The organism is Methylocaldum sp. GT1BB (assembly GCF_051027545.1).
GTDB lineage: Bacteria > Pseudomonadota > Gammaproteobacteria > Methylococcales > Methylococcaceae > Methylocaldum.
The window spans coordinates 234,466-292,136 of sequence record NZ_CP194902.1 but is presented as its reverse complement, the minus strand read 5'-3'; the positions used below and the strand labels follow the sequence as shown (position 1 = coordinate 292,136).

Genomic DNA, 57,671 nt, shown 5'->3' with positions numbered 1-57,671 from the left:
GTTGGACCTCCTTGGCCAATCGATCGCTGAACTGCCTCCGCAATGCCGCCGTATCTTTCTGCTGCACAAGGTCCAGCACCTCAGTCATGCCGAAATAGCCGAGCGATTGAATATCTCCCCTCGTACTGTGGAAAAACAGGTCGGTAAAGCGTTGAAGATTCTGCGCGATAGAATGCGGACTAGATAGCGCCGACGTTCTACTGCGAAAGAATAGGGTGCGGCAAATCCCGCTCTGACGTGTCCATCCTTGATGGTGCCCAGTAAGACCAACTTGCGTTCAAACTGGCAAAGTACTTTTCAGCGTTATTTTCCCAACGAACTCGTTATCATTTGACAAGGAGGAGTTGACCGGCTGTAATCGAAAAAGCTGGCAAGTGCCACGCCAGTTCGTCGCGCAGACAACAAGATAAAAAGAGCGGTTATGCATCCAAACCCCGTGGAGACGACGATCTCCGACGAGGCGATCGAGTGGTTCTCGAAACTCCACTCCGGCCGGGTTACGCCCGAGGATCGCAATCGTTTCGAGGACTGGCGAAAGCGTAGCTCCCTGCATGCCAAGGCTTATGCGGATGTCGAAATGTTTTGGGCGCTGCTGGACGAGCCGGCCCGACGGGTCTTCGAACGAGAAGAGACTTTGGCGTCGGAACAGACGGATGCGACCCCTCTCATCCGTAAAGCTGGGCAAAGGGTCGCTAGGCGACCGGCGCGCCGTGCCTTCGTGGGCTTATCTCTGGCTGCTGCGCTTGTCATGTACCTTTGGTTGCCGGGAGCTTTTCGCTTTTGGACCAGTGATTATCATACGGAGTGGGGCGAACGGCAGGAGATTACGCTGGAGGACGGCTCCCGAGTTTCCCTCAATACCCACTCAGCCTTATCGGTCGAGTTCTCCCCGGAACGACGCGTGATCAAACTCCTGGAAGGCGAAGCTTATTTCCAGGTGAGCCACGATCCAGACCGTCCCTTCATCGTCCTTACCGCTCATGGCGTGGCCAAAGTCACGGGCACCGCGTTCAACGTATACGAGCGGGATGACCGTATGACCGTCACCGTGTCCGAGGGGCGGGTGCGCGTCTACACCGAGGGGGCCGAGGATCGGGCGATAGAACTGAGCGCCGGATTGCAGGCGACCGGCAGCATCGACGGCATAGGCCCTGTTCTCCGCGTGGATGCCCGGCAGGCGTCGGCCTGGCGCGAGGGACTCTTGGTGTTCAACATGCAGCCGCTCGCCGCCGTGGTCGACGAGATAAATCGTTATTTCCCCGGCAAGATCATCATCGCCGATCCGCGCATCCGCGAGCGGGTCGTCAGTGGCGCCTTCGACCTGACCCGGCCCCGCGATATTCTTACCGCCATCGAGAAAACCTTAGGACTAAGCTCGGTAAATCTTTCCGGCGCTCTGACCTTGCTTTACCAGCCCACCCTCTGAGCTCTCAGCCGCCGCATCCGGCCGAGGGCTGGCGCACCTTCCCTCGCCGCCTGAATTCCTTTCTCACGCCTATCCCAAAGCCGTAGTCGTAGGTCGGCAATCCTTTGCCGACAAATGCACTTGCCGAACTGGGGTGTCGGGAAAGGATTCCCGACCTACTGAGGGCACTACACCAAACCTGACAACGCTCCAGCAGCACAGCGCATCCATTCCTCGGACACACCTCGCTTCAAATCGCCCTCAAAATTTTCGTCCCGGAGTACGGGGTCGGTTTTGTGTTTTCGTCAATACGGGTATCCGGGGCAAAAAACCTCGGCGACGAAAACCGATCCTGGTTGCTTGAACTCGAATCTGGAGGACGAAAACATGGCTTGGGATGAAGACGATACGACGATTTACCACGTGGTCGTCAACCATGAGGAGCAGTATTCGATTTGGCCGGAATACAAGGAAGTGCCTATAGGATGGCGAACGGTCGGCAAGAGCGGTCCGAAGCAGGAGTGTCTGGACTATATCAGGGATGTGTGGACGGACATGCGGCCTCTGAGTTTACGCAGACACATGGAGGAGGCGTCCCTTCAGGAAGCCGCGTCGGCAGGGAAGGAGGCTTGATGCGCGTGGGAATTCTCCGGTTCGGAGGATGCTCTTTCTGAGAAGGCGATACGGATGTCTCGGCCAGTGATTTCTACGCCTAATTTCCCTCGGCTGTCGCCGGCCGAAGTGCATGTCTGGTGTGTGCCGCTGATTTCTGATCTCGGCAATGCCGCAGACCACAGCGCCGTCGCTTACGAATCCTATTCCTGGTACTTCGCAGATTTGTCTAATGACGAACGGGAAAGAGCCGGCCGCTTCGCGTTCGAGCGAGACCGGGCTCAATACGCCGCGGCCAGAGGAATTCTCCGCCGGCTGCTCGCCGGATATCTGAACATCGACCCTTCTGAAATCCGTTTCGCCTATGGCGCTTTTGGCAAACCGGAATTGCGAAGTCCCTCCGTGGACTCCGTCCCGACGGGCCGCTGCGCGTCCCATTTCGCTCCCGGCGAAATGGTGGCGGGCCGCCCGGTCGAGCGGCTCCGGTTCAATCTTTCCCATGCCGGGGGCTGGGCGGCATACGCCATTTCCTGCGATAGCGAGGTCGGCATCGATATCGAGCCCGTGAGAAACGATGTCCCCTGGCAAGAACTGGCGCCTTTGGTCTTTTCGCCGAACGAGCAGGCCGAATTCAGCGAAATTTCCTTGTCCGAAAAGACGGCGGCATTTCTTCGGGGCTGGACCAGAAAGGAGGCCTATGTCAAAGGCCGTGGCGACGGCTTGTCGTTTTCTCTCGATGCCTTCGACATACCCTTGGGACCGCTCGAAACCCGATCCGCCGTCGAGATTCAAGACGCGCTGGGGCAGTCGTCCGGCTGGTGGCTTTACCCTCTCGACCTGATTCACGGTTTCGTTTCGGCTCTCGCGGTAGAGGGAGAGCCGGTCCGAGTCACGGTTCGCCACTGGGTGGAAAGCACGACAACGACCAAGCCGGCGACCGCCGTTCCTTCCCGTGAATCCGACTCGAGAGCGATTTCTAGTACGACCGGAAGCTTGCTGGGAAATGCTGGTTTGAAGGGTACGGAACTACGCAGGCATTCGGAGGGAGCATGGCGAATTTGATGCTCCGGAAGCCGGCGATCGAAACGGCGGCAGACGCGCAACCGGGGAATCCGGCTGCAGGTAAGGTATACCCTCCAATCGAGCGCAGAGCAAAACTCTCATCCGCCGATTTTTTCTCCGGGTACGTGGCCAAAGGCGTTCCGGTAGTCGTGAGCGGGGCGCTCAACCATTGCCCGGCACTCGCTCGCTGGACATTCGACCATCTGCGCCGAGTCTCCGGCCAACGCTTCGTCAAGCTCAAGCAAGGGCTGGCCGATGAAGGCGTCGCCGGTTTGAGGACGGTCGACGCCAGGTTGAGCGAGTATCTGGATCAACTGGAGGCCTACCAATCCCGGCTTGAATCGGACGAAATGGCAGCCAAGGATCGGCCGCCCTATTTTCACGACGTGCCGCTACTCGGCGTCTTACCCGATGCGGCAAACGACCTCCGCGGCTTTCCGTCGGACTATTTTCCGGGCTGGTACCGACCTTATTGGTTGCAGTTCGCCCAGTTCTTCCTGGGGCCGACACACAGTCTGACGCCGCTCCATTTCGATTGCCTGCTCACCCATAACCTGTTCTTCCAGGTGGCGGGGCGCAAGCGTTTCATCCTGCTGGATCACGACCAGCTCTCCTACTGTTACCGCTATCGGTGGCGCTGGTGCGAAGTGGACGCCGAAAACCCGAATTTCGTGCGCCATCCGCTTTTTCGGGAGGCGCAGGTTCGAGAGTGCACCGTGGAACCGGGAGACATGCTTTACATGCCCCCGGGAATGCTGCACCACGTCCGCAGTCTCGACTGCGCCATCTCCTTCAACGTGGACTGGCATACCCGCGACAGCTCCGTTCAGGGAATTTTGGCATTGGGACGAGGGATGCCGCTCAAGAACGTGTACTACAACACGGTGATCGCCCTCGGGCTATGCGCCGGCGTTTCCGCCAAGCGGGTACTCCCCTGGTACCGCTCATATCTGAATTACGTTTCATAAAGGAGGCCGCAGTGCGCAACTTCGAGGAGTCCGGAGTGACGGGAAATGTTGGGATGACTTGCTCCAATCTGGTCGAGCTGCTGGGCGCGAGAGCCAACGAGAATGCCTTGGGAAAAGGATACGTTTTTCTCGCCGACGGCGAAATCGAAAACGGCCGGCTGACGTTCGCCGATCTAGACCGGCGCGCCCGCGCCATCGCCGCCCGCCTTCAGACCCTGGGGATGGTCGGGGAACGAGCGGTGCTGCTGTATCCGCCGGGGCTTGAATATATCGAGGCCTTTTTCGGCTGCCTGTATGCCGGAGCCATCGCGGTACCGGCTTATCCTCCGACCCGCCAGCATCTGCCGCGCCTCCAGGCCGTGATGCGCGATGCCGCACCCGCCGCCATCATGACCACGGCGGAACTCGCCGCAAAATTCCGGGATGAATTCGTGGGAGGCGCGTTGCGCGCCGCGTCGAACTGGTTCGCCACCGATACCGTGGCTTCGGACGAAGCCGGGTGTTGGCAGGCGCCCGTACTCGCGCCGGAAAACATCGCCTTCCTGCAATACACATCGGGTTCCACCGGCGACCCCAAGGGCGTGATGGTGAGCCACGGCAATCTGCTCGCCAACCAGGAGGCCATCCGGCAAAGCTTCGGACACACCGAGCGCTCGACCGTGGTCGGCTGGCTGCCCCTGTATCACGACATGGGCTTGATCGGAAACATCCTCCAGCCGCTTTATGTCGGCTCTACCGCCGTCCTGATGCCACCCATGGCCTTTCTGGAGAAGCCGGTACGCTGGCTGAAGGCCATTTCCGAATTCCGGGCCGCGACTTCCGGCGGTCCCAACTTCGCTTACGATCTCTGCGTTCGCAAGGTGACGGCCGAACAAAAGCGCGACCTGGATCTCAGCGCCTGGACATTGGCCTTCAATGGGTCCGAACCGGTGCGTGCCGCGACTTTGGATCGCTTCGCCGGTGCCTTCGCCGAATGCGGCTTGCGCCGCGAAAGTTTCTTTCCTTGTTACGGTCTGGCCGAGGCTACGCTGTTTGTAACAGGAGCGAGGCTAGAAACCGGAGGCGTGAGGCTGGAGGAAACAAAGGCCAAACCCAGGATCGGCGATTCCTCAAGCCTCAAGTCTCCAGCCTCCAGCCTCGTTTCCTGCGGCTTGCCCGCGGATCGCCATATTGTCCAAATTGTCGATCCCCATACGGGAAAACCGTGCCTGCCGGGCCGGGAAGGCGAAATCTGGGTCTCGGGCCCCAGCGTGGCGCAAGGCTACTGGAACCGCGCCGAGGAATCCGAGAACACCTTCAGGGCGAGGCTAGAGGCTCTAGACCATAGACTTCGGACTAGCGGAATCCGGCCTATGGACTCTGGCCTAAAGCCTGAAGTCTCATTTCTCCGCACCGGCGACCTGGGATTACTCGACGACGGCCGGTTATACGTTACCGGGCGTATCAAGGACCTGATCATCATCCGAGGGCGGAACTATTACCCGCAGGACATCGAGCACGCACTGACTGACAGTGTGGATGTCCTGCGTCCCGGAGGCTGCGCCGCATTCTCTGTGACCTGTCAGGACGAGGAAAAGCCGATCGTGGTCGCGGAACTGACCCGCGAAGCCATACGGAAGGCCGATTACGAAGCGATTTTCGCATCCTTGCGGAGCACCCTGGCCGAGGCTTGTGAATTGACGGCCGCCGAACTGGTTCTCGTCCAGCCCGGCGGCGTTCCCAAGACCTCCAGCGGCAAACTGCGCCGCCAAGCCTGTAAGCAAGCGTACCTGGAGGGTGCTCTACCGGTGTTGGCGCGGTCGGACGACCCGAAGGAAGGGGGCGCGCAGCTTGCCGGGCAGGACAGCCCGGCTACTTCGGGTGGAATGAGGAAGGCGAGCGAACGCAAGGCGACGCCGCAGGAATTCCAACTCCAACTTCTGCAGGAAGCCTTGTCCGTCGTTCCTCACCCGCAGCGCGCCGCGCTGATCGCTCGTTTCCTCCGGACCAAGATCGCCCATCTGCTGAAGATCGAGGAATTCGCCGTATCCATGGAATCGCCGCTGCGAGCGTCGGGCCTCGATTCCCTGAAGGCCGTCGAACTCAAGCACACGGTGGACGAATTATTGGGCATCGAGGCCCCGTTGACGCTATTCCTGTCCGACCGGTCGGTGGTGGAAGTGGCTGAAGCTCTTGCCTGTCAGGCTGAAGGTTTGAGGCTGGAGGCTGTAGGAAATGACAAGGAACAGGCAATAGTCTCCGTTTCCTCAAGTCTCGAGTCTCTAGCCTCGAGCCTTTCTTCGACCCAGTTTTCCATGTGGACGATGCAACACATGGAACCGAACAGCATCGTTTACAACCTGCATCTAGCCTTGCGCATCGAGAACGGCGCCGACGCGGAAGCCTTGCGGCGATCCTTCTACCGCCTGGCGGAGCGGCACGAAATGCTGCGCACGGTTTATCGCAACGAGGGCGACGAGGTCTTTCAGTCGGTATTGCCGCTGGCCGACCTGCCCGACTTCTTTACTGCCGTCGACGCCTCGGTTTGGTCGGAATCCGAACTTCAAGACGACATGGCGCGGCGCATCCGCGAACCCTTCGACTTGGCGCACGGACCGGTCTTGCGGGTGGTCCTCTATCGACATGGAACCAAGGCTCCGGACTTCAGGCTCAAGACTTCGGATGTCCAGGAACCTGTAGCCCATAGCCTAGGGCCTCAAGCCTCTCCGCATACCCTCCTGCTTTGCGCCCACCACATCGCCCTGGACCTTTGGTCGGTGCTCGTGCTCGTCGACGAGTTGAGAAAAATCCGTTCGGAATTGGGTGAGACGGTTCCAGGGCCGAGCTTGTCCCCACCGGCTTCCAGCTATGCTGAATTCGCGGCCTGGCAACGGAACTATCTGGAAAGTCCGGCCGGCAATGCCGACTGGGATTACTGGCGGCAACGGCTTTCCGGAGAACTCCCGATCCTCGCCCTGCCCACTGACCGTGCGCGGCCTGCGGTACCGAACTACCGCGGCGCTTCGGTAGCGGTTCGCCTGAGCCGGGAGGAAACCGACAGGCTAAAGGATTTCGCGGCGCGGAGCGGCGTCACCCTGTTCACCCTATTGCTCGCGGCGTACAAGGTCCTGCTCCATCGCTACACCCGTCAAACCGACCTGATCGTAGGCGTTCCCACGGCCGGGCGCAGTCAGGCCCGATTCGCGTCCGTGGTGGGCAACTTCGTCAATCCGGTGCCGCTGCGCAGCCAGCCCGCCGCAGACAAGCCTTTTTCAGTTTATCTGGCGGAGATACACGACGCTTTATTGGGTGCTCTAGAACATCAGGACTATCCGTTTTCCCTCATGGTGGAACGTCTGCATGTCGAGCGCAACGCCGATCACTGGCCGGTCTATCAAACCCTATTCGTGCTGCAGCAGACGCAAGCGAATATCGGAAGCGAACTGGCGCAGCTCGCTCTGGGGGAAAACGGCGAGATGTCGGTCGGGAACGATTGGCCAGTGCGCCCCCTGGCCATCAGGCAGCGCATAGAGCGGTTCGATCTCAAACTGATGGCGGCCGAAGATGGAGCCAGCCTCCTGCTGTCCTTCCAATACCGCACCGATCTTTTCACGGAACGGACGGTTTCCCGGATTGCCGATCATTTCCGCAATCTCTTAGAGGCTGTGGCGGCGAATCCCGCAACAAGTATCGGCGGCTTGAGGCTGTTCGGCGAGCAGGAGCGAAATCACCTGTTGGACCAGGCCGTTGGGCCGGAGATGCCGCTTCCGGAAGAACCGTGCATTCATCGGCTGTTCGAGCTGCAGGCGGCCAACACCCCCGATCTTCCGGCCGTGGCGTGCAAGCAGCAACGCCTGAGCTACCGCGAATTGAACGCCGTCGCCAACCGCTGGGCGCATCATCTGATAGCGCTTGGAGTCGGGCCTGGCAGCCGGGTCGGCATTTGCGTCGAGCGCTCCGCGAATTTCGTGACGGCCATCCTGTCCGTGCTCAAGGCCGGCGCCGCCTACGTTCCCCTCGACCCCGCTTATCCGGAAGACCGGGTGGCCCGCGTGCTGGCCGACGCCGGCGTCGGCCTATTGCTGACGCAAACCGGCTTGAACGCTTCCAGCCATTTTCCCGCCATCGTCCGGCTCGATATGGATCTATGGCCGGAAGGACCGGAACCGGCGCACGACGATCCGCACCCTGCGATGACGCCGGACCATCCCGCCTATGTGATCTACACATCGGGGTCGACCGGACAATCCAAAGGCGTCGTGGTTTCTCACCGGAGCCTCGCTAATTACACCCAGCTTATTGCCGGGCAGATTTCCGCGATCGCCGGATTTCGTTACGCAATGGTATCTACGCCCGCGGCGGATCTCGGCAATACGGTCCTGTTCGCTTCCCTCGTTTCCGGCGGATGTCTGCATGTATTCGACCAGGATGCCGCCACGGATGGGCGCGTGTTCGCCGACTACATCGAACGCCAGCCGATCGACGTGCTGAAGATCGTGCCCTCTCATCTCGCGGCCCTCCTGGATTCGGCCGAAGGCAGGACCATCGCGCCTCGACGGGCGTTGATTTGCGGCGGCGACGTGCTCACCTACGATCTGGTCGGCCGGATCATCGCCCAGCGTCCGGAATGCCTTATCTTCAATCACTACGGCCCCACGGAGACCACGGTCGGATCGCTGATTCTTCCGATTGAACCGGACGTGCGGGAGAGCGGGGCAAGGGAATCGGTACCGATCGGCCGCCCGATCGCCAACAGCCGGGCCTATGTTCTCGACGGCAATCTCGAACCGGTGCCGAACGGTGTCGCCGGCGAGTTGTACATCGGCGGCGCGGGGCTGGCCCAAGGGTATCTGAATCGTCCGGACCTGACCGCCGAACGCTTCGTTCCCGATCCGTTCGGTGCAGGCCCCGGCGAGCGCCTGTACCGGACCGGCGACCTCGTGCGTCGGAGAGCCGACGGCCTCGTCGAATTCCTGGGGCGCGCTGACCATCAGCTCAAGATTCGAGGCTTTCGTATCGAGCCGGGCGAGATCGAGGCCCGCCTGCGGACCCATCCCGAAGTGCGGGATGCCGTGGTGACGGCCTGGGAAGACGAACGCGGAGTCAAACGTCTTGCCGCGTACATCGTATCCAGCGGCGACGAACCGGACCCGGAAGCCCTGCGTGTCCATGTCCAAATCGCTCTGCCGGACTACATGGTTCCGGCGGCCTTCGTGTTCCTGGACGGTTTGCCGCTGACTCCCAACGGCAAGCTGGATCGGAGGTCCCTGCCTAAGCCCGATCCTTCCCGTCAATTGACGCGCCGATACGCCGCACCCCGAAACGACGCGGAAGCCCGGCTGGCTGCCATTTGGGCCGAGGTGCTGCGCATCGACAGGGTCGGCATCCACGATAACTTCTTTTCGCTGGGAGGGGATTCCATCCTCAGCATACAGGTGGCGAGCCGCGCTCGGCGGATCGGCTTGAACCTGGCGCCGCGGCAGATTTTTCAGCACCAGACAGTGGCGGAATTGGCGCTGGCGGCGGAAAGCGCGGCTCCGTTCGAGGCCGAGCAAGGCATTATCGAAGGACCGGCTCCTCTAACGCCGGTCCAGCAGAAATTCTTCGCCCAGGATCTCGCGAATCCGCATCACTGGAATCAATCCCTGCTGTTGGACATGCTGCATCCGTTCGACCCCGGCCTGATGGAGCGCGCCGTGGAGCAACTGGTGTTCCATCATGACGTCTTGCGGCTGCGGTTTTCCCGCGACGCGGCGGCTTGGCGGGCCTGTTACGTCGGGAAAGAGCGGCAGCCCATGTTTCATCGGGAAGAACTGTCCGCTATCCCTGACGCGGCGTTCGAGGCCTTTCTTGCCGGACGCGCGGAGTATTGGCAGCGACAGATCGATCTCGGCGAGGGGCCCACGCTCCGGGCGGTCTGGTTCGAACTCGGGCGGGGACGCGGCGCGCGGCTGTTGCTGGTCATCCATCACCTGGCCATGGATATCGCGAGCTGGCGCATCCTGCTGGACGATCTCGTGCTCATCCACGACCAATTGGCCTCCGGCCACGCCGTGACCTTGCCGGCCAAAACGACCTCTTACCGGCAATGGGCTGCGCGGCTTCAGGACTATGCCGGAACCCTGGCGGGGGAGGGGAGAGCGCCATCCTGGTGGCACTCGCGGGAGGCTGCTGAAACGGCTTTGCCGGTCGATCGCGACGAAGGCACGAACACCGAAGCCGATGCCGCCGAGTATACGGTCAAGCTCTCCGAAAAACTCACTCGGGCGCTCATTCAGGAAGCCGGAGCGGCCTATCGGACCAGCGTTCAGGAATTGTTGCTCATCGCCGTCGTCAAGGGTCTTTCGGACTGGTCCGGCCTGCACCGGTTGCGGGTGGAGGTCGAAGCGCACAGCCGCGACAACGGCCCGTTCAGGGATTTGGATTTTACGCGGACGATAGGACGGTTCACGACCTCCTACCCGGTGACCTTCGATATCGATCCGGCGAACGCCACCGGAGGCATCATCAAGGACCTCAAGGAGCAGTTCCGCCGCCAGTCCGCACGGGGATTCGACTACACCGTCTGGCGCTGGCTCGGCGAAGGGCGGGAAAAAGGCTGTTCGGCGGATGCGCCCATCCTGTTCAATTATCTCGGCCACCTGGACCTCGGAACCGACGCCCACGCGTATTTCCGGCAATGCGCGCTGGCATCGGGCATCGCCCGCGCCTCGGCGAACCGCCGGACGCACGAATTGGCGGTCAACGCCGCGGTCAGCGGCGGGCATCTCCAACTGACCTGGATTTACAGCGCGGCGCGTTATGGCGGCTCGACCATCGCCCGCCTCGGCGACGCCGTGATCCAGGCATTGGAGACGCTGATCTCCCACTGTCTCGAACCCGGCGTGTCCGGGCTAACGCCCTCCGATTTTCCGCTGGCCAAGCTGTCCGCGCAGGAGCTCGACAGACTGCCTTATCCGCCGGGAAACATCGAGGATGTCTATCCGCTGGGGCCCATGCAGGAAGGCATGCTGTTCTATTCCCTGATGTATCCGGGATCGGGCATCTATCACATGATCGATCGCTACGAAATCGACGGGGATGTCGAAATCGAGGCTTTCAAGGCGGCCTGGCAGGAGGTCTTGGACCGTCACCCCATCCTCCGCACGTCCTTTCTTTGGAAAGACTATTCGAGTCCGCACCAGTGCGTGCAGAAGCACCTGGCGCTGCCGTTCGATTATCAGGACTGGAGAGGAATGGACCCAGTCGAACAGGAACGGCGGTTCGAGGCGTTGATCGAAACCGAGCTGAAAACGGGTTTCGATTTCACGGTGGCGCCTTTGATGCGGATACGCCTGGTCCGGTTCGGCGACCGACGTTACCGCTTCATCCGCAGCCATCACCACATTCTCATGGATGCCTGGTGCAAGTCCCCGGTTTTGTTGGAGTTCCGGGCGAACTATGAGGCCAAGGTAAAAGGAGAGCCCTGCCCGCCCAGGGAGGCTGCGATACCCTATCGGGACTATATCGGCTGGCTTGCGGAGCAGAACCGGGAGGCTGCTGAAAATTTCTGGCGCCGGTACCTTACCGGATTCGGCGAACCCACGCCGCTGGTCGTGGACAAGCCGGTTCCGCCGGAAACAAAAGGCACGAGCCAGGTCCGGGATCGGGTGGCGCCGTTGTCCGAGGAAGACACCAAGGCGCTTCATGCTTTGGCGCAGCGTTGCCAAGTGACGCCGAACAGCGTCTTGCAGGCCGCCTGGGCGCTGATGCTGGCCCATTATTCGCGGTGCGACGAAGTCGTGTTCGGAGTGACTGTGGCCGGACGCCCGACCGATTTGCCCGGGGTGGAAACGGCGCTGGGATTGTTCATCAACAGCCTGCCGTTGCGGGTCAAGGTCAAGCCGGATCAGCCGGCCCTGGAATTCCTGCGCGAACTGCTGTACCACAATCTGGAGCTCCGCCAATACGAATACATGCCTCTGGTACAGATACAAGCTTTGAGCGAGCTTCCCAGAGGCCAGGCGCTCTTCCAGCACCTGTTCGTGTTCGAAAACGCGCCGGTCGATCCGACCTTGCGGGGTTCCAAGGACGTTTTGAACATCGTCGACGACAAGCACCGCACCCATTCCAATTATCCGATCAACGCGGTGCTGGTTCCTTCCCCGCGTTTCCACCTGCAAATTACCTATGACGTAAACCGTTTCGAACCGGCCGCCGTGGAACGGATGCTCGGGCATTTCAAGACCTTGCTGGAAAGCCTCATCCGCCATCCCGGCGCCCGCCTGGGCTCGCTCCCGATGCTGACCGAAAGCGAGCGCGGCGCAATCCTGGAGCAATGGAACCGGACCGATCATCCCTATCCCGAACCTCGGGACATCGTGGCCCGTTTCGAAGCGCAGACGGCGCTGGCGCCCGAGGCGGTCGCCGTCGCCTGCTGCGGCGAGGCATTGACCTATCGTGAACTCAACGCCCGCGTCAATCGCCTGGCTCACGCCTTGCGCGCCGCTGGGGTGGGCCCCGAGACGCTGGTCGCCCTGTTGAACGATCGCGGCATCGATTTCCTGGTGATGATGTTGGGCGTGTTCAAAGCCGGCGGCGCCTATCTGCCGCTCGATCCCGGCCATCCCGACGCACGCCTGACGCAGGTGCTGGAGGAAGCCCGCGCCGCTCGGCTGCTGGTTGGCAAGTCCTTCCGGGAACGGGCCGAATCAGTGTGCCGGACGGTCTCCCGGCGGCCGGCGCTGCTGGTACTGGACGAACCCGTGGCGCAAAGCTATCCGGCCACCGATCCCGAACGCCTGCACGGCCCCGGCAGCCTGGCCTTCACGATCTTCACGTCCGGCTCCACCGGAACGCCCAAGGGCGCCATGGTCGAGCACCGGGGCATGTTCAACAACCTGATCACCAAGGTTCCGACTTTGGGTTTGAGCGAAGCCGACGCCATCGCCCAAACCGCGGGACAGTGTTTCGACATTTCCGTCTGGCAGCACCTGACGGCTCTCGCATGCGGCGCTCGGGTCGAGATTTTCCCGGACGACATCGTGCGCGATCCCGGCCTGCTTCTCCGCCAAATCGCCGAACGCGAAGTCACCGTTCTGGAGGCGGTTCCGTCGATGATCCAGGCCCTGCTGGAAATGGCCGGGGGTATCGAGCTGCCGCGGCTGCGCTGGCTGATCGCCTGCGGCGAGGCGTTTCCGCCGGACCTCTGCCGGCGCTGGATGAAACGCTTCCCGCACGTGCGGGTGCTCAATGCCTACGGTCCCGCCGAATGCTCGGACGACGTTTCCTACTACGAGGTACCGGAAACGCCCGCAGAAACCGAAACGATCGTGCCGGTCGGGCGCCCCGTGGACAACACCCGGCTGTATCTTCTGGATGCCTGGCTCACCCCGGTTCCCGTGGGCGTGCCCGGAGAAATCTGCGTGGCCGGTATCCAGGTCGGGCGAGGTTACCTGCACCGGCCGGAAACGACGGCGGAAAAGTTCGTTCCGGACCCGTTCGGCCCTGTCGGCGGGCGCTTGTACCGCACCGGCGACCTCGGCCGTTACCGGGAGGACGGCGCCATCGAGTTCCTCGGACGCATCGACCACCAGCTCAAGATTCGCGGGGCGCGGATCGAACCGGGCGAAATCGAGGCGCAGCTTCTCCTGCATCCGGCCGTGGAGCAAGCCGTGGTGGTGGCCCGAGACGACGGAGGCGCGGGCGGCAAACGTCTGGTGGCCTATGTCACGGAACGCTTGCCGTTTTCTCCCTCTCCCTCCGGCAACGGGCCGGATGCGCAACCCGGAGAAAATTTGGAGAGCAAGCCGAGTATCGCGGCTCGCGAGGAAACCGCGGACGGTCTTTCCCTGATCGACCAGTTGCGCGCCTATCTCTCGGCACGGCTTCCGAACTTCATGGTGCCATCGGTCTTCGTTCGCCTCGACGCCATGCCTCTCGGTAGCAACGGCAAAATCGACCGCAAGGCCTTGCCGGCGCCGGACGTCGCCGCTCAAAGGGAAGCGCGCTACGTGGCCCCGCGCACCCCTGCGGAAGAAATTCTCGCCGACATCTGGAAAGACGTATTGGGCCTGGATAGGGTCGGCGTCGAGGACAACTTTTTCGATCTCGGCGGGCACTCCCTCATCGCCGTACAAGTGCTGTCTCGGGTACGGACCGCTTTCGATGTCGAGGTTCCCCTGAGACGCGTCTTCGAGGCCTCCACCATCACACAGCTCGCCTTGGTGATCGAGGAATGCCTGATCGAACAACTCGAATCCCTTTCGGAAGAGGAAGCCTTGGCGTTACTGGAGGACGGATCATGAACTGAAGAAACACTGTAAGAAACCTTCCCGTGTGGGTAAAGGCATCTACTGAAGTCGTCGCCCCGGCATGGATTGCCGGGGTCCGGAAGCCAAGGACGGCAAAGGCCTCTTAACTCCTGTGCTCTGAATTCCGGCACGAATTCGCCCGGAGCGGAGTGATTCTGAGGTGTCATTCGACCAGCCTGCAGAAAGAAAAAATAACGATGAAAACGACCGATAACTTGAAATTTACTGGGGAAGACGTCCTGTCGATTAACAAGGATCGACAACAAGAAGCTGTCGCTCATCAAGGAGGGAATGGTGTTGAGACAGGTTCGAAGAATGGCCTGTGCCCAGGTGCCCTTACCCGCAAGAGTACGGCCATTGCCGCGGCTTTTGCGGCCTATGTTCCGCTTGCTTCCGTCGGCGCCGAGCCGCAGCCCGTCGGCAAGGCCACGACGACCGCTCAAGCGCCGATCCAATTCGACATTCCGGCGCAAGATTTGCCCCGCGCCCTGTCCGCTTTCACCGTGCAGAGCCGCGTCCAGGTTCTTTACGAAGGCGATGTCGCCGAGGGGCTGCGCAACGCCCCCCTCAAAGGCGCCTATACACCGGAAAAGGCCTTGAAAGTGCTGCTGAGCGCGGCTCCCGTTCAAGCCCGTTTCACCGGCCAACGGACGGTGACCCTGGAGCGCAAGCCAATCGCCGTTCAATCCGGCGGCGATGCAGCCGACGCCATCGCGCTCGGGAAAGTGACTGTCAGTGCGGGAGCGGAGGCCGATCCGAACGATCCCTACAACGAGGACTACGCCGTTTCCAAATCCTTCCCAGCCACCAAGACCGACACGCCGATCATCGAGACGCCGGTATCGATTCAAGTAGTGCCGAGAGCGGTGATGGAGGATCAGAAAACTACCAGGATTACGGATGCTCTGGAGAACGTGAGCGGCGTTCGAGCGCAATCCTCCCTCGGAGCGGGCACCGGCTTCATCGTTCGCGGATTTCGCAATCCCTTGACCTACCGCAACGGCCTAATGGCAGTCCCGAGCGGTTTCCGTTCCGAATTCGATACGGCCAATCTGCAAAGCGTCGAAGTGCTCAAGGGGCCGGCGTCGGTTCTGTTCGGACGCGCGGAGCCCGGCGGCTTGATCCATGTCACGACCAAGAGGGCGCTCGACATTCCTTATTACTCCCTGGAACAACGGTTCGGCTCGTACGACTTCTATCGCACCGAATGGGACGCTACCGGCCCGATCACCGACGACAAATCCTTGTTGTATCGCTTCACCGGCTCCTACCAGAACAACGAGTCGTTCCGGGATTTCATCTCCAATGACAGGATCATGGTTTATCCCAGCGTCACGTGGCGACCGACCGAGGCAACCGATATAACGATCAACATCGAGGGGCTCAATCAGGACTACCAGGCCGATTATGGCATCCCTGTCATCGGCAAGCGCCCGGCGAATATCCCCGTGAGACGTGCCTTCGGCGATCCCAACGATCCGTTGGACAATATTTCCAGGGTGTTGCTGGGTACCGAAATCAACCATCGGTTCAACGAAGACTGGGCCATCCATAACCGGTTCCTCGCCAACTTCGGCCATGGCGACGAAACCTTTCTCAACCCTGCACCGGCGTTCGGGAACGCATTGAATCCCGTTACCGGCATCCTTCAGCGCAACGTCTTTTTCCAGCGTTATGACAGCGAGGGCTACACTACCAACCTCGATTTGACCGGCAAGTTCCGGATCGGTCCAACCGACCACGACGTCCTGGTGGGATACGACTATTTCCGGTCCTTCACCAAATACCGCACCCAGGGTTTTTTCGACACCCCCGACCCGGCGCTGGCGATCAACATATTCAATCCTTCGCCCAGTTATGGAATCGACAAGGCCGTATTCGACAGTGCCGTATTAGAGACGGAATTTCAGAACAACCGCTCGGTGATCAAAGACGAGTGGCACGGCGTTTATTTCCAGGACCACATCACCTTGTGGGACAAGCTGCATATCATGGGGGGAGGCCGTTACGACTGGATCGAAACGGGTAGAGGTCGGGGCAGCTCCTTCTCGGCTGCCGACAAAAACCTGCCGGACACCATCCGGAAAGACGACGGATTCAGTCCGCGCGTGGGCATTCTCTACCAGCCTTGGCAGTGGCTGGGAGTTTACGGTAATTGGACGACCTCGCTCGGCGCCAACAATGGGATATCGGCAGCCGGGAGATCCTTTGATCCTCAAATCGGCGAGCAATTCGAAGCCGGAATCAAGACCTCTTTGTTCGAAGATCGTTTGCTCGCTACCTTGGCTTATTACCACATCACCAAGGACAACCTGCTCACCCCCGACCTGACGACGCCCGATCCCAACGACAGCGTGGCGATCGGCCAGCAGCGCAGCCAGGGAATCGAACTGGACGTAGCGGGGCGTATTACCGACAACTTGAGCATCATCAGCAGCTATGCCTTCACCGATGCCCGGATTACCAAGGACAACCGAGCCCTGAATGGCCAGATTAAGGGGTACGAGGGCAAGCGACTGAACAATGTGCCCGAGCATGCGGCAAGCCTATGGCTCAGATACGACCTCAACGGGTACGAAGCGCCGGACGGTTGGAGTTTCGGTCTAGGCGGCGTACTGGCGGGGCAACGGGAAGGCGATGTCGAGAATACCTTCCAATTACCCGGCTATGTGCGGATGGACGCCTTCGCGGCATACCGATTGAAGGTAGGGCCGACGCGCGTCACGGCTCAATTCAATATCCGCAACCTGCTCGACAAGACGTATTACGAGTCCACCGATCCGGATATCAATGTATCGCCGCGCCTGGGCGTTTATCCCGGCGCACCGCTGACGGCCATCGGTTCGGTGCGGGTGGAATTTTGATGTTCAAGTATTTGGATAGCTAAGACGACCCGAACACGCAATGCCGATGAGCCTCCTTGCAAACGTCCTTGAAAGAGAAGCTGGGCTTCAGAGCGGTGCGCGACGTCTCGGTCGCTCAAGGCGCGTGCAGGGTCTGGCTTAAGGTACACCGGTGGATCTGGGGTGAACCAGCAGAGGCGATTCAATCGGCCGGGAAAAGAGGATTGTGATGTGTAGTATCAAAACCATTTCTGCGCTCCCCGGCCATCCGGACCCGGTGGTATTGGAGCCTGACTTCAACCGGGTTCATGAAATCTTCGAGAAGCTAGCGGACCGGTACGGAAAACTTTTCACGGTTCAATTTGCGAACCGGCCGCTAGTAGTCGTCGCGAATGCCAATCAGATCAATTTCATTCTTCGCAAAAGGCCGGACCTTTTCGGCCCATATAGCAGGAAAAACAGAGTTCTCGAAACCATGAAAGTGGACGGAATCGAGGCTGCCGACGACCACGGCTGGAAACGTCAACGGGAAGTTATAGCGGCATCCATGGAATCCCGCCATATGGCCCAATATTTCGAATATATCAAGGCGGCTACCGGAGATTTGAAAAACCATTGGATCACTCATGGCGAAAACCTTTCGAAAATTGATTTGGAAGCGGAGATTTTGGGCTTCTCGATATCGGTATTTACAACGATGGTATTCGGCGATCTGACCGATATGCCAGTGGGCGAGCAAGAGGTCACGAAGAATATCTTACATAACCTGGTCCCCATTTTGGGCAGGCGCATCGATGCCTTACTGCCGCAAATGCATTTGGAAAGCTTCTCCGAAAACAAGTATTTTGACGAAGACATAAGGGAAATCTTCAGAGTCGTTAAAAATGTCATCGCACGTAAAGGATCCCTTTTAAATGACACAAATGGGGCTGGCAACGCGGTGAGCATGGTCCGGCTTCTTATAGAAGCCATGAAAGAAAAGGGTTCTGATATTCGCAATATAAAACTCATCGAAAATATTCTGTTGATAGTTCTGGCCTCCGAACCCACTACAGCGAATACCCTGCTCCGGGTGCTCTTCTGCATTGCCAAAGACCCCCAGGTCCAAAGGGACATTCAGGACGAAGTCGATGCTGTACTAGGCAATGGCGGCATTATCGAGGACATTGAAGATATCAAGAAGCTCAAATGTATCGACGCCGTTATTTTAGAGACGATGAGAACGTCGTCGGTATCCCGCCTCGCGATCGTGGAGGCCAAGGCGGATTTGGTAATGGACGATGTCGAGATACCAGCTGGAACTCCATTGGTATTGCTGATCGCGCGTTGCGCTCTGGACGATGAAAATTTTCATCAGGCCAGGGTATTTGATCACCGGCGATGGCGCAGCGAAACCAAAGCGGAATCTTCCAAACATAACGGCAAAGCCTTTTTGGGTTTCGGCTCGGGGCCGCGTTCATGTCCGGGAAGAGGTTTGGCCATGCTGGTTATCAAAAGCGCCTTGGCGATGATTTGCGGAAATTTCCAAATCCGACTGTCACCCGAAAAACAGCCTGGCGATAAAACCGGTTTCAATGATAAGCCGCTGTCCTTTGGTCTTACTATCGAAATTCGCGATAGGCGTCATGACGTCGCGCTTTAGAAAAGATTAAACCTATTGCTGTACGAAAAAGTATTCCACGAACGCGAACATGGAACGAAACTCGGGACACCTTACTCTTCGACGGCGTTTTCGCGCTTTCTGGCTCAAGGTGCATTTATTTATCGCCTTGGCGGCAGGGTTTGTTTTCGTCGTTCTCGGACTGACGGGGTCGGTTAATGTTTTCTTCCGAGAATTGGAAGAACTCGGTTTGCCGACGCAAACCCATCACGAATCCGATGTGCAACCACACTCATTGGACGAAATCATGCAAACCCTCACGGCGGCACATCCACAAAGAAAGGGGCAATGGATCTTGGTATTGCCTGGGTATGGGAAAACCTATTTGTGGGCAATATATCCGAACCCCGAGGAAACGATGGATGAATTTTACGCACCGTTGCGGGTTTTGGTGGATGTTTACAGTGGTGAAATCCTCAAGGAGAGCTTTTGGGGGCAATCCTTATCGACCCTGATTTACGAGATTCACGCCAGCTTTCTTTTGGGCAAGCTCGGTTCGAAACCCGGCAAACTGGGTTTTGACATAGTCTGTTTCTCCGGCCTGCTCCTGCTGCTTTCCGCGTTGAGCGGCTTGTACCTGTGGTGGCCGCGTTGGAACAAAATGAAAACCGCGATCACTTTCAAACGAAGGGCGAGTCCGGAACGGTTTTATTTCGATTTGCATAAAGTAACCGGCTTTTACGCAGCAACGGTTCTCGTCACACTGGCTTTTACCGGGTTTTCGTTCAATTACGATGATTATCTAAAGCCGTTGATACGATGTTTTTCGCCTATCGGCGCCGAGCATTTAAAGGACCCCGAACTTAAATCGGAATCAGCCGCCGGTGGGCGCCGGATTTCGATAGCCGACGCCGTGGCAATAGCCGACTCCGTTTTTCCCGGCGCAGAACTGCGTGGAGTACAGACGCCGGACGGTCCCGATGGCGTCTATGTCATCGAGAAAAGGCAATCCGGAGAAGCTAACCGGCTCAGGCCGCGCACCAAGATCTGGATCGACCAGTACACCGGCAAGGTGCTGGCGGTTCAGGACCCGAATCAATTTACCGCCGGCGAGACATTCCTCAACCTCATGTGGCCCCTGCATAGCGGAGAAGCGATTGGCCTTCCGGGCCGCATCGCATGGTGTGTCATCGGTTTCACGCCCTTGATCCTTTACGTCAGCGGAATCGTGCGCTGGCTACAGAAGCGAAAGGCGGCAAGGCGGAGCGAGGCCGGGTTCAAGAAACGTCTGGAAAGGACAATGGGATGAAAAACGAGATCGAATTATCCGAATCCAAGTCTGCATTATCCGCAAGCAAACGAGCGCTTTTGCAAGAACGCCTGCAAGGGCGGCTGATTCCCCGTCGGCTTGGACCATCCACGATGCCCAAGCGGCCTCAGGGACCATCGCCTCTGTCTTTCTCCCAACAGCAGTTGTTCTTCCTCGATCAATTGGAATCGGACAGCGCCGCCTATAACTTTTCCATTGCGGTTCGGCTTAGGGGAACGCTAGTCGTTGATGCATTGGAAAAAGCCATCAACGAGATCATCCGTCGGCACGAGTCCTTGCGGACCGAATTTGTCATCGCGAACTCCGAGCCGATCCAGCGAGTGCTGCCGGAACTTAGCTTGTCCGTCAGTGTGGAGGATCTGAGCGGACAATCTCCGTCGGAACGCCGCAACTACCTTGGAAAACTGCTTAACCGGGAATCGAGAACGCCTTTTGATTTATCCGAATGCCCGCTGCTGCGCGTCAGGCTCTTTCGCTTGGCCGAGGGCACCCAAGACGAACAGGAGCATGTTCTCCTCATCACCATGCCCCACATTATCACCGACGGCTGGTCGGCGGCTGTTCTATACCGGGAGCTGGCCACGCTGTACGAAGCTTATGTCCTAGGCCGCCCGTCACCGTTACCCGAGTTGCCCATCCAATACGCCGACTTCGCTTATTGGCAGCGGCAGCGGTTGCAACCGGATGTCCTCGCGAAAATGTTTTCGTTCTGGGAGCGTCATTTATCCGGTTCCGATTCCGGTTTCGAGTTGCCGACCGATCGGACGAGGCCGGCGGTGCAGACGTATCGCGGGAGCGACTACCACTTTTTTCTGGCCAAGGAACTCACCGTAAAGCTGAACCAGTTATGCCGCCGGCGGAACGTGACTTTGTTCGCGCTCTTGTTTTCCGCCTTCAATGTGCTCCTGCATCGCTATACCGGTGAGCAACATATTTGCGTAGGGACCCCGGTAGCCAACCGCAACCATGCGGAGCTCGAAGGGCTGATCGGTTTTTTCGTCAATGTATTGGCACTGCAAACCGATCTTTCGGGCAATCCGAAATTCACCGCCTTGCTGGGCCGAACCCGCGAAACGATGTTGGATACCCAGCCGCATCAGGAGTATCCCTTCGAGTTATTGGTTAAAAAGCTCAAGCCGATTCGAGATGCGAGTTCCAATCCGTTATTCCAGGTCATGTTCGTACTGCACAACGTGCCGTTCGACTCGATACGGGTAACCGGACTGGATATCACGCCATTCTCGGTCGAGAACCATGTTTCAAAGTTCGACTTGACCCTGCACGTTACCGAAGAGCCGGACGGTCTGCGCACATCCCTGGAATACAACGTCGATTTGTTCGACGAGAGCACGATCGCCCGCATGGCGAGTCACTTCCGGGTATTACTGGAGCACATCGCAGACGCTCCGGACACGCGGATCAGCGAATTGCGGCTGCTGACGCCGGAGGAAAACCGGCAACTGACCGAGGAGTGGAGCACTGTAACCGCCTACGTGTTATCGGATGGCGGTCCGGAGAGTGCGAATGGCCTGCCCGCGCGCTCGGGAGAAACGTCGGCGGACGGATTCATCCACGCACTGTTCGAGGATCAGGCGCGGCGTGTGCCGTCAGCAATCGCCCTGTGCGGCAACGGATCGACTTTGACTTACGCGGAGCTTAACGCCAGGGCCAATCAACTGGCGCACTACCTCCGTAGCAAAGGGGTAGGACCCGGAATCACGGTCGCACTATGTATCGGTCGCTTGCCGGAAATGGTGGTCGGGATACTCGGCGTTCTGAAAGCCGGCGGAGCCTATGTGCCGATCGATCCGAAATACCCCAAGGACGAGATTGCGTATCTGCTGGACGATTCCGGCGCAGCGCTGCTTCTGACTCGGGAATCGGTGCTGGCGGCGTTGCCGAATCTATCGATAGCGGCGACATGCGTCGACTGTGATTGGGAAGCGATTGCCGAACAACCCGTCGTGGATCCGCGGGTGACGACCGATTCCGGCGACCTGGCCTACGTTATTTACACCTCCGGGTCCACGGGAAAACCCAAGGGCGTAGCCGTTACTCATCGCAATGTCCTGCACTCGACCCAGGCCCGGTTTGCCTATTACCGCAACCCGGTGGAAAGCTTTTTATTGCTTTCTTCCTTTGCCTTCGACAGTTCCGTGGCGGGCATATTCTGGACCTTGAGCCAAGGCGGAAAACTGTGCATTCCCGATGATTCGACTCATACCGTTCCGGCGTTTGTGGTCGATTGGATCAGGAAAGAGCGGATTACCCATTTGTTAGGCCTGCCGTCTTTTTACAATATCCTCCTCGAGCAAGCGGATGCGGGGCAACTCGATAGCTTGCGGGCGGTTATCGTCGCCGGAGAAGCTTGCTCGGCGGGAGTGGCCGAACGCCACTACGCACAACTGCCGGGAGCGGATCTCTATAACGAATACGGCCCCACCGAAGGCACCGTCTGGTGCACCGCATATAAAATCCCGCCGAAATTTTCCGAGGACTCGATACCCATCGGCCGCCCCATTCCCGGTGCGCGGATATATCTATTGGATGCCTATTTGAATCCGGTGCCCGTTGGCGTACCCGGCGAGCTTTATATCGGCGGCGAAGGTCTTGCCGCCCGCTATTTGAATCAGCCGGCATTGACCGCCGAACGTTTTTTGCCCAACCCTTTCGATAATGCCTCCGGGGCTCGTCTTTACCGGACGGGAGACCGTGCGCATTTCCGCGCCGACGGCAATATCGTGTTCTTGGGGAGGGCCGATCACCAAGTCAAGATTAGGGGGTTTCGAGTAGAGTTGAGCGAGATCGAGGTCAAGTTGCTGAAGCACCCGGATATCGAAGCAGCGGTCGTGACCGATCACGAAACCCCTTCGGGAAGCAAGCGCCTGATTGCGTACCTCGTGCCAAGGCAAGGCGAACGCGCGGCCGACGCCGACGGGTTACGCGCGTTTCTGCAAAACATGTTGCCCAGCTACATGATTCCGTCGGCCTTTGTATTTCTCGATCGTCTCCCGCTGACGCCCAACGGCAAACTGGACCGCAAGGCATTACCTTCAGTGGACGTCCGGGATCAATCGGAGGACCGCTACGTCGCACCGCGCACCAAGATCGAGGCCGTGTTGTGCGCTATCTGGGGGCAGGTATTGGGTCTGGAGAAAGTCGGCATCCAGGATAACTTTTTCGAGATCGGCGGCGATTCCATATTAAGCATGCAGATGGTGAATCGGGCGAAGCAGGCCGGCTTGACCATTCATCCCCGGCAGGTTTTCGAATACCAAACCATCGAAGCATTGGCGAAAGCAAAGGACCGCGACACGGACGTGCAGGCGGAACAGGGCATCATTACGGGAGAAGTTCCCTTGACGCCCATCCAGCGGTGGTTTTTCGAACAGTCCTTCCCTAACCCGAATCATTGGAACCAATCGGTTCTGCTGGAGGCAAAACAGCCGATCGTCCCCGCGGTACTGACAGACGTCATACGGCACCTGCTGCACCACCACGATGTTTTGCGCACCCGTTTTCGCGAGTGCGGCGGTCTTTGGACGCAGGTGCTGGCGGAGGATGTCGAGGGCGCAGTCGAAATCGTTTCGGTCGATTTTTCGGGTCTCGCCGAGGATCGCCGGCAAGCCGCGCTGACCGAACAGGCTTCGCGGTGGCAGCGCAGCCTCGATTTGCGTCACGGGCCTTTAATTCGGGTGGTGTGGTTCGATTGCGGAGGCGATTCGAGCAGCCGTTTGTTGATCATCATCCACCACCTGGTGGTGGACGGAGTAAGTTGGCGCATTCTTTTGGAAGACATGAGCGCCCTTTACCGGCAGGCTCTCGCGGCGCGAGAGATGAGGTTGCCGAAAAAAACCACCGCCTTCAAGCAATGGGCGGAACGCCTCGCGGATCATGCGCAAACGGCAATGCCGGAGCGCAACGTCGCCTATTGGCTGAACACCGATTGGAGCCGGATCGCTGCACTGCCGATGGATTTCGCCGGGGGCGTCGATTCCGAGGCAACCGGCGAGACCGTGACCATTTCGCTGGACCCGACGAAAACGTCCGTTTTGCTGCAAAACGCCCCGCTGGCCTATGGCGCGCGGATCAACGAGGTTCTTCTCGCGGCGGTAGTGGCCGTGCTGGCCGAATGGGCGCAAAGCGACTCGGTATTTTTGGAAATGGAAAGCCATGGCCGTGAATACCTTTTTGACGATGTAGACATCTCGCGCACCGTAGGCTGGTTTACCGCCTTATTTCCGGTTTTGTTCGAAATTTCGCCCGATCGGGCTTTTCCGGAAATAGTCCAAGCGGTGAAGGAGCAACTGGCCGTCATCCCGAACCACGGCATCGATTACGGCGTCGTGCGCTATCTGAATCGGAATCCCGATCTTGTCAGCCGGCTGGAAGCCGTTCCGGAACCTCAAATCGGGTTTAACTACCTTGGCCGAATCGATCAAGGAACCGCGGTCGATGCTTGGTTTTCTCTCGCTCCGGAACCCGCCTGCCGCCTGAACGATCCAGCGGGAATGCGGCCGCGCAGCCTGTCGATCGATGCCTCGGTCGTGGCGGGTGAATTGCGCGTTCATTGGAGCTACAGCCATGCCTGTCATTCGCGGGAAACCATCGAGCGACTTGCCGGCAGGCTTTTAGGGATACTCGAAGATGCCGCCGCGGCTTGTTCGGCAGCAGCATCGCTCGGCGATGCCGTGAATTCGGAGCAACAAGAACCATCAACTTCCATTGTGAATCTGGCCGCGGAAGCGATTCTGGATTCGTCCATCACGCCTGCTTTCCGCCCAGGGAAACCGAACGGACTTCCTCGCAATGTGTTGTTGACTGGAATTACCGGGTTCGTGGGCCCTTTTTTACTGGACGAACTATTGGCGCAAACTCAAGGAAAGATTTTTTGCCTGGTGCGTTCCGGTTCGGCTGAGGACGCAGCCAATAAAATCGAAGAAACCCTCGATCGCTATGCCATCCATAACCCTTTGGCAAAACAGCGGATCGTGCCTTTGCCCGGTGATTTGGCAAAACCGTTTCTCGGACTGCCGGCGGCGCGGTTTCGGGAGTTGGGCGATGAAGTCGACGTGATCTATCACAACGGATCGTCGACCAACCTGATCTTATCTTATCCGGCTTTGAAACCCGCCAACGTGTCGGGTACGCGGGAGATCCTTCGCCTTGCCTGCACCGGCACGGTCAAGCCGGTTCATTACGTATCGACGTTGTCTATTTTCGACGACGGAACCGAGCCCGAGCCGCCAGGATTTTCGGAGGACGATCTGCCCAGCCTGAATACCCGTTTGACCTTGGGGTATTCGCAGAGCAAGTTGGTGGCCGAGCATCTGATTCGAATCGCGCGCGACCGCGGCTTGCCGGTTACCGTTTACCGATTGGGCACCGTGACGGGACATGGCGGCACCGGCGCTGGAATCCGAATGATTTCCACTGCCGGTTTCTTAAGGTGTGCCTCGATCTCGGGATATTTCCCACGAATAGGACGTCATTCGTGCTGACACCCGTCGACTTCGTCAGCCGCGCCATCGTGGGGCTGTCCGCCCTCGATTCCTCGCCAGGGCGTACCTATCACGTTTTCAATCCTCATCCGACACCGGTATCGGATCTTATTGCCTGGCTCGACAGGTATGGGTATCGGATTGAAAAGGCTTCACCCCCGGAATGGATGAGCGCCTTTTCCACGCTCGCCTCTCGGTCGCCCGATCAGCCTTTGCACACCATGGCCGGAATGGTGGAGTCCTTTGTAGAACATCATCACGATGGTTCAGTGCCTTATCGATGCGGCACGACGGCTGAAGCATTGAGGCAAGCCGGAATCGCCTTGCCGACGGTCGATGAGGGCGTGTTTGCCAAATCGCTCGATTATCTGGTCGACGCGGGCGTTCTGGAACGGCCCTTTCGTTGAGCGACTTGCAAGCATCCACCCTGAAACAACACGCCGGATTAGTTCGATGGACCTGCTCAAACGCAAAGTAGCAGTAAGGTGCCCCGGTTGGGATAACGACAAGCCGCCCCGATATTTTTCCCAGCCTTATAGCCTCGTCGAGGGATTGGAGTGGATTTACCACGTCCTGATCAATCCGCCGCGAAGCCACGGCCCATTCGAAGAATTCGTTCCCGATAACAGCGTGATAAATACCGTTATGCCTCGGATAAAGCTGGGTTTTATCGGAGATATCATGATCCTCGAAGGAATGGATTTAAGAATCGGGGAGGATATCAGGCGCTTTTTCTCTGATACGGATTTCCTGGTCGGTAATTTCGAAGGGACTATTGTTACCGGCCACCGCAAGCAGGTGTTTATGGCCCAGGCTCACACCGAGGAGATTTTGGACCATCTGTCCAAGCTTTTTCCACCTGAGCGCACGGTTCTATCCTGTGCCAATAATCACACGGGCGATTATGGCTGGGATGGGTTTTGCGAATCCTACCGGCGGCTGCAAGATTATGGCTTTATAACCGTGGGAAGGCGGGATGAACCGTCTGTGCTCATTGACGGTAAGGTAAATATTGTCGGTTGTACCCGTTGGTCGAATCAAAAATGCGAATTCGTAGCGACGATAGATGAGGTCGATGATTATTTTGCTGGCGATGCCGAATTCAATATTTTGTATCCGCACTGGGGATACGAAATGCAATTGCGTCCTAAATATCATCAGGTGCTGCACGGCCGCAGATTATTAAACATGTGGGATATGATCATCGGCCATCATTCGCATTGTCCGCAACCAGTCGAGCTTTGTGAAACTAATCGCAATACAAGATTATTAGCTTATTCATTGGGAAATTTTTGCTCCTCTGAAAATAGGGGAGATACCCCTATCGGGATTATTCTGAAAGCCGATATCGGGCCGGATAGCAACGGTGTCTGGGGTGTCGGCAGAATGAACTGGGAGTTTATATATGCGTTCTTGCACAAGAAACAGCGATGCGTCGAGCTCGAAATACGCCGCACTGAACCTGCTCGGTCTCGATAATGTGACAACCCGATGAGTGATTTATTCGGCTTTCTTCCGTTTCGGTCATGGATCGCGCTCTTGATCGCTGCCCTAACGGGCATGGTTAGTGGGCTTAGCGGGGTCGCACTGCTCGCCGTGATCAATGGCGCACTGCAGCCCCCTGCTTCTATAGACGAGTATTGGCCGGTATTCGTCGGACTGTGTGGCAGTTTTATCGCGGCCAGGCTCGTATCGGAATACGTCGTCATATTCCTAGGACAAAATACGATTCGTGATTTACGAATCAGGCTGTGTCGAGAAATTCTCGAATTACCGCTGGCTGAATTTCAGAAAATGGGCCCCGGCAAGGCCTTGGCAAATCTCACAGAAGATGTGGCGGCAGTCTCCGAGGCGTTCACCCGAATTCCTTCCATTTGCGTCAATATCGCCGTGGTGTTCGGCGGCCTGGGTTATCTCGGCTGGTTATCGAGGGATATCCTCTGGATCGTGTTAGGGGCCATGGCCGTCGGCGTCCTCAGTTTTAGGACGATTCAATACTGGGCCTATCGATGGCTGGTGGTCGCCCGCGAGCACGAGGATTCGGTATATAGATACATTCGGAACATGACCGATGGAATCAAGGAGCTAAAGCTCAATCAGCCGCGTCGCCGGGCGTTTTTGTCGGACTGCGTGGAAGCTTCGATTATCAATTGCCGTCGGAATAGGCTATCGGCAATGCTGTGGTATGCGGTCGCCATCAACTGGGGAAACGGATTGTTTTACGCAGTGATCGGTACGATTCTTTTCATTCTGCCTCAGTGGCAGGAAATTCCGTCCGAGATCGCGCGAGGCTATTGTTTGATCATTTTATACATGGCTATGCCGCTCCAGCTTCTGCTCGAAGTTATTCCTATCCTGTCGAAAGCCAGGGTGTCGGCCGGAAAGATTCACGCTCTGGAGAAAGGGCTTTCCGGCAAAAATCAGGATTACGGGCTGCTTCCAAGAAGAGATCCCGAAGCGCGTACGCCGATTTTGGAGCTTTCGAAAGTCCAGCATTGTTATCGTGGAGAAGACGGGCGCGTGGAGTTCGTACTCGGCCCTATCGACCTAACTCTATACCCCGGTGAAATCGTTTTTATTATTGGAGGAAACGGCAGCGGGAAATCCACGTTAGCTTTTTTATTGGTTGGATTATATCGGCCGGAAAGCGGAGAAATACAGTTGGATGGCGAACCGATAAACGATGGAAATCTCGAATATTATCGACAGCACTTCTCGGCCATTTTTTTCGACTTTTTCCTGTTCGAAAACCTATTGGGCTTCGACAATCTGGAATCCAACAGCAAAATATGGGAATACCTGAAGCATCTGGACCTCGCTCACAAGGTCACCGTCAAGGACGGTAAGTTTTCTACGGTCAATTTATCGCAAGGGCAGCGAAAACGGCTCGCACTTCTGGTTGCTTATCTGGAAGATCGTCCGTTCTATGTGTTCGATGAATGGGCTGCGGATCAGGATCCGATATTCAAGAGGATTTTCTACCGAGAGATTCTCGGTTCCCTAAAATCCCGCGGAAAGACGGTTATCGTGATTACTCACGACGATGCGTATTTTTCATTGGCGGATCGTTGTCTCAAGCTGCGGGACGGAAAGCTTTTCGAGGTGCCGGTGGCCGAGGCGAGCGATAGCCATGGGAGAGCCGAAAATTTCGCCGCCCCTACTACGACAATGTTAGAGGTCGGCCATGGAGCCTGAAATGGGTTGCTCGAGCCCTGGAGACAAGGAAGAAAAATCGGCGGTTTCGGCAGAGCTATCGAACCGAATGTCGTCACGGCGGTGGAACCGAACGAGCACGAAAGTAACGCATCGCCTGTTTTTCGGCGCCGTCATTTTGATCGGTGCCGGCTGCTTGGCGGGGTATTGCTCGCTACGACTATCGTTGCCCCCCGAGCAGGGGACTTACGGGCTTACTGAGCTTGCATCGGGCGTCGTGGTGGAATTCGACAGCCAGGGAATTCCCTCGATTTCGGCAAAATCCCGCGAGGACGCCTTTTATGCGTTAGGTTTTGTGACCGCTCGCGACCGCCTGTTTCAACTCGATCTGCTGAGGAGGCAAATGGCGGGACGGTTGGCCGAGGTCATGGGAGAAGATTTGGTGGAGTCGGACCATCGGCATCGGGTAATGGGTTTCGAACATGTGGCCGAAGCTATTGTGAAACGCCTTCCGGAGGATCAGTTGCGGGTGTTGGAGGCTTATGCAGCGGGGATCAACCAGGGAATGGCGTCCATGCCGGTCGTACCGTTCGAATTCTTGCTGTTGGGATATCGGCCTTCCGCTTGGCGGCCCGAGGACAGCCTGCTGGTGGTGCTGGCCATGGAAGAGGACTTGGGATGGACGGGGGAAGCGGAGCGCATGGCCACGGTCATGGAGGCCGCCCTGCCGAAAGCGGTAAATGCGTTTTTCTCTCCGGCCGTCGATCGCTACACCAACCAACTTCTAAGCGGCAAAGCCTCTCGGACTCGGCTCCCTCCGATTCCCAAGGAGGACTTGTCTGCCTTACTGAGGAATGCTGGAGAACACTACGCCGGTTTGGCAACGGACGGTCCTGCCCCCAAGGGATCGAACGGTTGGGTGGTCGGTCCTTCGAAAACTTGGGACGGACGAGCCATCCTCGCAAATGATATGCACTTGTCGCTACGTGTCCCCAACATATGGTACCGGGTGCAAATTCGCTATGAGGACGTGCAGCTCACCGGTCTTAGCTTGCCGGGAATCCCTCTGGTCGTGGTGGGTTCCAACGGTAAGGTGGCCTGGGGCTTTACCAACATAGAGGGCGATTTCGTCGATTTGGTGGAACTGGAACTCGATCCGGACGATCCCGGACGCTATCGCACGCCTCAGGGATTTGCCCGCTTCGGCGAACGCATCGAAACGGTGCCGGTACGGGACGGAACCGAGCGCACGTTCAAAGTACTGGAAACCATCTGGGGACCCGCTCTGCCCGAACCCCTACTGGGCAAGCGGGTGGCCGTGCACTGGACCGCCCTGGATCCGGAGGCTACCGACCTGCATCTTCTCAACCTGGATGCGGTGGAGGATGTCGCTGCCGCCCAGGCCGTGTTCAACCGGGGCGGCGGTCCGCCCTTGAATGCCATGGCGGCGGATAGCCGAGGCAACATCGGTTGGACTTACACGGGGAAAATCCCGAGACGCTTCGGTTTCGACGGATCGGTTACCCGCTCTTGGGCAGATGGCTCGCGCGGCTGGAAAGGTTACATTCCGCCCGAAGAGCTGCCACGCTCGGTGAATCCGTCAGCCGGTTTCATCGTCAACGCCAATCAGCGGATGCTCAATGACGATTATCCCTATGTCATCGGCCATGATTTCGACCACGGGCACCGCGCCCACCGAATCGCCGAAAAACTCTCCATGGCCAATAATCTCGACGAGCGGGATATGCTTACCCTGCAACTCGACACGCGGGTGGAGTTCTATCGGTTTTATCAACGGCTTGCCCTGTCTCTTCCGCCCGGCGATGCGCGCGAGGCGGGGGAACGTTGGCGGGAGAGCTTGGAAAGGTGGGACGGTTCCGCGGAAAAAGGGTCGGTAGGATTTGCGCTGCTGGTGGAATTTCGCCGCTTGTTGCTCGACGAGGTTATTTCTCCCTACCTGACGAGGTGTCGTAGCCTAGATCCCGGCTTCCGGCTTCAGAGAGCGACCATCGATGAGCCCTTGCAGCAACTTCTAGAGGCGAAATTGCCGGAATTGTTGCCTCACAAAGAACGCTATCCGGATTGGGATGCTTTTCTCCGCGATCTCCTGATACGGTCGGAGCGTAACATCTCTGCTAAGTATGGAGGCGAGTCCGCGGAATCGCTGACTTGGGGCGCGGTCAATCGCGTGTCTATCGCCCATCCGTTTTCATCCGCGCTTCCATTGCTCGGCACCTTCCTGGACATGCCGCCGGTTCCCGTGTCGGGATGCCGCGAATGCGTCCGCGTTTACTCGCCCGGCTATGGAGCCAGCGAGCGTATGGTGGTCGCGCCGGGTCATGAACTCAACGGCCTTTTCCATATGCCGGGAGGCCAATCCGGGCATCCGCTGTCGGCACATTATGACGACCAACACTCGGCTTGGGTGGAAGGAACTCCTACGCCTTTTTTAGTCGATGATCTCGTTCATCGGCTTTATCTGGTGCCAGTGGAGGACTGAATTCAGTGGGATTGGAAGAGAGGGGGCAAGGATTTGCGGAAATGCCCGGTGCCGCATGGCAGTGGGACCAGATGCCCGGAAGTGCTTCGGGCAACGAATCGCATAAAACTGAAACGGAGTTGTCATCATGACGCACATTGTTGCGGAGCCGAAAATTGACCTTCCCTCGCAGGAACCCTTAGCCGGGGCCGACGGATTATCGTTGGCCTCATCGAATCGAACGAGGCGGAACGATATTTCGGGCAACGCGTATTATCTGGATCGGCAGACGGCGTTCGAATCCAACGCCCGGACCTATCCGCGCAAGCTGCCCATCGCCATTCGCCGGGCCGAAGGCATTCATGTCGAGGATACCGACGGACGGCGCTATATCGATTGCCTGGCTGGGGCGGGGGCCTTGACGCTCGGGCACTATCATCCGGTGGTGGTGGAAGCGGTGCAACGCGCGGTGGCCGATGGCGTGCCCTGGCAAACCCTGGATTTGACGACGCCGGTCAAGGACGCTTTTGTCGAGGAGCTTTTCTCTACGCTGCCGAACGAATTCGCCGGCCACGCCCGTATCCAGTTCTGCGGGCCGTCCGGGGCGGATGCCATCGAAGCGGCGCTCAAGCTGGTCAAGACCGCCACTCGTCGGCGTTCGGTCCTTGCTTTTCATGGGGCCTACCACGGCATGACCCACGGCGCGCTGGGCTTGACCGGCGAGACCGGGCCCAAGCTGGCGATCGGGGGACTCATGCCCGAGGTGCATTTCCTGCCTTATCCCTACGCCTATCGCTGCCCGTTCAATCTCGGCGGCGAGGCGACCTGGCGCGCATCCATCGCCTACATCGAGAGGCTGTTGGACGACACCAACAGCGGCATCGCGCCGCCCGCCGGCATGATCCTGGAAGCCGTGCAAGGGGAGGGCGGGGTGATTCCGGCGCCGGACGAGTGGCTTCGGGAAATACGGCGCATCACCCGCGAACGGGAGATTCCCTTGATCGTCGACGAAGTACAGACCGGCGTAGGTCGCACGGGAGCGATGTATGCCTTCGAGCATGCCGGCATCCTGCCGGATGTGTTGGTGCTTTCGAAAGCGGTGGGCGGCGGACTGCCGCTTAGCGTGGCGGTCTACCACGAAAGTCTGGACCGCTGGGAGCCCGGCGCCCATGCCGGCACGTTTCGAGGCAACCAATTGGCCATGGCGGCGGGCGCCGCGACTCTGCGATTCGTCAAGGAGCAGACGCTCGACCGCCATGCGGACGCGATGGGCGAGCGTTTAATGGCCCATCTGCGCCGTATCCAACGGGAGTCGCCTCATGTGGGCGACGTGCGGGGACGGGGCCTGATGATCGGCGCCGAGATCGTGGATGCGCGAGCCGAGCCCGATCGTCTCGGCGCTCGTCCGCCTTGCCGCGAACTGGCGCGCCGGATTCAAAAGGAATGTCTCAATCGCGGCTTGATTCTCGAATTGGGCGGGCGTCAGGGAAGCGTGGCCCGCTTCCTGCCGCCTCTGATCGTGACCGCGGGCGACATCGACCGGATCGCCGGAATCTTCGAGGAGGCTGTGAGGGGGGCTGGTAAGAGGCCGAAGACTTAAGGCAATAGGAGGAACGGAGCGGCTGCGATTGTCGACTCTATTAAGCCTCTGGCTTGGTCTCGTTCAGTATTTTGCGTCGCGTTTTTCAGATCGCGATCAAGCGCAAGGGAAAACATTGGCTGATAGCTTGGAAATCGCGATCTTTGCAGAGTAGTGGCAGGTTGTCGCGCAGGCAGAGTCGCGCGATCACACAATCGATCGTCGATCGAATGGTATAGCCCTTGGCGCGGCAAGCCCGGTAAATCCTTGCGGCCTCGATATAATCCGACTGCGCAGGCTCTTTGACGTAGTCGAACGCTTCCAACAAACCGGAAATTTTGACCGCTTCGGATTCGGTGCGCAGGCCGAGCAGGATTTCCGTCCATACTACACCCGGAAGCGCGATAGGTTCGGCATCGGCTAGCGCCTGCGACAGCCGATCCGCTTCCGCTGAGGCATGGCCGTTGAAATAGTCGATCCAAACCGAGGTATCGACGAGCATCAGTCTTCTTCGAGGTTCGGTCTGGCGCGTAACTGATCGAGGTCACCCTGCCACGGGATCTGACCGCGCAAGGCCAGCAGTTGCCGGCGTTTGAGCGTTTTGACGAACTCGGTCAGAGCGGCTTGGATAGCGGCTTTTTTGGTCGGGAAGCGGCCCAACTGCACTACCTGATCAAGCAGGTTTTCATCCAAATCGACATGCGTTCTCATGGGATTAAAATCCTATTTTCAATGCACATAATTTTGTCAGCACTATGTGCATAATTCAACGAACGGATTCCCGCGCTTCTGCGGCCCGCGTAAAGCGGAACACACGGACTCACTATTTGCCGTACCAATAAAAATGAGTGACCGGAGTACGGGTTTTGGGGCGGTCAAACGTCTTATATGAAATGGCTGCGGCAAATTGCCTTTGGCCGAGTCTTTGGTTTTGCAGTTCCCTTCAGGAGTAATCCGTGAAACGAAGCACACTGACTGCCGCCCTTGTCATGCTGATTGTTGCGCTGGAGATCCATGCCGGTACTCTCGCCGACGGCAAATGGAGTCCGGCAAGTTGCGGAACGCGGCCGGCCGCGCCGGAGATCGATTCCCGCAGCGTCGACGCCTACAACCGCAGTCTCAAGGCGGCGAGAGACTGGCAGCAAAAGGCGCAAGCCTACAACGACTGCATCGTCAAGGAAGCCAACGCAGACAACTCGGTCATCGCCGAGACGGCAAACGCTGAACAGGCACGCTTCCGCGCCGAGGTCGAACAGATCGGTGCCGTGGCGACGGTCGCCAAGGCCAAGCTGGATAGCCGATGACACGGATGGCTGAAACGCCACCCGGCTTTTTGGGTGCCGATACACGCCGGACCGGTCTTGCGATGGCCGGTTTTTTTGATTGTCATGCGCCTTCTTCGGCTGGGCTTTGGCCCACGCACCAAACGGGGCAGGTGAACTGCCGGTGAGTCTTGGAGAGCCATGAGGCTGGAGACTTTGGACGTTGGACTTGAGGCCGAACCGCGAGCGTGCGCCGCGTGCTCGCCCGAGCAGCGAGATAGGCGTCGAAGCTTGGGGCTTTCCCTCCGGCGTAGTTAACGTCTAGATGAAGATCCTCCTCCCCATTCTCGTGTTGCTGACCGGCGCGGTCGGCGCTTACGCCATCGTATCCCACCGGCCGGCGCTGGAAACCCAGCCCGCCAAAGCGGAACCGCCGCTGGTCTCGGTCGTTCGTGCCGAGCCGCAGACCGTTCGGTTGAACGTGCGTTCACAAGGTGTCGTCGTGCCCCGCAACGAAATCGACTGGGTGGCGGAGGTGGCGGGCAAGGTGATCCGATTGAATCCCGATTTCGTCGCCGGCGGGTTCTTCGAGATGGGCGAGGAACTCGTGGGACTCGATCCCCGCGACTACGATCAGGCCGTCCTCGCCGCCGAAGCCCAGCTTGCGGAGGCTAAGCGTCGGCTCGCCCAGGAGGAAGCCGAAGCGGAACAGGCTCGAAGCGAATGGCAGGCTCTCGGCGAAGGACAGCCCTCGCCGCTCATCCTGCACGAGCCGCAACTGGCCGAAGCGCGGGCCAAGCTGAAAGCCGCCGAAGCCGATTTGGTCAAGGCTCGCGTGCAGCGGAGCCGGTGTGAACTGCACGCGCCGTTCGCAGGTCGGGTATTGGCCAAGTACGTGGGACTCGGCCAATACGTGCAGCCCGGCGAAAAACTGGCGCGGGTCTATGCCACCGATGTGGCCGAGGTGCGCTTGCCGGTTTCGACCGATCAACTGGCATACCTCGATCTGGACCTGGGCCGGCGCAACGGCCATCGCGACGAAGGCCCCAGGGTTATTTTGACGGCGGATCTCGGGAACGTCGAACAGCGCTGGGAGGGGCGCATCGTGCGCAGCGAGGCGCAAGTCGACGACGCGACCGGCCTCTTGCATCTCGTGGCGGAAGTTCGGGAGCCGTATGCGCAAAAACATCCCCAACCCTTGCTGACCGGTTTGTTCGTCAAGGCCGAGATCGATGGCAGGGAACAGTCCGGGGTTTTCGTGCTGCCGCCCGGCGCCGTCAACGCGGCTCAGGAAGCGCTGGTAGTGGATACCGAGCGGCACCTCCATATCCGCCGCCTCGCGGTGCTGCGCACCGAAGCCGATCGGGTCTTGGTCGGCGGCGGACTGGCTGCCGGGGAAAAGGTGGTCATCGGCGGCGTGCAAGTGCCTGTGGAGGGGATGCTCGTGAGACTTGAGGCTGGAGACTTGAGGCCGGAGGAAAGAAATGACCGTGCCTCCAATTGATAGCTCTCAAGCCTACAGCCTCAAGTCTCAAACCTTTTCCTCTGGTCTCGTCGGTTGGTTCGCTTCCAACCCGGTCGCCGCCAATCTCTTGATGCTGCTGATCCTGTTCGGCGGAATCGGCAGCCTGATCGTCATGGACAAGGAGGTGTTTCCACGCTTTCTCCCCCCGCAAATCGAAATCAAGGCGATCTATCCCGGTGCCGGGCCCTTGGAGATCGAGGAATCGGTGTGCATCCGCATCGAAGAGGCGGTTTACGATCTGCCGGGCGTCAAGCGGCTCAAGTCGGAGATCAGCGAGGGCGAATGTAGGGTGAATGTGGTGGTTCTGCCGGGTCACGACAAAGACCGGGTGATGAACGCCGTGCGCGGGCGGGTCCAGTCCATTCAGCGACTGCCGAAGACTCTCGAAAAGATCGAGGTGCAGCCGGCTTACCGGGAGGGCGACGACGGCGTCATCTGGGTGGCGCTGCACGGTCCCACCGATCCGCTCATCCTCAAGCGGCTCGGCGAACGTATCCAGGGCGATCTGGCGCGGTTACCCGGCGTCACCCGCGCCCTCAATTACTACGACGTGCCTTACGAAATCGCCATCGAGGTTTCTTCGGAACGGCTGCGGCAACACCGGTTGTCCCTGCGCGATGTTGCCGACGCGGTCCGACGGACTTCGGTGGACCTGCCCGGCGGCATGGTGAAGAGCCCGGCCGGTGAACTGTTGCTGCGGGTCAAGGGCAAAGCCCGAGAGGGAGCTTCGATCGGGGATCTGGTGCTCAAAACCCATCCGGACGGCAGCCGGGTGCTGCTCCGCGACGTAGCCACCGTCACTGACGGCCTGGAAGAACGCCTCTCGGCATGGCGCCACAACGGCGAGACGGCTCAGGGCTGGGAAATCCACGCCGAGCATGACACGGTCGAGGTCGCCCGCCGGGTCAAGGCCTATGTGGAGGAGATGAGCGCCCGGCTGCCGGAACGGCTCTCGATGATTACCTGGTGGGACGATTCCCAAGCCTACGACGAGCGCATCCGGACTCTCATCGAGGACGGCCTCTGCGGTTTCGTTCTGGTGTGCGCCGTGCTGAGCCTATTTCTGCGATTCAAGGTGGCTTTGTGGGCCGGCGCGGGGATTCTCACCTCGGTGTTCGGCGCGCTCTGGCTGATGCCGATGCTGGGCATCTCGCTCAATATGCTGTCCCTGTTCGGTTTTCTGCTCGCCATGGGTATTCTGGTGGACGACGCCATCATCGTCGGGGAGGCGGTGCATAAGGAACAGACTCTAGACTCTAGGCCAGAGTCCCTAGGCCATAGGCTGAAGGCTCAAGAAGAGGCGCTAGGCTCTAGACCTCAGACGCTGGAAAATCAAGACCTAGAGTCTAGAGCCTATAGCCTCGCCTGTGCCATTCGCGGCGCGGAAAGCGTCGCCCAGCCGGTGATTCTGGCGGTGTTGACCACCCTGGTTGCCTTCCTGCCCGGCCTGTTCCTGCCCGGCTGGGCGGGGGAGATGATGCGGCCGATCTGCCTGGTGATGATTCTCACGCTGGTATTTTCTTTAATCGAGGCGCTATTGATCTTGCCTGCGCATTTGGCCGCTCCCTCAAGACCCGGCCCATATGTCTCTCGCTTGGAGAGATTTCGTATCAGGCTCAACCGCGGTTTGGAGGATTTCGTCCGGCGGATTTACGGCCCCTTTCTGGAAAAAGCCTTGGCATGGCGCTATCTCACCGTTGCCGCTTTCGCCGTATTGCTGATGCTGGGCGCCGCGCTGGTGGCCGGCGGCCATATCCGGTTGTCGCTGCAGGCGGATGTCACCAAGGACAGTTTCTGGGTCAATCTGAAGTTACCGCAGGATGCGCCCTATAGTGAAACCCTCCGGGCGGCGGAAAAAGTGGAGCGGGCTTTGCTGGAGTTGCGGGATGAACTGGATCAGGCTGGAGGAAAAGGCAGAGAGAAAACAGCAGCACTATCTTCCTCAAGTCTCCAGCCTCAGGTCTCAAGCCTGGAGCCAGCCTCGGTAATCGTCGGTCTGGAGACGCTGGTGTGGGAGCACGGCGCCGGATTCTGGACCGAGCTTTCGCCGGAAGGACGGCAACGCATCGTGGTCGAGGATTTCATCCGGGAATGGCGCCGGCGCATCGGCGACATCGGGCGCGCGAAAATCGATTTTCTCTACAAGGAAGGCGATGTTCCCTACGATATCGAGCTCGACCTCGGGGCGCCCGATCCGTCGCTGCTGACCGCGGCGGCCGAACAGCTCAAGCGCAAACTGGCCGCATATCCCGGCGTGTACGACGTGGTGGACTCCGCCGAACCCGGCAAACCCGAGATCCGCCTTCGCCTGAAGCCCGAAGCGGAACGCTTGGGGCTGCGGCTGGAAGACGTCGCCGAGCAGACGCGGCACGGCTACTACGGCGACGAAGTTCATCGGCTGCAACGAGGGCGCAGCGAAGTCAAAGTCATGGTGCGCCTGCCCCGGAGCGAGCGGCAGTCCTTGGACGATCTGCATAATCTGCCGATCCGCCTGCCCAACGGAGCACAAGCGCCGCTTCGGACCCTCGCCGAGATTGACCTCGTGCCCGGCTACGCCAAGCTGGCCCGGCAGGATCGGCAGCGTGTGCTGAAAGTGCAAGCGCGGGTCGATCCCAAGTCGGCGGACCTCAATGCGATCTATGCCGATCTGGAAGCAGCGGAAATTCCCCGTTTGAAACAGCAGTTCCCGGGGCTGGACGTAGGCTTGGGCGAGGAGCGAATCGAGCAGGAGGCGTCCGTTCATGCTCTCGCTTTCTATACCCTGATCGCCCTGGTGGTGATCTACGCCCTGATCGCCGTGCCGTTCCGCTCCTATGTCATTCCGCTGATTTTTCTGCTGGCCGCGCCCGTCGCCTGGTGCGGCGCGGTTTTCGCCCACTGGCTGGCGGGTCTGCCTTTATCCATGGAATCCCTGGTGGGCATGATCGCCGCCAGCGGCGTGGTGGTGAACGACAGTTTGGTCTTGCTTGACTACATCAAGGAACATGAGGCTACAGGCCCTAGGCTCGAGGCTTTAGAAGAGGACAGCGAGCAAGATTCGCCAATCGCTGCTTCCTGTAGCCTAGAGCCCAAAGCCCATAGCCTGGTCTTAGAAGCCTGCACCGTCCGCTTCCGCCCGATTCTGCTGGCGTTTCTCACGACCTTCGCCGGTTTTTTGCCGACCCTGTTGGAGACCAGCCAGCAAGCCCAATTTCTGGTCCCGATGACCTTGTCGCTGGCCGCCGGGCTGTTGTTCGGCATGGGGGCCAGCCTGATACTCACGCCGGTCTGTTACGCCATTTTGGGGCAGTCGCGGCAGGTTGCGGCCTCTAGCGCGGTTCCTACCGGGGTATAGCTGTGTCGGCAAAGGATTGCCGACCTACGAAAGGGCGTCGCTAAGTAGGTCGGCAATCCTTTGCCGACATGCACCCGTTCGGACAAAGCTTGACCCGAAGAGGGCCCGATGGTTTGCTTTCAGGCACGCTATCCAGGCCCGCGGGCCGCTTCAGTTAACGAGTTATCGAACGTCTTAAGGAATCCCATGAAGAAATTCATCAACACTGTCGAGAGTTTGCTGGATGAAAGCGGGCGCGGCTTTGCGCTGGCGCATGCCGATATCGTTCGCTTCAATCCGGAACCCCGCTATATGGTCCGCATCGCGCCGCGCGTACCGGGCAAGGTGGCGCTGATTTCGGGCGGCGGTTCCGGGCACGAGCCCTTGCACACCGGTTTCGTCGGTTTAGGCATGCTGGACGCGGCCTGTCCGGGACAGGTATTCACCTCGCCCACGCCCGATCAGATGCTCGCCGCCGCGGAGGCCACGGAAAACGGCGGCGGCGTATTGTTCATCGTCAAGAATTACGCCGGCGATGTGATGAATTTCGAGATCGCGGCGGAAATGCTCGACTGCCCCCACGAGACCGTACTGGTGCACGACGATGTCTCCATCCCCGAGCACCAGGGCATGGGCCGGCGCGGAGTGGCGGGCACGACTATCGTCGAAAAGATCGTGGGCGCGGCGGCGGAAACGGGCATGGATCTCGCCAGGTGCAAGGCGCTGGGAGAGCGGGTCGTGCGGGCGACGGCATCCATGGGCGTGGCGCTGACCAGTTGTACCGTTCCGGCCCTGGGCAAGCCCACCTTCGAGATCGCCGACAATGAAATGGAAATGGGCGTGGGCATACACGGGGAGAAGGGCAGGGAGCGCATGGCTCTGGCCAGCGCTTCGGAAATCGTCGAGCACCTGACGCAAGCCATCGACGGCGAGCTGAAACCTGCCAAAGGCCAGCCGGCCCTGCTGCACGTCAACGGCTTCGGCGCGACGCCGCTGATGGAGCTTTATCTGGTCTACGATCTGGCTCGCCAGTTCTGGGATCAGCGCGGAGTGAGCATCGTCCGTTCGCTGGTCGGCAATTTCACCACGTCGCTGGACATGGCGGGCTGCTCCGTCACGCTGACTCTGCTGGACGAAGAGATGATCAGGTTGTGGGATGCGCCGGTACATACGGCGGCGTTGAGGTGGGGATGTTGAGAACGTTTTACTCCAAATCGCTTTCAATAAGGCATTCATTTTGTAGGAGGGGTAGAGCGAAGCGAAACCCATCGATGGTGGGGTAGGCCGCGAGGCCGTAACCCACCGAGCGGCCTCGAATCGGTGGGTTACGCTTCGCTAACCCACCCTACGATGAGTGTTCACTCGAATGCCGAATGGAATTAGGTCCTAATTGTGAAAAACGGCATCAAAATTACTGTATTGAGTTGGGATGCAAACCGATCATGGACAGATTGGGATGGTAAAGCACGCTACCAATTGGTGCCCCGGCTTGTGGAGTTTGGGCAGCAACCACGACTTGAAGCGAAGCGTCTGGCTCGCCGCATAATGGCCAGAGAGCTTGTATCTTTAACTCTTCCTTCTGACAAGGGCGTTGAGGGAATCCGGCACGTGCTCGAATCCCTGGGGGCAGAGGTAGAAATCAAGTGGCTATAAGCTGTAAGAAGGTTCCCGGGATACCTAACAAGCCGCGGAGGGGTCTACTGTGAGCTCTTCGCCAGCACGTCCCCGATCGCCCCGATGATCAACTGACTGGTCCTCGCCCCTGCATCGATATGGCCGCGGGCGCGTTCGCCGAGGAACGAGGCTCGTCCCTTGGTGGCGATCATGTCGCGGGTCGATTCGCAGCCTGCCCCGGCTACGCGGTTGACCGTTTCCAAAGCTTGCGGCAATTCCCAAGACTCTCGCGCTGCCTGTCGCAAAGCGTTCGCCACTGGTATCAAGACGTCGAGCATGGTTTTTTCGCCCAAATCGGCCTTGCCCCGCTGTTTGACCGATTCGACGCCCTGGCTGAAGGCTTCGGCCAGATTGGGTAGGTTCATGTCCTTGTCCCGCATGGCCTTGCTCATGGACAGAAAGAACGTGCCGTAGAGCGAACCGGAAGCCCCGCCCACGCTGCTCATGAGGCTCATGCCGATTTTCTGGAAGGCGGCGGACCAATCCATTCGCCCGAGCTCTTCCGCCAACGCGTCCAATGCGGCCAGGCCCCGCTGCAGGTTCGCGATATGATCGCCATCGCCGATCGCCTGGTCGAGTTCGGTGACTTCTTCGGCGTGTTCGCGGATGACGGCATCGGCAGCCTGGATGTAGGCCTTGATTTGAGTGGTGCTTGCTGACATGGGACTACTCTTCGGGGTTGTTTACGGTTTTTGAAAAGCGGCCAAGTATCGACGAGCCGGCCATCAAAGGGTAATTTAGGCGCGCTTCGATCGGCAATCCATAATCGAGAATCGATCTCATGACACTCAACGACATTCGCGCCCTGATCATCGATATGGACGGCGTGCTCTGGGAGGGCGATCGCCCGATGCCCGGACTGGTGGAGTTTTTCGAGACCCTGCGGGCCCGTGACATCCGTTTCGTATTGGCCACAAACAACGCCAGCAACACGCCGGAGCAGTACGTCGCCAAGCTCGCCCGCATGGGCGTTGGCGTCGACCGGGAGCAGGTGATCGGTTCCGGCCTCGCCGCCGCGCTGTATCTCAAGCAGCACGCGCCGGCCGGTGCCAAGGTGTTCCCCATCGGCGAGGACGGCGTGTGCCGGGCTTTGCTCGAAAACGGCTTCCGCCTGGCGGAACTCTACGAAAAGGATGCCGATTACGTGGTCTGCGGCCTGGACCGAACCCTGTCGTGGGACAAGCTGGCCACCGCCACCCTGAACCTTCGCGCCGGAGCGAAGTTTATCGGCACCAATCCCGACACTTCTCTTCCGACCGAGCATGGCATGACCCACGGCAACGGCGCGGTCTTGGCGGCCTTGCAAGCCGCCACGGGTATCGAACCCACCATCATCGGCAAGCCCGAGCCCATCATGTATCAACTGGCGATGGAGCGCTTGCAGGTGCCGCCCGAAGAAACCGTCGCCTTGGGCGATCGCCTGGACACCGACATCCTCGGTGCCGTGCGCGCAGGCATTCGGAGCATTTTGGTGCTTTCGGGCATTTCCACGCGGGCGCACTTGGCCGACCTCGATTATGCGCCGACCTGGGTGATGGAAGACATCCGCGAAGTCATCGGCGCGATTCAATAAAAAAACAATCAGCACAGGCCGATGGCTGTGGTAGGTCGGCAATCCTTTGCCGACGAACCCTACGTCGGGAAAGGACTCCCGACCTACAACGGCCCAGCCGTAGGAAGGCAATCCTTTGCCGATAGATTTAACCTTATGAGGAGAACACGATGTCCCTGTTTCTGGACTCAGCTTTCCCCGCCGACGCACGCCAGGCGATGGCGCTCGGCTTCGTCGCCGGAATCACCACTAATCCGACCTTGATGGCGAAAGTCGACCGCAAGCCGGAGGATGTGATCGCCGAATTGGCCGATATTTGTCCCGGTCCGGTTTTCTATCAACTGACCGCGCCGACGGTGTCCGAACGAGAGGCGGAAGCGCGGCGTTTCCTGGCCCTGAGGCCCAATGTGGCGCTGAAGATCGGGATGACCACCGAAAATCTGGCGCTGGCCGCGAAGTTCGCCAAAGAAGGCGTCAAGGTAGGCATGACCGCCAGCTACAGTTCCGCGCAGACATATCTCACCTGCGAGGCGGGCGTGGCGTATTCGATCGCCTATGTGAACCGCAGCACGCGTCTTCAAGGCGACGGCGCGGCGCTGGTTTCGGAGATGCGCGCGGTGGTCGATGCCTGCGGCACGCCGACCACGATTCTGGTCGCGAGCCTGAAATCCGCTAGCGAGGTGGTGCAGGCCGTGGTCGCGGGCGCTCATCACGTCACCATTCCTTTGCCCCTGTTGCTCGAAATGGGCGATCATCCCTTGTCCGATCAAGCCATCGAGGAATTCGGACGTGCGGTTCGCAATGCTTGAGGTCGCCGGTTTTCCGACATTCGATTACTCGGGGCGGCGGTCCTGGCCTTCCGGCGGAGCAGTCAGCGATTTCGCCAGCCGTTTGCAAGCCTTCAGTGCGACCTGGCGTAAAGCATAGGTCCTGGCGTAAGCGATCTTTCCGCTCGACCAGACCACGACACGGTATCCATCCAGAGTCCAATATAGCTCGATCGAGATGTCCGATTTGACCATGGAAATCAGCAACCAGAGTGCTGAGACGAAAGATAATGCCGGAAAGGATGATTTGGATCGAATAACCCGAAACGCGTTTCTTTCTTACTGTCTTTGAGCGGCTTTTGAGCGTACGCCTATGCCCCGGAAAACACTTCCGCCTGAATCCGCCGAATTTCGTCGCGCAATCGTGCCGCTTCCTCGAATTCGAGTTCGCGGGCGTGGGTGTACATCTTTTCTTCGAGCTGCTTGATCAGCTTGGCGGCTTCCGCCGGTTTTACCGCGTGGTAGTCGGCGCCTTTCTCGGCCACTTTGGCCAGCTTCTTTTTCCCGGAACCCGTTTGTAAAGCGCCCGGTATCGGGACTTCCAGGATGTCCGTCACGCGCTTCGAGATACCGGTCGGGGTGAGGCCCGTTCGCTTGTTGTAGTCGATCTGCTTGGCACGGCGGCGTTCGGTTTCTTCGATCGCCCGCTGGATCGAGCCGGTGACCGTGTCCGCATAGAGGATTGCCTTCCCGCGAAGGTTGCGGGCGGCACGGCCGATGGTCTGAATGAGCGAAACGGTAGACCGCAGGAAACCTTCCTTGTCGGCGTCGAGGATGGCGACCAGCGAGACTTCGGGGATGTCCAGTCCTTCCCGCAGCAGATTGATGCCCACGAGCACGTCGAACCGACCGAGCCGGAGGTCGCGGATGATCTCGACGCGCTCCACGGTTTCGACGTCGGAATGGAGGTAACGCACGGCGATGTCGTGCTCGAACAGATATTCGGTCAAATCTTCCGCCATGCGCTTGGTCAGCGTCGTGACCAGCACCCGTTCGCTGCGGGCGATGCGCTCGCGAATTTCCGAAAGCAGGTCTTCCACCTGGCTCAGGGCAGGGCGTATTTCAACCTCGGGGTCCACCAGGCCGGTAGGTCGCACCACCTGCTCGATGACCGCTCCGGAATGCTTGAGTTCGTACGGTCCCGGCGTCGCCGAAATGTAGATGCGCTGCGGCGAACGGGCCTCGAACTCCTCGAACTTGAGCGGCCGGTTATCCAGGGCGGAGGGCAGGCGGAAACCGTACTCGACCAGCGTCTCCTTGCGCGAGCGGTCGCCCCGGTACATGGCGCCGAGCTGCGGAATGGTGACGTGGCTCTCGTCGATCACCAGCAAGGCATCGGCCGGCAGGTAATCGAACAGGGTGGGCGGGGGTTCGCCCGGCGCGCGGCCGGAGAGATAGCGCGAATAGTTCTCGATGCCCGAGCAATAGCCGACTTCCAGCATGATTTCGAGATCGAACAGCGTGCGCTGTTCCAGCCTCTGGGCTTCGACCAGCTTGTTCAAAGACCGCAGATCCTCCAGCCGTACCTTGAGATCGGCCTTGATCTGGTCCACGGCTTCCATGATTTTTTCCCGCGGCGTGACGTAATGGGTCTTGGGATAGACCGTGTAGCGGGCGATGCGGGAGATGATCTCCCCAGTCAGGGGATCGAACAGCGATAGCCGTTCGATCTCGTCGTCGAACAACTCGATGCGCAGCGCCTCCCTTTCGGATTCCGCCGGAAACACGTCGATCACATCGCCCCGCACCCGGTAGGTGGCGCGGCGCAGCTCGGTTTCGTTGCGGGTGTATTGCAATTCGGCCAGGCGGCGCAGGATCGTCCGCTGATCGATCATGTCCCCGCGCACCAGATGCAGCACCATGCTGAAATAGGAGGCCGGCTCGCCCAAGCCGTAGATTGAGGACACGGTCGCCACGATGATCGTGTCGCGCCGCTCGATCAGCGCCTTGGTGGCCGACAGGCGCATCTGCTCGATATGCTCGTTGAGCGAGGCGTCCTTCTGGATATAGGTATCGGAAGCCGGGACGTACGCTTCTGGCTGATAGTAGTCGTAATAGGAAACGAAGTATTCCACGGAGTTTTCCGGGAAAAATTCCTTCATTTCCCCGTAAAGCTGGGCGGCCAGCGTCTTGTTCGGCGCCAGGATCAGCGTCGGGCGCTGCACGGCCTGAATGACATTGGCGACGGTGAAGGTTTTTCCGGAACCGGTGACGCCCAAGAGAGTCTGGTGTAACAAGCCGTCGCCGAGACCTTCGATCAGTTGCCGGATCGCTTCCGGTTGATCGCCGGACGGCTTGAATTGGCTATGAAGATCGAAACTTTTTCCCCTGGTGGGATTCAGGGGCAAGGTTTCATCGAGTATCATTTTTTGCGGCATAAAGCCTGACCTATTTGACCAATCTTTAACTCGACACAATGAACATTAAACTTTCCGACCGCGTACAGTCGATCAAACCCTCACCTACCTTGGCCGTGACCGCGAGAGCGGCCGCCATGCGCGCCGCCGGCAAAGACATCGTGGGCCTCGGAGCCGGCGAGCCGGATTTCGATACCCCCGAGCATATCAAACAGGCTGCCATCAAGGCCATTCAGGACGGTTTCACCAAATATACGGCGGTCGACGGTACGCCCGGCCTCAAGAAGGCGGTGGTCGCAAAGTTCAAGCGGGAAAACGGGTTCGACTACGACGTCAAGCAAGTGTTGGTATCCTGCGGCGGCAAGCAGAGCTTTTACAACCTGGCGCAAGCGCTGTTGAATCCGGGCGACGAAGTCATCATTCCGGCGCCGTACTGGGTGTCCTACCCGGACATGGTGCTTTTGGCAGGCGCCGTCCCCGTCATTATCGACGCGCCGCAGTCGCAGAAGTTCAAAATCACGCCCGCCCAACTCAAGGCGGCGCTGACGCCGAAAACCCGGTTGTTCGTGATCAACAGCCCGTCCAACCCGACCGGCATGGCGTACAGCGAAGCGGAGCTTAAAGCCCTCGGCGAGGTGTTGAAAGACTATCCGGACGTGGTTGTCGCCACCGACGACATGTACGAGCACATCGTCTGGAAGGCCGGCAGCTTCTGCAATATTCTCAATGTCTGCCCGGAGCTGTACGACCGCACCGTGGTCTTGAACGGCGTATCCAAAGCCTATTCCATGACCGGCTGGCGTATCGGCTATGCGGCGGGACCCGCGAAGCTGATCGAGGCGATGACCAATATCCAGTCGCAAAGCACATCCAACCCCACGTCCATCTCTCAGGTGGCCGCAGAAATCGCTTTGACCGGCGATCAGTCCTTTATCGGCGAGATGGTCAAGGCCTTCAAGGAACGGCACGATTACGTGGTGAGCGAGTTGAACAGCATTCCCGGCGTATCCTGTCTCGAAACCGACGGGACCTTCTATGTCCTTCCCAATGTGCAGGGCGTGATCGACCGCATGCCGGGAATTTCCGACGACTTGGGCCTATCGGAGCATCTCATCGAGCACGGCGGCGTCGCCGTGGTTCCGGGCTCCGCTTTCGGCGCTCCGGGTCATGTGCGCCTCTCCATCGCCACCAGCATGGCCAATCTTCAGAAGGCCATGGAGCGGCTGAAGAGCGGTTTGACTTAAATCTTGGCTTTCGTGCCTTGGCCGCGGCGAGGATGCTGTTTCCAAGGCGCTAAACGTTCATTTTCTTGAACTCGGCGGATAGGCGGCTTAGCCGACTATCCGGGGTTCACTGGCGGGCGATGAGTGATGCGAGCGATTCGCCGGCCGAACCGTGTTAACATCGGGCCGACGATGCGGATTGCCCGGCATGGCCGCTGCCCGGGTGCGATATCCGCTAACCGGAATCTCGCCATTTGATGGAGACAGGATTCTCGTCATGGTTCACTCCAAGCTCTCGTCCGTATCGGCGTATGCCCTATCGTTCGGCGCAGCGGTTGCCGTAGCGCTGGCCATATTGCTCCTGCGCCCATCGTATCAAGGCGCGCCCATAGTGATGCCCTTTCTGCTGCCGGTGCTGATAGGCGCTCTTTACGGCGGATTCGGCCCAGGGCTGCTGGCCACGTTATCGGGCGCCGTGCTGGGTACTTATCTCGCGATAACTCCGGTTGGTTCGCCGAGGGGCGAGGGGGCTGACGAATGGATTCCGCTAGGCGCTTTTGTCGTAGTGGGACTTGCCATCGTCCTACTGGTCCATTTATGGCGCACCGGGCTCGTGCGGCGCGAGTTGCAGGCGCGACAGCGATTGGAGGACGAGATTTTCAGACGCCAGCAGGCCGAAGAACAGCTCCGCGTCGAGCGCGATCGTTTTGTCGTGACCTTGACCAGCATCGGCGATGCGGCCGTCGTCACCGATACCGGGGGTCGTATAGAACTGTTCAATCCGACTGCGGAATCGCTGACCGGATGGATTCAGGATGAAGCGCGCGGCCAGCCGCTGGAGAACGTGTTTCGCGTCGTTAACGAGGAGACGCTCAATCCGATCGAAAACCCCGTCGAAAAGGTACTGAGAACCGGCGCCGTCGTCGGTCTCGCGAATCATACGGTGCTGATTGCGAGAAACGGACGGAAAATTCCGATCAGCGACAGCGCTGCGCCCATACGAGGCATGGACGGCCGGTTATTGGGCGTGATTCTGATTTTTCGGGATGTCACTGAAAGCCGCCGCGCGGAGGCTGCTCTCGCCGAATCGGAGGCGCTCTATCGTGCAATCGGCGAGTCGATCCCTTTCGGAGCCTGGATCTGCGAGCCGAACGGCGATATCCGCTACTTGAGCGATTCGTTCTTGAAAATGACCGGGATGACGCTGGACGAGTGCATACACGTCGGTTGGACCTCGCGTGTGCATCCGGAGGACCTGCAGCCCATCCTGGATCATTGGAGGTACTGCGTCAAAACCGGCTGCTTCTGGGATTACGAATATCGTATCCGGAGCGCGGAAGGCTCTTACCGACACATTTTGAGTCGCGGCGTCCCGATCCGGAACGCCGAAGGCAAGGTGACGGCCTGGGCGGGCATGAATCTCGACATTACCGAAATGAAAAAGCTACAGGATGAGCTGATCCGTAAGACCGAAGAGTTGACTGCCGCCGACCGGCAAAAGGATGAATTCTTGGCCACGCTGGCGCACGAAATGCGCAACCCGCTGGCGCCGATCATGAGCGCCGTACAGATCCTGCATCGAACCAGCGGCGACGGACCGCAGTACGCTTGGGCCAGAGATGTCATCGAGCGGCAGACGAAGCATCTCACCCGGCTGGTCGACGATTTGTTGGACGTGTCCCGCATCAGCCGCGGAAAGGTCACCTTGAACAAGCAGCCGCTGGAACTGGCCACCATCGTCAACCACGCCATGGAAACGAGCCGGCCGCTGATTCAGGCTCACGGCCACAGCATCAGCCTATCCCTGCCTTCCGAGCCGGTCTGGATCGAAGGCGACCAGATCCGAATCGCGCAAGTCGTATCGAATTTGCTCAACAATGCCGCCAAATATTCCGAGCCGAACAGACAGATTTGGCTGACGGCGGCAACGGAGAACGGACAGGCCGTCATCCGGGTGCGGGATGCAGGTGTCGGGATCAGTCCGGAGGTGTTGCCCCGCATTTTTGACCTTTTCGCCCAAGCCGACCGTTCTTTGGATCGTGCGAAAGGTGGGTTGGGCATCGGGCTCAGCCTTGTGAAACAATTGGTCGATTTGCACGGCGGCAGTGTCGAGGCAAAGAGCGAGGGTATCGGCAAGGGTTCCGAATTTATCGTCCGGTTGCCGTTGCTATCCGATAAGCCGGCGGAGCAATCGACAGCCAAGCCAGCGGACGATACCGATGCGGAAAAACGCGCTGCTCTGCGCGTGCTGGTGGTTGACGACAATGCGGATGCCGTCGAGGGATTGTCTTTGCTGCTCGAGTTGGAAGGATGCGAGGTCGAGCGGGCGCCGGATGGCCCTACAGCTCTCGCGGTTGCGCAGAGATTCGCCCCGGATGTGGTCTTGCTGGATATCGGGCTGCCCGTGATGGACGGCTGCGAAGTGGCGCAGAAGTTGCGCGCCATGCCTCAGATCCGGCAGGCCCTGTTGATCGCCATCAGTGGCTACGGCCAGGATCAGGACCGTTACCGCTGCCTCACGGCCGGTTTCGACCACCACTTCATCAAGCCGGTGAGGCTGGAGGACATCACCCGCGTGATTGCCGAGCATCGGCTGAGGAAGCCGGATACCGGGTCACAGTTCAAGACTTCGAGTTGCCAGTGATCGGATCGTGGACGACATCGGTCATGGCAGATATTTGATCAGCCGAGCCTGGATTCGCGTCATGGGAACCGTGTTGATCCCTCCCGCCTGATGTCCGCCGATGTTGCCGCCGGCAAACAATATGACCACATCGCCGTAATGGTAGGGCGGTCCGAAGAGGACGGCATCGGCACCGGCCGCTTTGGCTCGATCGACGATTGCGCCTACGGTCTCCCGGTCGGCACGGGCCGTAATCTCCGCGATTTCGATGAACGCCCTGTTTTCGGGCCAGGAATCCAGAATATCGATCTCGGCCGTGGGGGGATAGATCCGGCTGGTCAAGGGCTCCTCGCGTAATATCGGTGCGCAGCCGGCCAGCAATGACATGGCGATGACAAGCAGATACTTCATGACAGAACCTCGCGTCCTTGCGAAGCTTGGGCTTCGTATCGGCAAAACATGAATTCAATGAAAAAAACCGCCTCTCATCCTTGAAGCAAAGCGGCGGATACATTCCTATCCGAATCTTAGACGTGACGGAGACATTTGGGTTCCTGAGCGTGGCACGGGCCGGCCGAAACGTCGGAAAGCCGGTGCATCGATCTCAACCCCGATGGGGCCCCGCAAAACCCGCCAGTCCGTAAAGCGACAAGGCGGCGACCAATAGCCAGAACTGACCGACGTGAATGGCCAATACCGTGGCCAGAATGGCGGCGATGACCGATGCGCAGCCGTTGATTCCGAAAGCCCAGGGAATCAGCCGCTCCGCCTCGGCCGCCAGCCGCGAAAGCCCTAGCGGAAAAGGCATGCCCATAAAAAACGCCAACGGCGCGATAAGGGCGAGGACGACCGTCACTTTGATAGGGGCGGGAAGGGCGATGGATACATCAAACAGCGATGGTAGCGTTAAGAAATAAACTGCGGAGACCGCAATAATCGCTTTGGTAGCCCGAGAAATATGCATTCCGGCCTGTTGGGGCGTAATCCTCGCCGCATATCGGCTTCCCAGTCCGGCGAAGATCAGAAATCCTGCGAGTACCATCGCCACGGCATAGAGCGGATGACCCAGGTAAAGAATGAATTTCTGTATGTAAACGATTTCCGTAAACATGAATGCCAGGCCGATCGCGAAGAAATAGCCGAAAACCGGGGATCGTCGGCTATTTTTCAGCCCGCCGTCGCTCCGATGCATCAAGACCCCGAGCGGGGCCAGGATCAGCAAGGTACTGATGATCACTGATTGGAGCAGCGTTGCCAGCAGGATCGGATAGCCCATGTCGAGCAGCGAAAGTCCTCCCGACCCTTTCAGCTTGAAGGCTTCCGCTAGAAGCGGCCATTTGAAGAAGTGAAAGAAATACGGCCGGTCGTCGGTGGCTGGACGGACATCGAACTTGTAGCGCTCTGTAAACGATTCCCGTTCGGGACTCAGCAAGGCCGTCGCCGCTTCGAAGAAATAAGGTTCTTTCAACCGGTTGTGGAGATTGGCTTGCTGTGCTTCGATGCCGGGATAGTAGGCAAGGTCGAATGAGCGTTCGTCGCAGAACTGCCGCAGCGCGGCGATCTCCGGATCGGAAATTTCGCCGTTCTTGATCAACAGAGTGCTGGTCTGCCAGCCGCGGATCCAGATCAAGCGCCGTTCCGGCGCGCTCGCGCCGGCACGCGCCAAGGCATCGGCAGCGGTCGCGAACAGCTTGATCTCGTCACGGGGCGGCAGGCGGACCCAGCGGGTGATGGCCAGAAAACCTCCGGATCTCAGGTGCGCCAAATAGGCTTGCAGGGCCTCAACCGTATAGAGATAGCTTTCGTTCAGTGCATACGAACCCGCCGACGAGGTGTTGAAGGCGTCCAGCAAGGCAATTTGAATCAAATCGTAATGCTCCGCCGACGCGGCGACGAAACTCCTCGCCTCGGCCGCATGTACGCGAACCGAGGGCTGACCGTAAACCTGCCCGGCAAAATCGGCAACATCGCGGGATACCAGGTCGATCATTTGCGGATTGAGTTCCACGGCGTCGATGCGTTCCGCATCGTGATAGATCGCCTGAAGCACTTCGCTGCCCCCGCCCGCGCCCAAAACGAGGACTTTCGGCTTCCGGGGCAACAGGTGATACGGCAGGGCGGACGGCACGTAATCGAGAAAAGCGAGGCTGCCTCGGCTTCCATCCCAACGATTGATGGCGCTCATGCCTTCGCCGTCGGTAAACACCGCCAGTTGCTCCGGCACCGGAACCGGGCTGTTCAGGCTGAGCCCCGGCGCATGGCGGAACGGTACTTCGGGGCTGCGCACCACGCTGAGCAGCCCGAGCGGGCTGGAACGTTCCTCGATTCGCTCCGCTCCGGACACGCGCAATGCCTGGGAGAGGCTTTTGTATTCCACCGGCCGGAGTTCCGCACCGCTCCAATGAACCAGAAGCCACAGAGCGGCAATCACCGCAACTAAAGGCGCGATCAGTTCGCGGGGACGCATTCCCAACGCAATCCAGGCCAAGGACGCGGCCGCAAATCCCGCTCCGCTCGCGAGGACCAGCGCATTCAACGGAAACACCAGGAACAGCAGAAGAACGACCGCCAAAGCGCCTGTTCCCGCTCCCGAGAGATCGGCCGCATAGGTGCGGCCTATCGTCGCTTTGTAGCGCTGGAAGGTCAGGCCGATGCAGTTGGCCGCGAAAAAGAAGGGCGGCGTCAGGATAAGGTAGATCAGAACGAGATGCCCCCATTCCCGCGGACTCCAAAGCACTTCCAGCGCATTGAAGGGCACTTGCTGCGCGGCCAGAAAGCACAATGTCGCGCTCAAGCCGAACAAAGCCGCGTTGAGAACGAATGCGGCACCGAAACGGGGCAACAAATATTCCCGTGCGAGCGTCAGGAACGTTCCGCTCGCGCCGTAGCCGAGCAGCGCCAAGCTGATCATCATGTAGGCAAAGTGATGCCATTGGATAATGGAAAAAAGCCGCATCAAGAGGATTTCATAGACCAGCGCCGCAGCCGAAATCAGCGAAACGGAGAGCAAGAGCAGCCGCGGCGGCGCTTCATGGCGCGCGCGCTCCTCGTCGCGGCGAGATTCGATCGCGGAATCGACCATGTCTAATGAGCGCCCGTCAAAGGCACGAATTGCACCGGCACGATCTGCCGAGTCGAGATCTTGCCCTGTTCGCTTTTCTCGACGAGCACCAGATACTGCAGCAGGAATTGTCCGCCGACCGGTATGATCATGCGGCCGCCCGGCTTGAGCTGTTGCACCAGCGGCGGCGGAATTTGCGTGGGGGCGGCGGTGACGATGATGGCATCGAAAGGCGCGTGTTCCGGCCAGCCGTAATAGCCGTCGCCGGTCTTGGTCTCAACCTTGGCGTAGCCCAGCCGTTTCAGACGTTCCGTCGCCATTTGGGTCAATTCCGGCACAATCTCGATGGAGTAGACCCGCTCGGCCAATTCCGCCAGGACGGCCGCCTGATAGCCGGAACCAGTGCCGATTTCGAGCACCGTTTCATCCGGTTTGACGCGCAGCAGATCGGTCATCAGTGCCACGATGAAAGGCTGGGAAATGGTTTGTCCGTAACCGATGGGCAAAGGCCGGTTCGCATACGCGATACTGCGCAGATCCTCGCTCACGAACTCGTGCCGGGGAACCTTCCCCATGGCGGCCAGGACTTGGGCATCCAACTCGGTTTTGCCGATTTCGCTGCTGACCCAGCGGGTTTCGCGCCGGATTTCATCGATCAGAGCCTGGCGTTTGGCGGCATATTCGTCGGCGTGAGCCGCTGTGCCGAAGAGTCCGATGCACAGCAGCGCGACCGAGAATCTCAGACGGCGAGTGAAAGGCATCACTGAATCTCCTCCTGACGGATCCCCCGATCATACCGTTAGAGAGGGCTCGTGAGTCTTGGTATCCGTGAAAGCCGGAATAAAGTCGAGTCTGCGGCCGAATCCGCGACTCGGGGTAGCGTGTGAAGGGATGTCGTCGAAACGAAAAGACGCCCGCTCAAGTGCCGTAGTGTCGCTTGAGCGGGCGGAGAGCTCCTAACTTTGGAAAAAGAGGAACCGTTTCCGGATCAGTGCTTGCCCTCTGATTGCACGATCTTTCCGGATAATTCAATTCCGCGTTGAGCGGTCGTCAGAGCGCCCAGCCAAGACTCGACCTCGGCGCTGAGCTGGCCCGAGCCGGCCAGTTTGGCGGTTTGCTCGATCCAGCCGTGATCGGCGACAGGCAGCGGCAGGACGCCTTGGCCGCCCATGCCGTTGTTGCCGACGATATCGGCATCCTTGGCGTCGGCGAGCATCACGCGGCCGGCGACTTCAAGCTTGTCCATGTCGACCACGATGAGATCGTTGGCGAACTTGCTGGCGACATAGGCGTAGTAGCCACCGCCTTTTTTCATGCCGAAGTTGACGCCATGGCAGCCCGGCTCGCAGGGCAGGCTCTTGACCACCTTGTGAGTCGACGTGTCGGTGATGGTAATGGTTGCGCTCAGGGTGTTGGCCGTGACCACGTATTTTCCGTCCGGGCTGATCGGGGTCTGGATCGGCAGCAGGCCATACGCTTCGCCTGTCGTCTTGCCGCTGATCGGATCGTAATCCGCAGCGAGATCGATGTCCTTGATCTTCTGCTTGCTCTTGATGTCGATCACGCTCAGGGTGCTGAGCAGCGGCGGCGTGCCTAGCAGGTTGGCTACATAGGCCTTGTCGGTCGCGTCGCCCCAGATGGCGATGGGAATCACGCCCACGTTCGGCACGGTGGAGGCCTGGCCGCTGTCCAGATCGACGATGGATACGGAGCCCGCCAAGGCATTCGGCGTCAGCGCGTATTTGCCGTCATGGGTCACGTGATGGCCATGGGGTCCGGAGTTCGGGCCAGTGTTAACGCTGTCCTGAGCCGTCGGGTGCTTGCCTCCGGTCAGCTTCAATACGCGGTCTTCGCCGTTGAGTGCCACGGTCAGGCTGTCATCCGACGGTCGCGACATGACATGAGAAGGCGATTGGCCGACCGTCAGAGCGCCGTAAATCTGTCCGGTTTCACGGTCGAAGGTGACCAAGCGCTTATCGAACCATTCGGTTTGATAGATGTACTTGTAGGACCTGTCCGTCCACATGTTGTGAGGATTGTTCATATTGATGTCGACGCCCTTGACCTTTTTCTTGATGGTCCAGTTCGCTGCGTCAACTTGTGTGGCGGAACCCGGCTTGCTCTTGCCCTTGATGGTCTCGAACTGAGCGTTCACCCAGACCTCGCCGACACCGGGCGTAGCCGGATTGGACAACTTGTTCGGCATGGATACGTTCAGCGCATCCAGGCTGATGACGGTTCCGCCCAGATTCAGGGGGATGGACGGGAGCTTTAGGTCCCAGTTCGGTTTGGAATAGTCACGCCAGAGCGACGGCGTGGTGGCAACGAAGAAGGTCCGAAGCAGCTTCTTGGCGATATCGCTGGTGGTCGGCACTTTTGCCCCGGTGACGAGCTGGATTTCGCTGCCCAGATCCAGCCCTTCCGTATTGGGGTCATCCACTACGACGGCGCCAAACATGTAGGGATGGACCTTGCAGGTAAATACGTACAGGCCGGGTTTATCGAACGTTTGTGTGACGCTGGCGCTCGACGGCTTGTCCTGGTCGACCGGGAACTTGGCGGCGCCGGGCTGCCACAACAGGCTGGTAATCGTGTGTTCGGCGTTGACGTCGGTCATCTTGATCAAGACCGCGTCGCCGGGTTTGACCACGACCAGGCTGTCGCCATCCGTCGGGTCTTTGAACCACCGACCGGGCTCGTCGGTCATTTCCAGCGCGCCGACCGGCATGACGCCCGGAACGCTGAGAATGACGTCGTCTTCGGACGAGGCTGTTTCGGCGCTCACGATGGGCGTCAAGCTCATGGTTCCGAGACTCACGGCAATGGCGGTGGTCAGTTTGCGAAACTTATTCATATTCATAACCTCTTGTTTTGATGTGATTTTGATAGAGCTTACTTGACGACTTTGAAGTCACCCATCATGCCGGCCTGCATGTGCTGGATGACATGGCAGTGGAAGTGCCAGTCGCCGGTGCCGACGCCTTCGCCGGCTTGGACGACGAACGTGTCGCGGCTGATCGGTCCGATGTTGACCGTATCGACGACATGGGTGGTGCCGGGGTTGAGCCAACGGTGCCCGTGCAAATGGAAGGTGTGGAAGGCGGTTCCCAGCCCGATCACGTGGAAGCGGACTTTCTCGCCGAGACGCGCGCCCACCGTGGGATTGGTCCACAGCGGAACCTGCTTGCCCTTGAGGATGTTATTGACTTCCATCCCCCAGAATGTCGTTTCGTGCATCCACAGGACGAACTCGCGTTTGATATCGCCGACATTCACATCCTCGATCTTGCCGTTGATGAGTGCCGGCACCTTTCCGCTACGCGGATTGACGATCAGGGTACCGAACAGTCCCTTGTCCTCGGCTCCGAGCATGGGATTGCCGAAGGTGTGGTCGTGATACGGCCAGGTGCCGGCGGTACCCGGCGCTGCGGTCCATTTGTAGGTGTACGGCTTGCCGGGGAAGGCGGCTTCGTCGGCAACGCCGTTGAGCATCTTCATCGTGCCGTCGCTGCGGATATCGAAATGCACCCCGTGCACGTGCAGGCTGACGGGCTGATCGGTGTTGGGGATGCCGTTTTCCAGGGTGATTTCCGCAACATCGCCCTCGGTCATGACGATGGCAGGGCCCGGAATGGTCGGCTTGTCGCTGTACCGCGCAGTGACATCCTCGGTTTGGCCACCAGCAGTCTGGATCTTATGGCTCACCATCTGATAGCCGAATTGCCCGGACGGTAAGGGGGCTGCACGCAAGGTGATGCGATGGGTGCTCCCCGAAACCGAATCGGTTTTGGCAGGGACATACTCCGCTTGCGCGATCGGGATAAAAAAGATCGCCAACAGCAAAGGTGATGAGAGAAACGATGACGTTCGTCGGAGAATACACGAGAGACTCATAGTCACACTCCTAATAAAGGGTTCCAGTCCGTTTCCGGACCTGACGTCGGCCCAAAAAATTGATGCATCTCTTATGGCATCTTGTTTATCATGCATATTAAATACATGATTACGGTTCTAATGTATCGCACATGCATGTTTATATTTCAAGACGGCATGACCGAAAAAGTCAAGAAATTATTGAGTCGAAACTTTTGTGCCGCATTTGCCTTAACCCAATCGGTATCGTAAAACGGCTCTAATTGTCCATTCGAGGTGCTAAATGCAGCTGACCCGTTACACCGATTACGCTTTAAGAGTGCTGATGTATGTCGGCATACATACCGAACGCATGGTGACTATCGCCGAGATCGCCAGCGTGTTCGATATGTCTCACAACCATTTGATGAAGGTCGTTCAGGAGCTGTCCGCAAAGGGCTATGTCAAGAGCACGCGCGGAAAGCATGGCGGGATAGAGCTCGGACGCCCTCCCGAGGAGATCAATATCGGCGAGGTCGTACGCCACATGGAGAGCAACTTCCACGTTGTGGAATGCCTTGATCCCGGACGCAGTTTGTGCCGAATCATTCCGGGCTGCACCCTGAAAAAGGTACTCCAGGAAGCGGTCTCGGCCTTTCAGGAAGTTCTGAATCGGTATACGTTGGCGGATCTTCTTAAGAATCGCGCCGTGCTGAACCGATTGCTGACCGAGCGACGAGTCGTCAGCAGGGCTTGAGACGGCCGCTTCGTGCTGATTTACAAGGCGTGGAGACCTGGTTTTTTCTGGAAGTACCGGCGCAAGAGATCGAAACTAAGCGCCGTGACGGTGGATTGTTTACGTGCGGTACCGCCGCCTATAGTCCGAGTTTGCCGCCAGACGCCATCGGGAGCCGCAAGGATGAAATGGACTTCGATCGTTGCGGTTTCGTCGTGTAGCTTGTCGCGGGTGTAGTAGGCGATTTGAGCAAGCGCATGATCCGCGCCTTGCTCCCGTAGACGCGGGGCAATCCATGCTGCGGCCCGGGCAAGATCGTCGGACGGCTCCACGCCGAAATATCGGCACAGGCCGGCCGAATCCGGGATCACGACCGCTCCGCGGAACCAGGGCTCGCCGGCGCAGCGGTTGGCCAGCTTGCCTCCGCTCAGAGTTTCGACGACATGAAGTGTCGACCGGCGCGCGGCGAGTTCGCGGCCGACCACCGAAGCTATGTCGTTTTCCGCTTCCCCTGAGCCGCCGATAGCAAATACTGCATCCCCGATTGCGTCGGCGGCGCGTTTTGCGATGTCGTTGATCTCGGTCTCGGAGAAATCGGCGGGAAACAGCAGCTTGACCTGGTTTTCCGGTCCGCCGGCGCGAAAGCCGAGTTTTACCTCGGGCGGCAAGGCGATTCGATCGAGACGCTCCTGTAGACTCGATTCGCCCATGCCCACAGTGTTCAATACCACCAGCCGCGCCGGACATAACCGAAAGCGACGGTGCAGATCCGGTTTGATCCAGCGACGGAACATCGCCTTCATCTCGCCGGGCACGCCGGGCATGAAGACGAAGCGGCAACGGCCGGCCGTGAGGGCGAAGCC

35 protein-coding genes (2 of these 35 only partly in view) are annotated in these 57,671 nt (G+C 59.1%); 24 read left to right on the top strand and 11 right to left on the bottom strand.

The genetic code is table 11. The annotated features are described in order from the left end of the window. The 15 genes from ACR2TX_RS02520 to ACR2TX_RS02450 all read left to right on the top strand — a co-directional run. Positions 1-187, top strand: the 3' end of a protein-coding gene (locus tag ACR2TX_RS02520) for an RNA polymerase sigma factor (RefSeq protein WP_077728426.1). It extends 317 nt beyond the left edge of the window; the window shows 187 of its 504 coding nt (coding positions 318-504); its start codon lies beyond the left edge, outside the window; it ends in the stop codon at positions 185-187. A gap of 234 nt (positions 188-421) precedes the next feature. After that, positions 422-1,426: a FecR family protein gene (locus tag ACR2TX_RS02515; RefSeq protein WP_434110176.1), complete on the top strand. Its 1,005-nt coding sequence runs from the start codon at positions 422-424 to the stop codon at positions 1,424-1,426. 366 nt (positions 1,427-1,792) lie between these two features. Beyond that, positions 1,793-2,038 carry an MbtH family protein gene (locus tag ACR2TX_RS02510; RefSeq protein WP_077728541.1) on the top strand — a complete coding sequence of 82 codons (246 nt, stop codon included), beginning with the start codon at positions 1,793-1,795 and terminating at the stop codon, positions 2,036-2,038. Between the two features lie 54 nt (positions 2,039-2,092). After that, complete coding sequence (locus tag ACR2TX_RS02505) at positions 2,093-3,079, top strand: 4'-phosphopantetheinyl transferase family protein (protein ID WP_434131113.1); 987 nt, start codon at positions 2,093-2,095, stop codon at positions 3,077-3,079. Beyond that, positions 3,067-4,047 (top strand): cupin-like domain-containing protein, encoded by a 981-nt coding sequence (locus ACR2TX_RS02500; protein WP_434131110.1) that lies wholly within the window; start codon positions 3,067-3,069, stop codon positions 4,045-4,047. The genes ACR2TX_RS02505 and ACR2TX_RS02500 overlap by 13 nt, the downstream gene beginning before the upstream one ends. A gap of 53 nt (positions 4,048-4,100) precedes the next feature. Then, complete coding sequence (locus tag ACR2TX_RS02495) at positions 4,101-14,312, top strand: amino acid adenylation domain-containing protein (protein ID WP_434131107.1); 10,212 nt, start codon at positions 4,101-4,103, stop codon at positions 14,310-14,312. 203 nt (positions 14,313-14,515) lie between these two features. Further along, positions 14,516-17,182, top strand: coding sequence for a TonB-dependent siderophore receptor (locus ACR2TX_RS02490; RefSeq protein WP_434131105.1), 2,667 nt, complete (start codon positions 14,516-14,518; stop codon positions 17,180-17,182). Between the two features lie 208 nt (positions 17,183-17,390). Continuing rightward, positions 17,391-18,803 (top strand): cytochrome P450, encoded by a 1,413-nt coding sequence (locus ACR2TX_RS02485; RefSeq protein WP_434131102.1) that lies wholly within the window; start codon positions 17,391-17,393, stop codon positions 18,801-18,803. Between the two features lie 49 nt (positions 18,804-18,852). Beyond that, positions 18,853-20,070, top strand: a complete 1,218-nt coding sequence (locus tag ACR2TX_RS02480) for a PepSY-associated TM helix domain-containing protein (protein WP_434131099.1) — start codon at positions 18,853-18,855, stop codon at positions 20,068-20,070. Further along, entirely contained in the window at positions 20,067-25,592 is a 5,526-nt protein-coding gene (locus ACR2TX_RS02475; protein ID WP_434131097.1) for an amino acid adenylation domain-containing protein, read from the top strand. The genes ACR2TX_RS02480 and ACR2TX_RS02475 overlap by 4 nt, the downstream gene beginning before the upstream one ends. Beyond that, a complete protein-coding gene (locus tag ACR2TX_RS02470) occupies positions 25,586-25,999 on the top strand; it encodes a hypothetical protein (protein ID WP_434131094.1) in 414 nt (137 codons plus the stop codon). Before ACR2TX_RS02475 ends, ACR2TX_RS02470 begins: the two co-directional genes overlap by 7 nt. Positions 26,000-26,045: 46 nt before the next feature. Then, on the top strand, positions 26,046-27,071 hold the full coding sequence (locus ACR2TX_RS02465) for a CapA family protein (protein WP_168183883.1): 1,026 nt from the start codon (positions 26,046-26,048) through the stop codon (positions 27,069-27,071). A gap of 12 nt (positions 27,072-27,083) precedes the next feature. Then, positions 27,084-28,787, top strand: a complete 1,704-nt coding sequence (locus ACR2TX_RS02460) for a cyclic peptide export ABC transporter (protein WP_086135183.1) — start codon at positions 27,084-27,086, stop codon at positions 28,785-28,787. 1 nt (position 28,788) lies between these two features. Then, positions 28,789-31,245 carry a penicillin acylase family protein gene (locus tag ACR2TX_RS02455; RefSeq protein WP_434131092.1) on the top strand — a complete coding sequence of 819 codons (2,457 nt, stop codon included), beginning with the start codon at positions 28,789-28,791 and terminating at the stop codon, positions 31,243-31,245. Between the two features lie 127 nt (positions 31,246-31,372). Further along, positions 31,373-32,824: a diaminobutyrate--2-oxoglutarate transaminase gene (locus tag ACR2TX_RS02450; protein ID WP_077728414.1), complete on the top strand. Its 1,452-nt coding sequence runs from the start codon at positions 31,373-31,375 to the stop codon at positions 32,822-32,824. A gap of 85 nt (positions 32,825-32,909) precedes the next feature. Here ACR2TX_RS02450 and vapC read toward each other — a convergent pair whose 3' ends face one another. Together vapC and ACR2TX_RS02440 are read right to left on the bottom strand one after the other, a co-directional pair. Then, a complete protein-coding gene (vapC, locus tag ACR2TX_RS02445; RefSeq protein WP_077728413.1) occupies positions 32,910-33,305 on the bottom strand; it encodes a type II toxin-antitoxin system VapC family toxin in 396 nt (131 codons plus the stop codon). Continuing rightward, positions 33,305-33,514, bottom strand: a complete 210-nt coding sequence (locus ACR2TX_RS02440) for a type II toxin-antitoxin system VapB family antitoxin (protein ID WP_156880216.1) — start codon at positions 33,512-33,514, stop codon at positions 33,305-33,307. The genes vapC and ACR2TX_RS02440 overlap by 1 nt, the downstream gene beginning before the upstream one ends. 245 nt (positions 33,515-33,759) lie before the next feature. Between ACR2TX_RS02440 and ACR2TX_RS02435 the strand changes: the two genes are divergently transcribed. The 4 genes from ACR2TX_RS02435 (at position 33,760) to dhaK (ending at position 40,100) form a co-directional block, all read left to right on the top strand. Beyond that, a complete protein-coding gene (locus tag ACR2TX_RS02435; protein WP_434131090.1) occupies positions 33,760-34,107 on the top strand; it encodes a hypothetical protein in 348 nt (115 codons plus the stop codon). A gap of 283 nt (positions 34,108-34,390) precedes the next feature. After that, on the top strand, positions 34,391-35,569 hold the full coding sequence (locus ACR2TX_RS02430; RefSeq protein WP_434131088.1) for an efflux RND transporter periplasmic adaptor subunit: 1,179 nt from the start codon (positions 34,391-34,393) through the stop codon (positions 35,567-35,569). Further along, positions 35,550-38,924 (top strand): efflux RND transporter permease subunit, encoded by a 3,375-nt coding sequence (locus tag ACR2TX_RS02425; protein WP_434131085.1) that lies wholly within the window; start codon positions 35,550-35,552, stop codon positions 38,922-38,924. Before ACR2TX_RS02430 ends, ACR2TX_RS02425 begins: the two co-directional genes overlap by 20 nt. 186 nt (positions 38,925-39,110) lie before the next feature. After that, the gene (gene dhaK / locus ACR2TX_RS02420) at positions 39,111-40,100 is read left to right on the top strand and encodes a dihydroxyacetone kinase subunit DhaK (protein ID WP_434131082.1); all 990 of its coding nucleotides are present in this window, start codon (positions 39,111-39,113) and stop codon (positions 40,098-40,100) included. A 500-nt stretch (positions 40,101-40,600) separates the two neighbouring features. Here dhaK and dhaL read toward each other — a convergent pair whose 3' ends face one another. Beyond that, complete coding sequence (gene dhaL / locus ACR2TX_RS02415; protein WP_086135189.1) at positions 40,601-41,239, bottom strand: dihydroxyacetone kinase subunit DhaL; 639 nt, start codon at positions 41,237-41,239, stop codon at positions 40,601-40,603. A gap of 119 nt (positions 41,240-41,358) precedes the next feature. Between dhaL and ACR2TX_RS02410 the strand changes: the two genes are divergently transcribed. Together ACR2TX_RS02410 and ACR2TX_RS02405 are read left to right on the top strand one after the other, a co-directional pair. Beyond that, on the top strand, positions 41,359-42,150 hold the full coding sequence (locus ACR2TX_RS02410; RefSeq protein WP_077728404.1) for an HAD-IIA family hydrolase: 792 nt from the start codon (positions 41,359-41,361) through the stop codon (positions 42,148-42,150). 149 nt (positions 42,151-42,299) lie between these two features. Further along, the gene (locus tag ACR2TX_RS02405) at positions 42,300-42,938 is read left to right on the top strand and encodes a transaldolase family protein (protein WP_434131080.1); all 639 of its coding nucleotides are present in this window, start codon (positions 42,300-42,302) and stop codon (positions 42,936-42,938) included. A gap of 24 nt (positions 42,939-42,962) precedes the next feature. On the opposite strand, the gene ACR2TX_RS02400 is transcribed toward ACR2TX_RS02405, so the two are convergent. Together ACR2TX_RS02400 and uvrB are read right to left on the bottom strand one after the other, a co-directional pair. Next, positions 42,963-43,151, bottom strand: coding sequence for a hypothetical protein (locus ACR2TX_RS02400; RefSeq protein ID WP_434131078.1), 189 nt, complete (start codon positions 43,149-43,151; stop codon positions 42,963-42,965). Positions 43,152-43,267: 116 nt separating this feature from the next. Continuing rightward, positions 43,268-45,322: an excinuclease ABC subunit UvrB gene (gene uvrB / locus ACR2TX_RS02395; RefSeq protein ID WP_086135230.1), complete on the bottom strand. Its 2,055-nt coding sequence runs from the start codon at positions 45,320-45,322 to the stop codon at positions 43,268-43,270. 50 nt (positions 45,323-45,372) lie between these two features. On the opposite strand from uvrB, the gene ACR2TX_RS02390 reads away from it, so the two are divergent. Next, entirely contained in the window at positions 45,373-46,557 is a 1,185-nt protein-coding gene (locus tag ACR2TX_RS02390; protein WP_077728401.1) for a pyridoxal phosphate-dependent aminotransferase, read from the top strand. A gap of 256 nt (positions 46,558-46,813) precedes the next feature. Next, positions 46,814-49,180 carry a PAS domain S-box protein gene (locus tag ACR2TX_RS02385; RefSeq protein ID WP_434131075.1) on the top strand — a complete coding sequence of 789 codons (2,367 nt, stop codon included), beginning with the start codon at positions 46,814-46,816 and terminating at the stop codon, positions 49,178-49,180. Between the two features lie 21 nt (positions 49,181-49,201). Here the strand turns inward: ACR2TX_RS02385 and ACR2TX_RS02380 are convergent, their stop codons facing one another. The 5 genes from ACR2TX_RS02380 to ACR2TX_RS02360 all read right to left on the bottom strand — a co-directional run bounded on the left by ACR2TX_RS02380 (position 49,202) and on the right by ACR2TX_RS02360 (position 56,114). Then, positions 49,202-49,570: a hypothetical protein gene (locus ACR2TX_RS02380; RefSeq protein ID WP_077728399.1), complete on the bottom strand. Its 369-nt coding sequence runs from the start codon at positions 49,568-49,570 to the stop codon at positions 49,202-49,204. A gap of 193 nt (positions 49,571-49,763) precedes the next feature. Beyond that, the gene (locus ACR2TX_RS02375) at positions 49,764-52,241 is read right to left on the bottom strand and encodes a spermidine synthase (RefSeq protein ID WP_434131072.1); all 2,478 of its coding nucleotides are present in this window, start codon (positions 52,239-52,241) and stop codon (positions 49,764-49,766) included. Between the two features lie 2 nt (positions 52,242-52,243). Continuing rightward, positions 52,244-52,981: a protein-L-isoaspartate(D-aspartate) O-methyltransferase gene (locus tag ACR2TX_RS02370; protein ID WP_434131070.1), complete on the bottom strand. Its 738-nt coding sequence runs from the start codon at positions 52,979-52,981 to the stop codon at positions 52,244-52,246. A gap of 227 nt (positions 52,982-53,208) precedes the next feature. Further along, the gene (locus ACR2TX_RS02365; protein ID WP_077728539.1) at positions 53,209-55,074 is read right to left on the bottom strand and encodes a hypothetical protein; all 1,866 of its coding nucleotides are present in this window, start codon (positions 55,072-55,074) and stop codon (positions 53,209-53,211) included. 38 nt (positions 55,075-55,112) lie between these two features. Beyond that, positions 55,113-56,114 carry a multicopper oxidase domain-containing protein gene (locus ACR2TX_RS02360; protein WP_077728396.1) on the bottom strand — a complete coding sequence of 334 codons (1,002 nt, stop codon included), beginning with the start codon at positions 56,112-56,114 and terminating at the stop codon, positions 55,113-55,115. 262 nt (positions 56,115-56,376) lie between these two features. Between ACR2TX_RS02360 and ACR2TX_RS02355 the strand changes: the two genes are divergently transcribed. Beyond that, positions 56,377-56,829: an Rrf2 family transcriptional regulator gene (locus ACR2TX_RS02355; protein ID WP_133717683.1), complete on the top strand. Its 453-nt coding sequence runs from the start codon at positions 56,377-56,379 to the stop codon at positions 56,827-56,829. Between the two features lie 20 nt (positions 56,830-56,849). Here ACR2TX_RS02355 and ACR2TX_RS02350 read toward each other — a convergent pair whose 3' ends face one another. Then, on the bottom strand, positions 56,850-57,671 hold the 3' portion of the coding sequence (locus ACR2TX_RS02350) for a competence/damage-inducible protein A (protein WP_434131067.1). 414 nt of this gene lie beyond the right edge of the window; 822 of the gene's 1,236 nt are visible here — the last part of the coding sequence; its start codon lies off the right edge, out of view; it ends in the stop codon at positions 56,850-56,852.

What these genes read in the sequence shown, in the direction of transcription:
- ACR2TX_RS02515 (WP_434110176.1), top strand. Translation starts at nt 422, where the DNA reads ATGCATCCAAACCCCGTGGAGACGACGATCTCCGACGAGGCGATCGAG.
- ACR2TX_RS02510 (WP_077728541.1), top strand. Translation starts at nt 1,793, where the DNA reads ATGGCTTGGGATGAAGACGATACGACGATTTACCACGTGGTCGTCAAC.
- ACR2TX_RS02505 (WP_434131113.1), top strand. Translation starts at nt 2,093, where the DNA reads ATGTCTCGGCCAGTGATTTCTACGCCTAATTTCCCTCGGCTGTCGCCG.
- ACR2TX_RS02500 (WP_434131110.1), top strand. Translation starts at nt 3,067, where the DNA reads ATGGCGAATTTGATGCTCCGGAAGCCGGCGATCGAAACGGCGGCAGAC.
- ACR2TX_RS02495 (WP_434131107.1), top strand. Translation starts at nt 4,101, where the DNA reads ATGACTTGCTCCAATCTGGTCGAGCTGCTGGGCGCGAGAGCCAACGAG.
- ACR2TX_RS02490 (WP_434131105.1), top strand. Translation starts at nt 14,516, where the DNA reads ATGAAAACGACCGATAACTTGAAATTTACTGGGGAAGACGTCCTGTCG.
- ACR2TX_RS02485 (WP_434131102.1), top strand. Translation starts at nt 17,391, where the DNA reads ATGTGTAGTATCAAAACCATTTCTGCGCTCCCCGGCCATCCGGACCCG.
- ACR2TX_RS02480 (WP_434131099.1), top strand. Translation starts at nt 18,853, where the DNA reads ATGGAACGAAACTCGGGACACCTTACTCTTCGACGGCGTTTTCGCGCT.
- ACR2TX_RS02475 (WP_434131097.1), top strand. Translation starts at nt 20,067, where the DNA reads ATGAAAAACGAGATCGAATTATCCGAATCCAAGTCTGCATTATCCGCA.
- ACR2TX_RS02465 (WP_168183883.1), top strand. Translation starts at nt 26,046, where the DNA reads ATGGACCTGCTCAAACGCAAAGTAGCAGTAAGGTGCCCCGGTTGGGAT.
- ACR2TX_RS02460 (WP_086135183.1), top strand. Translation starts at nt 27,084, where the DNA reads ATGAGTGATTTATTCGGCTTTCTTCCGTTTCGGTCATGGATCGCGCTC.
- ACR2TX_RS02455 (WP_434131092.1), top strand. Translation starts at nt 28,789, where the DNA reads ATGGGTTGCTCGAGCCCTGGAGACAAGGAAGAAAAATCGGCGGTTTCG.
- ACR2TX_RS02450 (WP_077728414.1), top strand. Translation starts at nt 31,373, where the DNA reads ATGACGCACATTGTTGCGGAGCCGAAAATTGACCTTCCCTCGCAGGAA.
- vapC (WP_077728413.1), bottom strand. Translation starts at nt 33,305, where the DNA reads ATGCTCGTCGATACCTCGGTTTGGATCGACTATTTCAACGGCCATGCC.
- ACR2TX_RS02440 (WP_156880216.1), bottom strand. Translation starts at nt 33,514, where the DNA reads ATGAGAACGCATGTCGATTTGGATGAAAACCTGCTTGATCAGGTAGTG.
- ACR2TX_RS02430 (WP_434131088.1), top strand. Translation starts at nt 34,391, where the DNA reads ATGAAGATCCTCCTCCCCATTCTCGTGTTGCTGACCGGCGCGGTCGGC.
- ACR2TX_RS02425 (WP_434131085.1), top strand. Translation starts at nt 35,550, where the DNA reads ATGACCGTGCCTCCAATTGATAGCTCTCAAGCCTACAGCCTCAAGTCT.
- dhaK (WP_434131082.1), top strand. Translation starts at nt 39,111, where the DNA reads ATGAAGAAATTCATCAACACTGTCGAGAGTTTGCTGGATGAAAGCGGG.
- dhaL (WP_086135189.1), bottom strand. Translation starts at nt 41,239, where the DNA reads ATGTCAGCAAGCACCACTCAAATCAAGGCCTACATCCAGGCTGCCGAT.
- ACR2TX_RS02410 (WP_077728404.1), top strand. Translation starts at nt 41,359, where the DNA reads ATGACACTCAACGACATTCGCGCCCTGATCATCGATATGGACGGCGTG.
- ACR2TX_RS02405 (WP_434131080.1), top strand. Translation starts at nt 42,300, where the DNA reads ATGTCCCTGTTTCTGGACTCAGCTTTCCCCGCCGACGCACGCCAGGCG.
- ACR2TX_RS02400 (WP_434131078.1), bottom strand. Translation starts at nt 43,151, where the DNA reads ATGGTCAAATCGGACATCTCGATCGAGCTATATTGGACTCTGGATGGA.
- uvrB (WP_086135230.1), bottom strand. Translation starts at nt 45,322, where the DNA reads ATGATACTCGATGAAACCTTGCCCCTGAATCCCACCAGGGGAAAAAGT.
- ACR2TX_RS02390 (WP_077728401.1), top strand. Translation starts at nt 45,373, where the DNA reads ATGAACATTAAACTTTCCGACCGCGTACAGTCGATCAAACCCTCACCT.
- ACR2TX_RS02385 (WP_434131075.1), top strand. Translation starts at nt 46,814, where the DNA reads ATGGTTCACTCCAAGCTCTCGTCCGTATCGGCGTATGCCCTATCGTTC.
- ACR2TX_RS02380 (WP_077728399.1), bottom strand. Translation starts at nt 49,570, where the DNA reads ATGAAGTATCTGCTTGTCATCGCCATGTCATTGCTGGCCGGCTGCGCA.
- ACR2TX_RS02375 (WP_434131072.1), bottom strand. Translation starts at nt 52,241, where the DNA reads ATGGTCGATTCCGCGATCGAATCTCGCCGCGACGAGGAGCGCGCGCGC.
- ACR2TX_RS02370 (WP_434131070.1), bottom strand. Translation starts at nt 52,981, where the DNA reads ATGCCTTTCACTCGCCGTCTGAGATTCTCGGTCGCGCTGCTGTGCATC.
- ACR2TX_RS02365 (WP_077728539.1), bottom strand. Translation starts at nt 55,074, where the DNA reads ATGAATAAGTTTCGCAAACTGACCACCGCCATTGCCGTGAGTCTCGGA.
- ACR2TX_RS02360 (WP_077728396.1), bottom strand. Translation starts at nt 56,114, where the DNA reads ATGAGTCTCTCGTGTATTCTCCGACGAACGTCATCGTTTCTCTCATCA.
- ACR2TX_RS02355 (WP_133717683.1), top strand. Translation starts at nt 56,377, where the DNA reads ATGCAGCTGACCCGTTACACCGATTACGCTTTAAGAGTGCTGATGTAT.